The organism is Lentzea sp. NPDC051838 (assembly GCF_040681245.1).
GTDB lineage: Bacteria > Actinomycetota > Actinomycetes > Mycobacteriales > Pseudonocardiaceae > Lentzea.
Map to the genome: position 1 here is coordinate 168,049 of NZ_JBFAYI010000008.1, position 57,317 is coordinate 225,365.

Sequence of the window (57,317 nt, forward strand, 5' to 3'; positions counted from 1 at the left end):
TGACCAGTGCGGCGACTCGGGAGGCGGCGCGCGGGGTGATCACCGGGCCGATCACCGTGCCGGGGTCGGCAGGGTCGCCGTGGGGAAGCGAGGAGACCTTGGCCGCGAGCTTCGCCGTGAACTCCTCGGCCACGGAGGCGTGCACCAGGATCCGGTCGGCCGACATGCAGATCTGACCGGCGTTGAAGAAGGCGCTGAACGTCGCCGCCTGCACCGCGTGGTCGAGGTCGGCGTCGTCCAGGACCAGCAGCGCGTTCTTGCCACCGAGCTCCAGCACGGCGGGCTTGAGGTGTTGCGCGGCAAGGGTTCCGATGATCCGGCCGACCTCGGTGGACCCGGTGAAGTTGACCGCCCGCACGCGCGGGTCGGCGATCAGCGCCTCCGCCACCTCGGCGGCGTCGGCAGGCGCGTTCGTCACGACGTTGAGCACGCCTGCCGGCAACCCGGCCTCGTGCAGCACGTCGGCGATGAAGTGGCCGGCCGCGATCGGCGCGTCCTCGCTGGGCTTGAGCACCACGGTGTTGCCCGCGGCGAGCGGTGCCGCGACAGCCCGTGCGCTGAGGATGATCGGCGCGTTCCACGGCGAGATCGCCGCGACCACGCCGAGCGGTTCCCTGACCGCCAAAGAGAGTTGTCCTGGCGTGTCCGTGGTCAGCACCTCGCCGATGGGCGCGGTGGCGGCCGCGGCGGCCTCGCGCAGCATCTTGGCGGCCAGCATGACGTTGAACCCTGCCCAGCCGGCGACGCCGCCGACCTCCTGCGCCATCAGCGCGATGGCTTCCGGAGTGCGTTTCTCGAGTTCGTCCGCCGCGCGCAGCAGGATCGCGCGCCTCGCGGACGGGGCGGTCGCCGCCCACTCCGGGAACGCTTCCTGCGCCGCGTCGACCGCGCGCGTCACGTCCGCCGGACCGGCGGACGCGACCACGGCGTACACCTCGCCCGTGAACGGGTTGAGGTCCTCAGTGGTGCGGCCGTCCTGTGTGGGAACGCTTTCGCCGCCGATGAACAGCTCACGCTTCTCGCTTGCCACGGTTGAAGATTCAATCGCTCACGCGCGTTCCGCACCAGGTTCTATTTCCGGTGGATGGAAACCCGGTTCCAGCGTCCGCCCGATGCCCCGCGCCGCCACCTGCAACGCCGCCACCAGCCGCCCGCGCACGTTCCGCAGATCCGGCACCACGATCCCGAGCGCCGCCACGACGTGTCCGTCCACCTCGACCGGCACGGCGACGCTGCACGCCCCGAGCGTCATCTCCTCGAACGTCTGCGCGTACCCGTCCCGCCGAATCCGGTGCAGCTGCGCCCTCATCCGCCCCGGCTCGGTCACCGTGTACGCCGTGAGCCGCGTCAGGTGGTGCTGCAGCACGTCTTCCTGCACCTCGGCGGGCGCGTGCGCGAGCAGCACCTTGCCCACGCCGGTCGAGTGCAACGGCAGCCTGCTGCCCGTCGAGCTGACGATCGGCACCGACGCGTGGCCCGACACCCGGTCGAGGTAGAGGACCTCGTTCCCTTCGCGCACGGCCAGGTGCACCACCGCGCGCGTAGCGGCGTGGATGTCGTGCAGGAACGGCTCCGCGACCCGGCTGAGGTCGACCTCGCCCGCCGCGAGCAGCCCGAGCCGCCAGATCCGGCGCCCGATGACGTACTCACCGGACTCCAGCCTGCGCACCGCGCCCCACGCCGCGAGCTCGGCCAGCAGCCGGTGCGTGGTGCTGATCGGGAGGCCGCTGCGGCGCGCGATGGCGCTGAGGGTCTGTCGCCGGTGGCGGGCGTCGAAGGTGCCGAGCAGCGACAGCAGCTTCGTGGAGACGGTGGCGGCCATCCGCGAATTCTGCACGGCGTGCCTAGGATCGGCCGGTGGCCGGAACACCTGAGGGACGACTCCGCGCGCTGCACCGGGCACTCGCCGCGCACCCGAACGAGCCCGTGCTCTTCGCCGACCTGGTTCGCGAGGTCTGGGGTGAGAACCCGCCCTCGGGACCGTTGCCCGCCTTGCGCACGCTGGTGAAGCGGCTGCGCCGGTCCATCCCGGACGAGATCGTCACCGACGTGTCCGGCTACCGGCTGAAGGTGCGCACGCCCGGACCGTGCCAGCTCCCCGCCGACCTGCCGGACTTCGTGGGCCGCGAGCACGAGCTGGCGCGTCTCGAACGGCAGGACGGCCTGATCGCGATCACCGGGCCGCCCGGCGTCGGCAAGACGGCACTCGCGGTCAGGCTCGCCCACCGCCTGCGGGAGCGGTACTTCGACGGGCAGCTCTACGTGAACCTGCGCGCGTTCGCGTCGGGGCCTCCGGTGACGGCGGAGCAAGCGCTCGGTGGCTTTCTGAGGGCGCTCGGCGTGCCGCAGGCGGCGATCCCGGTGCATCTGGACGCGCAGGCCGAGCTGTACCGGTCGAAGCTCGCCGGCAAGAAGGTGCTGGTCGTGCTCGACAACGCCGCCGAGGACCTGATCGAGCCGCTGCTGCCGACCGAACCCGGCTGCCTCGCGATCGTCACGAGCCGCCACGACCTGGCCGGTCAGCTCCGGCTCGACGTGCTGGGCGACGACGACGCGCACGACCTGCTGACCAGCATGAGGGTGGAAGGCACGCCCGAGGAGCGCACGGAGCTGGTGCGGTTGTGCGCGCACCTGCCGCTCGCGTTGCGGATCGCGGGCGCGAACGTGGCGCACGGGCACATCGAGGACTACCTCGCCGACCTGCGCGGCGACCGGCTGGACGTGCTGGAGATCGACGGCGACGCGGCCGTGCGGGCGACCTTCGAACTGTCCTACCGGGCGCTGTCGACCGAGGCCCGGCGCGTGTTCCGGCTCCTCGGGCTGCCGCCGGGCGCGGACCTCGGCCTGGACGCCGCCACCGCGCTCGCGGGCACCGATCCCGAGGCCCAGCTCGACGAGCTCGTGCGGGCGGGGCTCGTCGACCACATCGGCGTTCGCTATCAGCTGCACGACCTCATCAGGCTGTTCGCAGCAGACGCGGCGGACGACGACGACAAGGCCGGACTGCTCGCCATGTACGCGTGGTACCTGCGGACCGCGCACAACGCCGTACGCGGGATCGTCCCGGAGACGAGCCTCATGACGGAGCCCGACCTCGACGGCCCGAGCCTCACCTTCGCCGACCGCGACGAGGCGGGCGCGTGGCTGGAGGAGGAGCACGCCAACCTGGTGGCGGCGGTGTTGGCAGCACCGTCGCCGTACGCCCAGCAGCTCGCCGACGCGTTGCGCATCTACCTGCACATCGGCCGGTTCGAGATCGAGAAGGCGCTGGTGTTCCGCGCCGGCCTGCGCACAGCACGCGCGGCCGGTGACCCCGTGGGACAGGCTGCCACGTTGTTCGGCCTGGGCATGTCCGCGTGGACGCGGGGCGAGTACCGCGACTCCCTCGACAGCTACGCCGAGGCCCTGGAGTACGCGCGGTCACCGTTCGCGACGGCGTCGATCCGCAACGCCATGGGCCTGGTGCACACCGAGATGGGCAACACCCGGCTGGCCGACGAGCAGCTGGTCGCCGCACTGGAGATCCGGCGCGAGATCGGTGACGAGCGCGGTATCGGCGCCACCCTGATGAACCTCGGCATCTCCTGCGGCACGCGCGGCGACCTGCGCAAGGCGGCCGAGTACATCCAGGAGTGCAAGGACCTCAGCGAGCGCAGCGGACTGCACAACCAGGTCGCCATCGCGCTCGACAACCTGTCCGTCGCCTACTTCGAGCTGGGCGACCTGGACCGCGCGCTGACCTCCAGCCTCGAGTCGGTCGCCCTGCACACCAGCCAGGACCAGCAACGGGCGCTGGCCAACGCCCTCGCGAGCCTCGCCCGCATCCACGCCGAACGAGGCTCGGTCACCGAGGGGCTGCGGGCGGCGGAGCAGTGCTTCGAGGTCGCGCGCGAGGCCGAGCACCCCAAGGCACGGATCGACTGCCTGGTCGCGATGGCGGTGCTGGAACCGGACCGGGCCGCACAGCACGCGGGGGAGGCCGTCGAGCTCGGCCGCAAGATCGGGTACGGGCCGGGCGTGATCACCGCGTCGATCCTGCTCGCTGGCGCCACTCGCTCGGTGGAGCTGATCGACGAGACACTCGGCGTGATCGTGGAGACCGACAGCATGATGGACCACTCGCGCGCGTTGCTGGTTCGTGCGCGCATCACGGGGTCTGCTGACACGGCACGGGAGGCGCTGGAGGAGGCGGAGTCGCGCGGTCAGGAGAAGGTGGCCGCGGACGCCCGGGAGTTGCTGGCGGCGCTGGCGACGTGACGGGTCCGGGCGAAAGTCGTTTCAGGCGACCAGGCCTCGTTGGCCAGACTGAGTCCGTGACGTATCTGGGCGAAGGCTGGGACAGCAGGGCCGAGCTGGTCGGCGGACGATGGGTGGAACGCCGCCCGCGCCGCCCGCACATCGGCCCGCAGCTGGTGCGCGAGACCGTGGTGATGCCGTGGCTGGCTCCGTTGCTGCCCCTCCCCGTGCCGGTTCCCGTCCTGGTCTCCGAAGATCCGGTGATCGTCCGGCACGAGCTCGTCGACGGCGAGGTGCAGCCGAGCCCGAACGCGGCCCAGGGCAAGCAGCTGGCCGAGTTCCTGCTGGCCCTGCACGCGGTTCCGGCCGACGAGGCCGCCCGGCGAGGTGTCCGCCCGACGCGGCTGCCGGTCGAGCGGTTCCGCGCCGAGGTTCTGCCGCACGCACCCGAAGGCGAGCCGCTGCTGGACGCGCTGGCCGGCCTGCCCACGCACACGCTCGTCCACGGCGACCTGGGGCCCGAGCACGTCCTGGGCCGCGACGGCGTGCTGACCGGCGTGATCGACTTCGGCGACCTCCACCTCGGTGACCCGGCGCTGGACCTGGCCTGGGCGCTGCACTCGACACCGCCCGAGTTCGCGGACGCGCTGGCCTCGACGTACGGGGTCACGGCCGACCTGCGGGAACGGGCGTCGATCTGGCACCAGCTCGGTCCGTGGGACGAAGTGTTGTACGGCAACGACATCGGCGATCCGTCGTTGGTGGAGAGCGGTCTGGCAGGTGTGCGTGACCGGCTGCGGATCTGGGTACCCAGGGAGCCCACCGACTAGAAGGAGTGTCGAGGATGCCCTGGGTTCGACGGCACCGCCGCAGCGCCCCGTACAGCTGGTTCCGCACCACCACGGTCCGCAGCCACTACCGCAGGCCGCAGACCGGGGTGCTGATCCCGATCCTGGTCGCGATCGCCGTGATCGTGCTGCTCATCGCCCTGTTCTGAAAGGGGTAGGGTCGAGGACATGGGACAGTTGGGTGAGTTGTTCCCGGGACGCAAGCTCCGCAGCGAGGCGACGGACTCCGGCACCGGTGAGGACTTCGAGGAGACCGGTCCGCTCGACCTCACGACGGGCGCGGTGCGGTTGAGGCCGCGGCCGAAGCCCGTTGCCCCGGAGCCCGAGAGCACGGACTGATCTTCGGTATTACCCTGGGCCGGTGCTCGCCGGCCTGCTGTTCATCGTCCCCGCGTCGATCTTCCTGTTCGGGATGGTGCGCGACCGGCGCAGGCTGAGCAACGCGATCTGGCTCGGCATCACGCTGCTGATGCTGCTGCTCCTGCTGGCGGAGGCCGGCCGGGACAACCCGGTGCTGAGCCTGCCGCTGCTGTTCGCCTTCATGCTCGCCGTGGTCGGCCTGTTGCTGCTGCCCTTGGCGTTGCTGGCGAACGGGCTGGTCATGGTCCGCCGCGAGGGAAGGTCGCTGGGCAACCTGCTGTCGTTGCTCGCCGGTCTCGCCCTGATCGGCGAGATGATCTACTTCGGCTGGGGCATCGGCCAGCCCAACGACTGGATCCGCGGCAGCGCGATCGGGTTGTTCCTGGTGTCCGCGTACATCGCGTTCCTGTTCGTGAGCCTGCTGCTGTACTCGGTGATCTACGGTCGCACCGGGCGCCGCAGCGGGTTCGACGGCATCGTGGTGCTCGGCGCGGGCCTGATCGGCTCCCGCGTGCCGCCGCTGCTGGCGTCCCGGCTCGACCGCGCGCTGCGGCTGTACCACCGCGACCGCGAGGCCGGGCGGTCGCCGGTCATCGTGGTGTCCGGCGGGCAGGGTGCGGACGAAGAGGTTTCCGAGGCGTTCGCGATGCGCCAGTACCTGCTCGAACGCGGCGTGCCCGAGGCCGAGGTGGTGCTGGAGGACCAGGCCACCACGACCGAGGAGAACCTTCGCTACAGCAAGGCTTTGCTGGCCGAACGCGGGCACACCGGCAGGGTCGTCGCGGTCACGAACAACTACCACGTGTTCCGCACCGCGGTGCTGTCGCGCAAGCAGGGGTTGCGGCTGCAGGTGATCGGCGCGCCGACGGCGTGGTACTTCGTGCCGAGCGCGTTCCTGCGGGAGTTCGTGGCGCTGCTGGTCCGCAACCCGGTCGTGCACACGCTGGCGTGCCTGCTGCTGATGGCGGGCGGGCTCGCGCTGACCCAGATCGGCTAGCGAGCCCGCCCTGCTGTCACAGCGTCTTCAGGAGATCCTTCATCTCGGTGATCTCCTGCTGCTGACCGTCGATGATGGCCTGGGCGAGCTTCTTGGCTTCGGCGTCCTTGCCGTCGGCGAGCTCGGTCTTCGCCATCTCGACCGCACCCTCGTGGTGCTTGATCATCAGGTCGAGCCACTGCTTGTCGAAGTCGGCGCCGGTGGCCTTCTCGAGCTTCGCCATGTCCTCGTCGTTCATCATCCCGGCCATGTCGTGGCCCTCGTGCGACTTCTGCTCGGCGCCCCACTCCTTGAGCCACCCGTTCATCCGGGTGATCTCCGGGTCCTGGGCCTTCTCGATGCGCTGGGCGAGGCCGCGGACCTGGTCGTTGGAGCTGCGGGACGGCACGAGCTTCGCCATCTCCAGCGCCTGCTCGTGGTGGGGGACCATGTCCTGCGCGAACGTGACGTCCGCAGCGGACTTCTCGGCGGCCGGCTTCTCCGCGGCAGTGTTCTCGGTGCTGCCGCAGGCGCTCAAGATGAGCATGCCGACGACAGCCCCGATGAGGGACTTCTTCAAGGGTTTTCTTCTCTCTGGCGTGTGTGGACAGTGCTGAGTGGACTGAGAGAACTCAGTTCCGCAGCACGCAGAGAGTCGTGAGGAGTGGTCTTCCGCCCGGTGGCGGACGTTGCGGGGTGCTCAGGGGCGCGTCGGACGGCAGCGCCGCGAGCCGGGGGAGTGCCGTCCTGACCAGGAACCACGCCGTCAGCGCGACGGCCACCGCGACGAGGACCGCGAGGCACATGTGCAGCAGGTCGTGCTCGTGCGGCTGGGGTTCCTGCTGGTGGCTGACCATGTGCTCGGCGTGCGGAACCTCCGCTGCTGCGACATGGTGCATTCCGACGACGGCGAACACGAGCGCGCACAGCAACACCCACTGGGTGAGCCGGCGCCTCGTCATGCGGCACACCCTACCGGGGTATGGGTTGATACTGATACCCCCTAGGGGTATGGTTTGCCGCGACGCTGAAGGAGGAGGACGAGATGGACCACGCTCCCGCGAGCCTGACCAGGCAGGCGATCTCCGCGACGCTGCACTGCCTCACCGGCTGCGCGATCGGCGAGGTGCTCGGCATGGTGATCGGCACGGCGCTGGGCTGGGGCAACGTCGCCACGATCGTGCTGGCCGTCGTGCTCGCGTTCGTGTTCGGCTACGCGCTGACGATGCGGCCGGTGCTGCGCTCGGGCCTCGCGTTCAAGGCGGCTCTCGGCGTCGCGTTCGCCGCCGACACCGTCTCGATCGCGGTGATGGAGATCGTCGACAACGCGGTGATCCTGCTGGTGCCCGGCGCGATGGAGGCGGGCCTCGCGAGCTGGCTGTTCTGGGCGTCGCTGGCGGTGTCGCTGGCCATCGCCTTCGTGGTGACGGTGCCGGTCAACCGCTGGATGATCGGGCGCGGCAAGGGGCACGCGGTCGTTCACCAGCACCACCACTGACGCACGAAACGGGCCGGGACGTCGTGCGACGTCCCGGCCCTTTCGGGTTACTGGTCCTTGCCGGTCAGCGTTCCCGAGTCCTTCGAGGTCACGCGCGTGCCGTCCTCGCCGGTGACTCGCGTCCCGTCCTCGCCGGTCACTCGCGTGCCGTCGGTTCCGGTCACTCGCGTCCCGTCGGTCCCGGTCACCCGAGTGCCGTCGGTCCCGGTCACCCGAGTGCCGTCCGTTCCGGTCACCCGCGTGCCCTGACCACTGTCATCCCCTGCGGCCGCCGCCGTGCCCATTCCGAGCACGAGTGCCGCTGCTGCGAGCACGAGTACGCCCGCGGTCTTCTTTCCCACCATGACACCTCCCCAGTTCGGTGGTACTTCCAGCATGCGCGCGCACCCTTGCAGGAACTTTGAACGCGCAGGTCAGGCGGCGCGCGTGAACCTCATGACCCAGTTGGTCTCCCACGTCTCGCCGTCGTCGTAGGAGAACTGCTGCTGCCACACGGGTTCGTCGCCCGCCGTCCAGTCGAACCGCACCTTGACCTCGTGTCCGCCGACCACGTCGTCGCCGAAGAACACGCCGTGCCCGTCGGTGAACCGGCCCTCGAGCGGCGGGTCGAGGTGGCCAGGAGCGCGGCTCGACGCCCACCAGATGCGCCAGACGTCGTCGGAGGGGTCGTACTGCCGCAGCGTCATGCCCTCCCAGCCGTCGACGACGAGGTTGTCGATGTTCCCCATGCCGCCGAGGATCGGCCTGGCCTCGGACGTCGCCTCGAACTCGACCCACTCGGTGCCGCGGCCGGGGATGTCGGCGATCTTGCGGTTGGCCACGTGCCACCGGCCGTGGAAGAAGTCGAAATCGTTCTCACTCATGCCGGGGACGCTAAAACGGCATCACTGACAGCCAATGTCAGTGATCGAGTATTGACGCAAAGGTCTGGACCATTTTACCGTTCCTGCCAGTGGCCGCCGCCCTAGCCAGGAGGTCCTTTCCCTTGCGACTGCTCGCCAGAGTGGTCCCGGTGCTAGCCCTGCTAGCCGGGACAGTGATAGCTGTGACCAACTCGCCCGTCGCAGCCGCAGCCCACGAGGACTGCCGGCCGGACGGGCTCTACAAGACGTCGGGCGTCGACGTGCCGTACTGCACGGTCTACGACACCGCCGGGCGCGAGAAGATGGGGGACAAGTCCCGGCGCGTGATCGGGTACTTCACCAGTTGGCGCACCGGCAAGAACGGTCAGCCCGGCTACCTCGCCAAGGACATCCCCTGGACCAAGGTCACGCACCTCAACTACGCGTTCGCGCACATCGACGCGCAGAACAAGGTGTCGGTCGGCGCCAACGACGCGAACAACTCGTCGATCGGCATGGAGTGGCCGGGCGTCGCGGGTGCGGAGATGGACCCGGCGGTGCCCTACAAGGGCCACTTCAACCAGCTGACGAAGTTCAAGAAGCAGTACCCGAACGTCAAGACGCTGATCTCCATCGGCGGCTGGGCGGAGACCGGTGGCTTCTTCAACGCCGACGGCACGCGCAACGCGTCGGGCGGCTTCTACAAGCTCGGCCAGAACCAGGCCGCGATCGACACGTTCGCGGACAGCGTCGTCACCTTCCTGCGCCAGTACGGCTTCAACGGCGCTGACATCGACTACGAGTACGCGACGTCGAACAACCACGCGGGCAACCCCGACGACTTCTGGATCTCCAACGCCAACCGCGGCACGCTGTGGACCGGCTACCAGGCGATCATGAAGACGCTGCGGGAGAAGCTCGACCGGGCCGGTGCCGCCGACGGCAAGCACTACATGCTCACGGCTGCTGTGCCCGCGTCCGGCTGGCTGCTGCGCGGCCAGGAGTCGTACCAGGTCGTGAAGTACCTCGACTACCTCAACGTCATGAGCTACGACCTGCACGGCTCGTGGAACCACTTCGTCGGCCCGAACGCGTCGCTCTACGACGACGGCAAGGACGGCGAGCTCGCGGCGGGCGGTGTGTACACGGCACCGCAGTACGAGGGCATGGGCTACCTCAACACCGACTGGGCGGCGCACTACTACCGCGGCGCCATGCAGGCCGGACGCATCAACCTGGGCGTGCCGTTCTACTCGCGCGGCTGGCAGGGCGTCACCGGTGGCACGAACGGGTTGTGGGGCAAGGCCGCCTTGCCTGACCAGTCGAAGTGCCCGCCCGGCACCGGTTCCTCGGTCGGCTCGACCACGCCGTGCGGCAACGGCGCGACCGGCATCGACAACATCTGGCACGACGTCACCGCCGGCGGCGCCGAGGTTCCGTCCGGGGTGAACCCGTTGTGGCACACCAAGAACCTCGAAGCCAAGGTCACCGGTTCGTACTCCTCGCAGTACGGCCTCGACCCGGTCAACGACCCGACCGACCGGCTCACCGGCACCTACACGCCGTACTACGACTCGACGCTGAAGTCGCCGTGGCTGTGGAACAACGACAAGAAGGTGTTCCTCTCCACCGAGACCGAGCAGTCGATCGCGGAGAAGGCGAAGTACGTGCGCGACAAGGGTTACGGCGGCGTCATGATCTGGGAGCTCGCCGGCGACTACAAGTACGACTCCGTCAAGAAGGAGTACTTCATCGGCGACACCCTGCTGTCGACGATCAACACCGGCCTGAACGGTGCCGCCGGTTACGGCAACCTGAAGGCGTCTTCCCAGCAGACCCAGTCCTTGGCCGTCGACGTGGACGTCTACGGCTTCGCGCTGGGTGACAACAACTACCCGATCACGCCGAAGATCAAGTTCACCAACCGGTCGACGGTGACGATCCCCGGCGGCACGAAGATCTCGTTCGACTACGGCACCAGCGCGCCCGGCAGCATGGCCGACCAGTCCGGGTTCGGGCTCAAGGTCGTGACCAAGGGCCACAGCGGGTCGAACGTCGGCGGCCTGAAGGGCGACTTCCAGAAGGCGGAGCTCACGCTGCCGTCGTGGCAGTCGCTCGCACCGGGCGCGTCGGTGGAGATGACGGTCAGCTACCAGCTGCCGATCTCGACGCCGTCGAACTTCGTGTTCACCTTCGGCGGCCAGTCGTACGCGATCACGGCCGACTACCCGAGGATCGGTGGCGGCACCCCGCCGACCACCACGTCCACCACGACGACCACCACGACGACGTCGAACCCGCCCGCCTGCTCGCTGCCCGCGTGGGATCGCGAACAGGTCTACAACGGCGGCAACGAGGTCTCGCACAAGGGTCGCAAGTGGAAGGCCCAGTGGTGGACGAAGGGCGAGGAGCCCGGCACCACCGGTGAGTGGGGCGTCTGGCGTGACCAGGGCGCCTGTTAGTCAGTGATCTGTCAGGCGCGGGCCTTAGGCTGTTCATCGTGACAGTCCAAGACCCGCGCCTGCAGGAACTGGTCCTGCTGCGCAAGGTGCGCGACCGGATCGACCGCGAGTACCGGGAGCCGCTCGACGTGGCGGCGCTGGCCCGCGGCGTGCACCTGTCCGCAGGCCACCTGTCGCGCGCGTTCCGGGCGGCGTTCGGCGAGTCGCCCTACAGCTACCTGATGACCCGCCGCATCGAACGGGCCATGATCCTGCTGCGGCGGGGCGACATGTCCGTCACCGAGGTCTGCTTCGAGGTCGGCTGCACCTCGCTCGGCACGTTCAGCACCCGTTTCTCCGAGCTCGTCGGCATGTCACCCAGCCAGTACAGGAAGGTCGCGGCCGAGGACGGCCAGGGCATCCCGAACTGCCTGGCCAAAGCCGTGATGCGGCCGATCAGGAATCGAGAAGCGGCGGCCGGTCCGTCCGATTAGGTTGACCGGCATGTCAGTCATCATCGCCGCGGCGTTCCTGCCCGCAGACGACCCCGAGAAGTCCCTCGGCTTCTTCCGCGACGCCCTCGGCTTCGAGGTACGCCAGGACGTCGGCCAGGGCACCATGCGCTGGATCACCGTCGGCCCGCCCGACCAGCCCGAGACCGGCATCGTCCTGCACCCGCCCGCCGCCGACCCCGGCGTGAGCGACGAGGAACGCCGCACGATCGCCGTCCTCATGGCAAAGGGCGTCTACACGGCCATCTCGCTCGGCTCCAAGGACCTGCAGGGCGTGTTCGACCGGGCTCAGGCCTGGGTCGAGGAGTCGGGCGCGGGCGAGGTGCTGCAGGCGCCCGAGGACCAGCCGTGGGGAGTGCGGGACTGCGCGTTCCGCGACCCGGCCGGCAACCTGGTCCGCATCAACCAGCTCTGATCACGATCCGCGCGGGCAGCGTGCTCAGCGCGCTGCCCGCGCACATCGCTGCGTTCACCGGATGCGGACGGAGTTCCCCTTCGGCATGGCGCCTGATGCTCGGTAGAGGACAGTGCTGCCGTCCGCGGCGTAGACGGTCATCACCAGCTGGTCGGCCTGGGCGGGACTGAGACGGTCGCCGTCGGTCCCTTCGACGGAGAAGCGGTTGGTCGTGGTGGCCCCATCGACCGTCACCGAGGCTGTGCCCTGGAACGTGGCACGGGACCCTTGGTCGATGACGAGCCAGTCGAACGACGTCGCGGTGACCGTGAGCAGGTGGCAGTTGACCGGGTTCGGCGTCGAGCAACGCGCACCCGTGGCATAGGTGAGGTGGAAGTCGCTGCGGCTGTCCAGTGCTCCGTCGCGGTAGTCCACGGTGAACCCGTAGTCGGCGCTGTCGGCCTGACCCTGCTGGACCAGGCCTGGCAGCGTGTCGCCCGCAGCGAGGCTCGGCACGAGATCCTTCTTGTTCTTGCCCGTCACGCCGGCGCCCGCGGGATCGACGATGACGAGCATGGTGGTAGTCGTGGGGCTCCAGTTGCCGGCGATGTCCCGTGCACGCACTCCGATGTCGTGCACTCCGGCAGTCAGCCCGGTGCCCAGTGTCGCGGTGAGAGTGGCCGTGAGCGGGGTCGCGTTCCCGACGCCGGGGTCGGCGCCGACGAAGTACTCGCCTCTGTCCACTCCGGACAACGTGTCGGTTGCGGGGACCACGATCGTCGTGGTGGCGCCGACAGCGACCGGGTTGGTGCTCCAGGTGGGTGTTTGGAGGGCCGGAGGTGTGCGGTCGATCGACACGCGGTGCTCACCCGTGGCGCAGTTGGCGGCCGGGTCGCAGGACTGGGCTGATGTCACGGCCTGGTCGCGGCCTTCCACCTGCACGAACGACGGCGCAGGAACTGACGGCGTTCCCGACGAAGGCGTGGGATCGTCGCTCTGCCAGGCGATGGTGACCGGCGCGGTGTACCAACCGGCGACCGGCTGACGGTCCGGTGTGCCGGTGACGATCGGCCGCACGCGGTCGAGCACCGTGGTGACTGGGGCCGTACTGGGTCCCGCGCCGGCACCGTTGCGTGCGGCGACGGTGTACGAATGCGGCCCGTCGGCAGCCGTGCCGTCGGTGAAGCCGGCCTGCGTCGTGTTCCCGATGAGGACTCCGTCGCGGTGCACGTCGTAGCTCGTCGCCGTGGCAGACGTCTGCCAGGTGAGCACCGGGGCGGTGTTCGTCGGGCTCGGCACGCTCAGGCCCGTGACGACGGCGGGCACCGGTGGTTGTTGCTGGAAGACGAACGTGAGGTCTCCCGCGCTCGTGTCGACCGCGGTGGTGTTGCACTCGTCGAACGTGCCGAGCAGCACGCAGATCTGTCCCGGCGCGAAGGTGACGCCGCGGAAGGTCCTCGTGTTGAAGGTGCCCTGCGCGTCGGTTTGCCCGTCGTCAGACGTGGCACCGGTGAACGAGGCCGGTTCGCCGGGGAACAGCGAGACCTGACCGGGGAACCCGCCGTTCACGGTGACTCGGGCGTTGGGCACGCCGTTGCCGCTCGGATCCTTCAAAGTGATGGTCGCGGTCGCGGTGGCCGGCAACTGGATGTCCCTGACCACGTTGCCCGTCAGCGGGATCGCCTGGTGCTCGAAGTGGAAGTACCCAGGTAGTCCTGCGACACCCAGTGGTCCGTTGATGGAGCCTCCGCCGACCTGAAACGGATAGGTGCCTGGATCGGTGGTGATCCGATAGACGCCGGTGGTGTCGGTCCGCGCCGATCCTCCGTGTGCGACTGACACGCGGGGTACCGCATTGCCGGCGGAGTCTCTGACCGTGCCGGACACCGTGTAGGTCGGTGTGGGCGGGCGCTGGGTAAGGGCGAGGCTGATGTCGTTGTCCGCGGTCAACGTCGCCGGGCCGCACACGGTGCTCGGACTGACCGGGAACCTGGCGCAGATGCCCGTTCCTCCTGGGAGTTCCGTACCGCGGAAGACCGTGAACCGCACGATGCCGGAGGCGTCGGTGCGCGGGTTCGTCACCTCACTCGACTGGTTCGCTCGGTAGTCCGGATATCCGGCGCCGAGCAACGAGTGCGCGGCGAGAGTACCGATGAAGTCGACCGGGACGTTCGCGGCAGGAGCGCCTGCCGCATCCGTGACGTGCACGGTGACGGTCACCGTCGACGGGAGGCGCACGTCCGTGGTGACATCGCTGGTGCTGAGGTCGATCGTGTCGGACGGACCGGAGAAGCTGAAGAACGACGGCAGTCCGGGCACCGTGAGCGGCCCTGAACCGTAGCTGCCTCCACCCACGCCGAAGTCGTACCTCCCCGGTGACTTGACGAACGAGAACCTGCCGTCGGACAGCGAGGTCGTGAACGACGAACCGAGGTTGAGGGAGATCCGCGGTACCGGATCACCCGCGGCTGTGCGTACGACGCCGGACAACGTGTGGGTGGGTGGGGCCGGCTGCCTCAGCGTGATCGAGACCGGCCCGTTGTCGGTGTTCACGGGCGTCGTGTTGCAGAAGGTGTCGACGAACCCCGGCACGGTCCGAACACAGATGCCGCCCGGTGGAAAGGTGACGTCCTCGAATGCCATCAGTTGTGCGGTGCCACCGGCGTCGGTGGCGGACGCGGATTCCGTGCTGTCGAACCGGTAGGCCGCGGCGGCTTCCGGCACGAACGCGAACCCTGTGCCAGGAGAGGAGGATCCGCTCGCGCTGACCGGCTTACCTCCGCTGACCGGGTTGCCCGCGGCGTCGAGGACGGTGAGGGAGATCGTGGTGGTGGCGGGCATGCGGAGGTTCTGCGTGACGTCCTGGGCGGTGAGGTCGAACTCGGGCGCGTCCGGTCCCGCGGAAATGGTGGCGCCGTGCGGATAGCGGGGGACTCCCTCGGCGATCAGGCTGGCGAGCCCGGAGGTCCCGGCCAGGCTGGAGGACCGGCCTGGCGCGACATCGACCGCGAACCCTCCCGGCCCGCCGACGTTGGCGTTCGACATGGTGCCGCCCAGCGACACCCGGAGATTCTGCAAAGCCCCGCCCTCGTGCGTCGTCACGGTGCCGCTGAACCGGTGGGTCGGGGGAGTGGTCGGTGCGTTCACGAGCTGTACGTTGATCGTCAGATCGCCGTTGACCTGCACGCCGCTCTGTACGACGGGACTGAGACCACTGCCGGTGGGCGGGTCGAAGCGAACGTCGAAGTCGCCTGTTTCGGCGACGAGAGTGAATCGTCCGTCGGGTCCGGTGAACGCCGGTCCGTGCCTCGGCCCTGTCGTGCCGGGATCTGCGGTGGTCACCGCGACATCCGGTACAGGGACGCCGTTCTGCGACGTGACGCTGCCGGAGATGACTGCGGGCGAGGCCGCTGTCGCCGGCACCGCGGAGGCGAGAACTATTGCCACCGCACAGAACATGACGTGGAGTTTCGGCATGGCGGGTGCCTTCTCTCATCGGTCGGCGTGCCCGCCATATCGCCAGGTCGTAAAGCCGCGTGACCGTCGCGGCGCAGATTCGCCCGTGTGCCTCAGCCGGAACGCCTATAACCGCCCGAGGGCGGCGCGCACCAGGTTGAGCCCTTCCCGCCGCCAGTGGTCGCCGTCGGGGAGCTGATCGCCTCGGCGCCACCGCCAGGCCGAGAACATCGCCCACATCAGCGCACGGCACCGGTGGATCAGCCCGTGATCCGCTCCCGGGTAGTGCGCGGCCACCTCGGCCGGCGCGTGGGCCAGGTCGAACTCGACCGGGCCACGGCAGCACGTCGCGAGATCCACGAACAACGGACCCGTCGCGGTGTTGAGCAAGTTTCCGGTATGAGGCTCGCCGTGCAGCAACTGCTCGTCGTAGCTGCTGACCGAGGTGCTCAGCACGCGGCGGAGAAGTTCGCGGTCGGGATTGGCGAGTCCTGGGCTCTTCGACGGGTCGTCGACGACGCGCAACGCACTGGCGACGCGGTCGGTGAAGTGCGGTGCGTCGAGCGAGACCTCGCGCAGCGCAGCGTGGTGCCGCATGAGCACCTGTGCGAAGGCCGCAGGCGTGATCTCGGCGTCCAACGGGGCGTAGTAGGTCCACAGCGAGATGGCGAACGAGTCGCATACGTACACGCGCGGCTCGACCCGCGGGTCGAGGTCGGCCACCGGGCCTCCGGCTGCAGAGATGACGCGAGCCACCTCGACCTCGAACTCGGAACCCCCGAGGTCAGCCAGAGGTGCGACCCGGACGACGACGTCGCAGGGGAGCAACCGCAGCACGACCCGATCTGAGTTGTTGATGACGACGGCGTCGGAGACCTGCAAGCCCTGTGCCGCAGCGGTAGTCCGTGCCGCCGAGACGGCGAGGTCGAGGTCCTTCACGTCAGGAGACGGTCGACGAGATCGGCCCAGCCCGCTTCCACCCGCTCCAGCGACGCGCCACGCCTGCGGACGAGGTGGTCGACCAGCACGATGTCCACCGAGGACAGCAGCGTGTGGGCGAGCAGGTCCGCGTCGGCGTCCGGGAGGGTCTCGCGCACCAGGGCCGCGACGTGCATGTGGCGCACCAGCTTGGCCGGCATCGTGAACCGGCGGGCGGGAACGGGCTCGGCGGCCAGGTAGACGTCGTGGTGGGCCTGTTCGTGGCGCACCAGGGCCGGGCCGAACGCCCGCAGCCGCACCTCCGCGCCCACCCCGGGGCCGAGTGGGGGCGGGCCGCTGATGAACGCCTGCTGGAACTGCTGTTCCGCGTGGTCGAGCAGGGCCTGGAGCAGGCCGTTGCGGTCGCCGAAGCGCCGGGACACCGTGCCTTTGCCGACTCCTGCCGCCGCCGCGACGGACTCCATCGTGATGGCCGCGGCGCCGTGTTCCGCTGCGATTCGGGCTGCGGCGTCCAGCAGCAGCGCACGGTTGCGCACGGCGTCGGCGCGCAGGCCCGGCTCCGCGCCGATGAGGGGCAGTGGTGTGCCGTCGATCACGTCTCCAGCCTAGTCGGGAAGGTAAACGGGACGCGGCCCGTTTACCGGGAAGTCCACTTCAGCCCTGTACCTGGGAGACACGCCATGGCAGTCCGCATCCTCACCCTCGTCGGCAGCCTCCGCGCCGGATCGCACAACCGCAGGCTCGCCGAGGCGGCCGTGCAGATCGCGCCCGAGCACGTCGAGGTCGGCCTGTACGACGGGCTGGACACGGTGCCGTTCTACAACGAGGACATCGACGCCGAGGGCAGCGTTCCCGCCGCCGCGGCCAAGCTGCGTGAAGCCGCCGGTGACGCCGACGCGGTCCTGCTGGTCTCGCCTGAGTACAACGGCACGATTCCCGCGGTGCTGAAGAACGCGATCGACTGGCTGTCCCGTCCCTACGGCGCGGGCGCGATCAAGGACAAGCCGGTCGCCGTCGTCGGCACCGCGTTCGGTCAGTACGGCGGCGTGTGGGCGCAGGACGAGGCGCGCAAGGCGGCCACCATCGCCGGTGCCGCGGTCGCCGAGGACCTCACGCTCTCCATCCCGAGCTCGGTGGTCCGCTTCGCCGAGCTGCACCCGGTCGACGACCCCGAGGTCACCGAGAAGCTGACCGTCGTCATCGAGGGCCTGGCCGCCCGCGCTACGGCGTGAGCGCGTAGCTGACGGGGCCGTCGTAACGTGACGACGCACGGGTGACCGCTTCCTGCGGTGTCAGGAAGCGGCCCACGTGCGTGACGATCAACCGGCCCGCGTCGGCCGCCCTGGCGGTCTCACCCGCGCCCTCGGGGGTGTGGTGGACAGGGGAGAGGTCAGGGCTTTCGGCTTCGCAGAGCAGCACGTCGGTGCCGCGCGCCAGGTCGACCAGGCTGTCGCACGGCGCTGTGTCACCGGAGTACGTGAGCGAGCCGCCCGCGTCGATCCGCACCGCGAACGCCGGGATGCCGTGCGAGACGGCGGCCGTGGTGAGCCGCATCGAGCCGACCTCGGCGACGTGTCCGTCGTGCAGTTCGGTGATGGCGAACGCGGACTCCACCGGACTGCGCTCCGGGCCGTTCGTGAGGAACCCGGCGAGGCGGTCGGCGATGCCCGGCGGTCCGTACAACGGGAGCGGCGGCCGCGAGATGTCCGCGAACAGCAGGGCGTAGTACGCGGTGAGCAGGTCGGCGCTGTGGTCCGCGTGCAGGTGCGAGATCCAGATCGCGTCCACGTCCTCCAACGAGGTGTGGCGCTGCAACGGGCCGAGCGTGCCGGTGCCCGCGTCCATCCACACCCGAGTGTCCTGATTGGACACCAGATAGCCGGAGCACGGGTTGTCCGTGCTCGGGTACGGCGTCGCGCACCCGAGCACGGTCAGATCAAGTCCCATGCGCCAACGTTAGATCAACGAGCGCGCGTTCCCTTGAGCTTCACCAGTTCCGACTCGAACAGGTTCTCCTCGACCTTCAACGTGCCGGGCACGCTCTTGTCCGGCCGCGACATGTAGGACTGCGTCGCGGACGGCCGTCCCACCAGGGAGAACCGCAGCTCGCCGGTGAGCCCCTTCGCCTTGATGCTGTTCGTGTCGTGGAACGCGCGCAGCACGCCGTCGCGCGTCAGATCCTTTTTGGCGCAGGCCTTTTCGAGCACGGCCACGTACGCCATCGCCACCGTGTAGCCGTGCACCGTGTTCAGCGTGCCAGGCTCGCCGGGCCACCGTTCCTGGTAGCCCGCGCGCAGCTCGCGGACGCCCTCCACGTCAGCGCTCCACGGCGCGACGGGCGAGGTGAGCAGGACCTGCTTGGCGAACACCGGCGCGACCGGCGACTCCATGATCGCCGGGTCGTAGCTCACGGCGCTGGACAGGATCGGCACCTGCCAGCCGAGCTGCGCGGCGATGCCCACGGCGGCGGCGGTCTGCGGCGGGGTCAGCGACAGGGCGAGGACCTTGGCGCCGGCGGTCTTCAGCGCGGTGATCTGCTCGGTCAGGTTCGCCGTGGTCTCGGTGACGGCCTGCTCGGAGACCTTCATGTTCCAGTTCTCCGCGACGAACCGGCTGCCCTCCAGGGCGTTGTCGCCGAAGTTGCCGCGCAGGTGGACGTGGCCGATCGTGTCGCCGGTCGTGAGCAGGCCCCTGCGCTTGTAGTAGTCCAGGCCGTTGATGATGTCGAGGTCGTAGGTCGTGCCGACGATCATCATGTGCGGGTTGCCGAGCAGGGAGGCCGCCCACGAGCCGGGGACGGTCAGCGCCCGCGTCTGCATCAGGTCGGGTTCGATGGCGGCGGTCATCGGCTGGCCCGCGACGTCGATGAAGCCCAGCACCTGCGGTTCGAGCTCGAAATAGCCGTCGAGTGCCTTCTGCACGTCGTACGCGTGGTCCTTCTGCTTCAGCTCGATGCGCCGCCCGCACACGCCTCCGCGTTTGTTGACGGTGTCCAGATAGAGCTCGTACCCGCGAATGCGGAAAACCGACGAGCCTTTGAACGGGCCTGTCATGTCGGTCAGCACGCCGAGCGAGATCGATTCAGGAGACACGCCAGGACCAGTGCGAACGGCCGTGTCAAGCTGGTCATCGGACCCGCATGCGGTGAGTGTGCCGACCAGCAGTGCGGCGGTCAAGAATAGATGACGAATAGACATTCCAGGCCTTGTCGCAGGGGAGGTTACTCGCAGGTAGCGGGAAGTATTGAGTAACAGGTCCCGGCCAGTCCAATTTTGTGGTCCGAAACACCCTCGAGGGTGAATAGCTTCGATTGCCGATGTAAAAGGCTCGCCGGGTACCGTGATCGGGTGGAAGAGCCCGTGTGGAACGAGTGGCGGCGGCCCGGCCCTACGCCTGCCCAACGGCGGCGCGACATCGGCATCGCCGTCCTCGTGCTGCTGTGCGCGGTCGAGTTCACCGTGCTGGTGAACAGCATGGGCGCGTTCGCCTTCGGTCGAGCCCCTGACCTGCGCGAACAGCTCGCGTGGGTGGTCGTCCTCTCCGTGCCGCTCGTGGTGCGCCGCCGCTACCCGCTCGCCGTCATGCTCGTGGTGTCCGCGCTGTTCATCGCCGCGCAGTGGCGCCAGCTCGGCGACAACCTGGTGCCGTCCGCGATCCTCTTCCTCGCGATCTTCACGGCCGGCGCGTGGGAGCGGAACCGCGTCGTGGCGCGCTGGTCCCGCATCGGCGTCATCGTCGCGATGTTCCTGTGGCTGGGCTTCAGCCTGGTGAAGGCTCTGCTCGGACCGCCGGGCACCTTCAAGAACGCCGCCGGGCCGATGGACCCCGTGCTCGCGAGCGTCCTCTGGGGACTGGAGTTCAACCTCTTCTTCTTCCTGTTCGCCTACGCGGTGGGCGAGATGGCGTGGACCGCCGCCCGGCGCCAGGCCCAGCTGGAGTTCCAGGCCGAGGAGCTGCGCCGGTCGCAGGAGCAGAACACGCGTGGGGCCATCGCGGCCGAACGCATGCGGATCGCGCGCGACCTGCACGACGTGGTGGCGCACCACGTGTCCGTGATGGGCATTCAGGCAGGCGCGGCTCGTCGCGTCCTGGACTCGGATCCTGAGATGACGCGTGACGCCTTGCAGACCGTCGAACAGACCGCCCGCACCGCGATCAACGAACTGCGCGGGTTGCTGGGAGTGCTGCGGGCGGACGTGGACTCGGATCATCGCGCGGCACCGGGTTTGGACGACCTGCCCGAGTTGCTCGACAACGCTCGTGCCGCAGGTTTGGAGGTCTCGCACGGTGTCTACGGCTCGCCGCGAGAGGTGTCGTCGGCCGTCGCGCTGTCGGCGTACCGGGTGGTGCAGGAGGCGTTGACCAACGTCGTGAAGCACGCGGGCGCGAGACACGTCGACGTGCGGATGCGGTTCCTGGACACCGCTCTGGAGGTGGAGATCGCCGACGATGGACGCGGCTCCGCCGTCTCCGGCTCGGGATTCGGGCTCGTCGGGATGCGCGAACGCCTTGCGGTGCACGGAGGCTCGCTCGAAGCAGGCCCGCGGCGTGACGCGGGCTATCTGGTGCGCGCGTCGCTGCCCACCGTTTCGGAGGAGAACGCGTGAGTCTGCGTGTCGTGCTGGCCGACGACCAGGACCTGGTCCGCGCCGGTTTCCGCGTCATCCTCGGCACCGAACCGGGCATCGAGGTCGTCGGCGAGGCAGGCGACGGCGAGGAAGCCGTGGCGCTCGTGTCGTCGTTGCGGCCGGACGTTGTGCTGATGGACGTCCAGATGCCGCGCATGGACGGCCTCGAAGCCACCCGGCGAATCCTCTCCGACGGGAACGGCACCCGCGTGGTGATCCTGACGACGTTCGACCGCGAGGACTACCTGTTCGAGGCGCTGCAGGCGGGAGCGAGCGGGTTCCTGCTGAAGAACGCCTCGCCGGAGGACCTGGTCGAGTCCGTGCGGGTGGTGGCCCGCGGCGACGCGCTGCTCTCGCCCGAGGTGACCCGGCGGGTGATCGCGCGGTTCAGCGCGCCGAAGCAGGAACGGACGCGGCCGCCGTCGTTGACCGACCGGGAGTTCGAGGTGCTGGTCGAGCTGGCCAAGGGTGCTTCGAACGCGGAGATCGCGGCGGCGTTGTTCCTGGGGGAGACGACGGTGAAGACGCACGTGTCGCGGGTGCTGGCCAAGCTGGGGTTGCGGGACCGCACGCACGCGGTGGTGTTCGCGTACGAGCAGGGGATCGTCACGCCAGGCCACTGAGGCGGAGGGCCGCGATCAACTGCAGGTGGTCCGCGACCGGCTCGGTGGCCGTCGTGGAGGCCTGATCAACAGCCGCCTGGAGCGATCTGGTAGCTAGGTTGGGAATGGTGATCCACCACAGGGTCGTCCTGACCGCGCTCGCACCGGCCATTTGGGGCACGACCTTCTTCGTCACCACCGAGTACCTCCCGCCCGACCGTCCGTTGTTGGCCTCGACGCTCCGCGCCTTACCCGCGGGCCTGCTCCTGATCGCTCTGGCCCGTGAGCTCCCACGCGGCGAGTGGTGGTGGCGCTCGCTCGTGCTGGGGGCGTTGAACATCGGCGCCTTCACCCCGTTGCTGTTCCTCGCGGCGTACCGGTTGCCGGGTGGCGTGGCGGCGACATTGCTCGCGATCCAACCGCTGTTCGTGGCGGCGCTGGCGAGCAGGTTCCTCGGTCAGCGGCTGACTCCCCGGATCGTTCTGGCCGGCCTCGCCGGTCTGCTCGGCGTGAGTCTGCTGGTGCTCAAGGCAGGCGCCCGGCTCGACGCACTCGGCGTGGCCGCGGCACTCGGGGGAGCGGCGGTGACGGCGGCCGCGATCGTGCTGAACAAGCGGTGGGTGTCGCCGGCGTCCGCGCTCGCGACGACCGGGTGGCAGCTCGTGGCGGGCGGGTTGTTGTTGGTGCCGTTGACGTTCGCTCTCGAAGACCTGCCGAACCTCACCGCGCGGAACCTCGCCGGCTACGCGTTCCTGTCGGTGTTCGGGGGAGCCGTCGCGTACGTCGTGTGGATTCGCGGGATCACGCTGCTGACCGCGACCCAGGTGACGTTCCTCGGCCTCCTCACCCCGGTCGTGGCAGCGGTGATCGGCTGGGCCGCGCTCGGCCAGCAGCTCAGTGGAGTGCAGTTGCTGGGTGCGTCCGTGGTTTTGGCTGCGCTGACCGTGGCTCAGACGCGTACGCAATCTGACGTACGCGAGATCAGAGTGTGAGCGGATGATGCGGGCGCTCGTGGTCGCGAGAGTAAGACGCGACACCACGAGAGAAGGAGCGCACCGCGATGACTACCACCCGCAAGCTCAGTGGCCGTGCCCGCAAAGCCGTGCTGCTCGTGCACGTCCTGTCGGCGGCGGCGTGGCTCGGCATCGACCTCGCGCTGGGGATCTGCGTCGTGGTCGCACTGAACACTTCGGACGTCCAGGTCGCCGGCGTGGCGATTCAGGCGATCGACGTCTTCGCGATCTGGCCGATGCTCGGTGCCAGCATCGTGTGCATGATCTCCGGCGTGGTCCTGGGCGTCGGGAGCAAGTACGGCCTGGTCAAGTACTGGTGGGTCGCGATCAAGCTGTTCCTCAACGTCGGCATGTCGCTGCTCATCGCGTTCTCGCTGCGTCCTGGCGTGGCCGAGGCGGCACGGATCGGTCAGCGCATGCTGGCGGGCGACCCGACCGCGGTGATCTCGGGGCACCTCATGGGTCCGGTCATCGTCGCGCCGACGCTGCTGCTGTTCGCCTACGTCCTGTCGGTGTTCAAGCCGTGGGGCCGCATCCGCAAGTCAGCGTCGCAGCCAGTCAAGCGCGAGCGCCGCGACCTCGTCGGGGCGGTCTAGCGGAAGGAAGTGTCCGGCGCCCGCCACGATCTCGACCCGCGAACCCGGGGCGAGCGTCGTGGCGGCGCCGTCGTAGTTCTCCGGCGTGATGCACCCGTCCTGAGCACCCGCGAGCACCAGCATCTCCGTCGGCTGCTGGGAGGCCTCCGCCAGCGAGGCGAGCGCCGGATCGTGCAGCGAACGGTCGAAGTTCGCCCGGTAGAGCTTCAAGGCGTTGGCTCGCAAGGCCGGGTCCGCGTACATGTCGTACACGTACTGCGGTACGTCAAGACCGGGCGACCAGGTGCGCCACAGGTAGTCGATCAACGTGTCGTTCAGCAGGTGCTCGGCCACACCGGGCACTTGGAACATGAAGAGGTAGAAGAACCGTTGCTGCTGCGCGGGATCGTCGAAGATCGTCCGCAACGCGGCGGGCGGCGGCACGGACATCGTGATCACCCGGCGCACCCGCTCCGGCCACACCGCAGCGAGCCGCCCCGCCACTCCGGCACCGATGTCGTGGCCGATCACGTCGAGCGGTTCGTCCGACAGCGCTTCGTTGACGGCGGCGGCATCCGCGGCCAGCGTCAGCCCGTCCGCGAACGGCAGGTCTTCGTACGTCGACGGGTGATGTCCGCGCAGGAACGGGACCACAACCCTTCGACCAGCCGCGACCAGACGTTCGGCGAGCGGACCGAACGACAGCGGATGGTCCGGAAACCCGTGCCAGCACACGACGATCGGCCCTTCGCCCGCGGTCAGCGCCGGGAATTCGAGCCGCTCGGTGGGAATGGTGATCTCGTCGAAGTGCATCAAGCAGTCCCCCAAATCGCGAACCGCTGCCGGTTCAGAAGTCCACCCTCATCACGAAACGCCGCTTCGTCGGGTGCGTGACCTGCACGAACCCGGCCTCCTCGAACACCTGCCGCGCCCCGACGTGCATCTCGCCCCACGTCACGGTCTGCCCGGGCGCCGCGATCATCGGATACGCCTCGACGGCCCGCGCCCCCTGCGAACGCGCATGTTCAACGGTCGCCGCCGCCAGCTCGTACGTGAGCCCCTGACGGCGAAACCCCTTGCGCACCACAAAACACGTCACGGCCCACACGCCGTCGTCGTCCTTGTCCTCGTCACGCCCCTTCCACGGAATGGGCATGCTGAGCAACTTCGCGTAGTCGGACCGTGGCTCGACCGCCACCCACCCGGCGGGCTGATCGTCCACATAGGCCACCAGCCCGCTGCCCCGAGCGGCTTGCGACTCGTGCGCGGCAACGCGTTCGTCCAGCGTCGAGTCGCGCCAGATCCAGCCCTTCACCTTGTAGCGCTGGCAGTGGCACTTGCCGGGCTCGGACCCGTCGAAGATCGCTTCGACGTCCTCCCAGGGCACCTCGTCCGACGGCACGATCCGGATCACGAACGCCAGACTAGAGCTGTTGGGTCAGATTCACGGGGTTTCCGTCGGGATCGAACACGTGCGCCACCCTCTGCCCCCACGGCATGTCGTTGGACGGCCCCTGCACGCGACCACCGGCGGGTTCGACGAGCGGCAGCAAAGCGTCGACGTCAGGCACGTCGATGCTGAGCGCTATCCGCGACGGCACGGACACGTCCGTGTCCTCGCTGACGAGCCCGAGCTCGGCGTCGCCGATCTTCAGGGTCTTGTAGAACACCGGCCCGTCCGGCGGGTACCGGAACACCTCGGCCGCGTCGAGAACCTGCTCGTAGAACGCTTGCACGGACGCAAGGTTCGGGGTGACGACGATGGGCTGGATCGCCATGGAGACCTCCTCAGTCCACAGGGGTACGGGCCGGAGCGCCGGAACTCATCGGTGAACCGAAAAGTGGCAGCAGCTCAGGCACGTTGAGGAACGTCGTCGTCCCGGTGACCAGCCCGCCCCGCACGTCGAGGAACACCAGCCCGAACGGCCGATCCATCCCCGGCCGCATCTGCCAGTAGGCGGGCGAGGCGTTGGCCCGCACCGGCACCAGCCACGCCCCCTTGCACGCGGCCTGCGGGTCGCTCAACGCCGCGGACACCGCGGGACGTCCTCGCAGCCACCAGCTGAACGGCGGCATCGAGATCGTCGCGTCCTCGTGCAGCAACGCGACCAGAGTCTTCACGTCGTGCCGCTCGAAAGCCTCGCAGTACCGGCTGAGCAGCGACTTCTGCGTCGGATCAGCCGCATTCAACGGCTCACCGGGATCGACTGCGGACAACGTGGCCCGAGCCCGCTGCAGCGCGGAGTTCGCCGAAGCCACCGAGATCGACAACAGGGAAGCGACCTCGGCAGCCTGCCACGCCAGCACGTCCCGCAGGATCAGCACCACGCGTTGCCGTGGAGGCAGGTGCTGCAGCGCCGCCACGAACGCGAGCCGCACGGTCTCCCGCCGAATCGCCTGGTCCTCGGGCAGCACCAACGCGTCCGGCACGGGTTGCACGAACACCCGCTCGTGCAACGGCGCCCCGATCTCCCCACCGGAAGGCCCCAGGTCGACGGCCAACGCCCGGCGCTGAGCCGAGCGCAGCATGTCGATGCAGATGTTCGTCGCGATCCGGTACAGCCACGTCCGCAGCGACCCTCGCGCGGAGTCGAAGCTGTCGTAGGCCTTCCACGCGCGCACGAGCGTCTCCTGCACCGCGTCCTCGGCCTCGAAACCGGACCCGAGCATGCGGTAGCAGTAGCCGGTCAGCTCGATCCGGAACGGCTCCAGCGTCTCGATCACAGAAACTGACCCTACGCGGACCGATGAGTTTTCGCGGCCTGGCACGTACCAACAACCATGACCGACGAAATCTGGGCCGCGATCCGCGCGGAACGCCTTGACCAGGCAGAACTCCTGAACAGCCTCACCGACGAGCAGTGGAACGCCCCGACGCTGTGCGAGGGCTGGCGCGTCAAGGAAGTCGTCGCGCACACGACGCTGCCGTTCCACAGCTCCAAAGCACGTGTGCTCAAGGAGATTCTCAAGTCCGCCGGCCGGTTCAACCACGCCTCCGACCGCATGGCCAAAGCGGACGCGGCGAGACTCTCCAAGGACGAGCTGGTCGGCATCCTGAAGTCCAACGCGGATCACCGCTGGACCCCACCCGGCGGCGGTCCGGCGGGAGCGCTCAGCCACGAGATCATCCACGGCCTCGACATCACCACCGCGCTCGGACTCGGCCGCAAGGTGCCACACGACCGCCTCAAACTCGTCCTCGACGGCATGACGCCGCGCAGCGTCAAGTACTTCGGCGCGGACCTCGACGGCAAGCGCCTGGAAGCCACCGACCTGGACTGGACGTTCGGCGAGGGCACGCCGATCAGGAGGCCTGCCCAGGAACTACTGCTCCTCGTCTGCGGCCGCAGGATCTGAGACCGCTTCCCGCACCCGAGCCGTCGCCGAGGTGGTCGTGGTCAGGAACCGGGCCACGACCTCGCGCTCGGCAGCACTGAGCGACGACCAGGCCGAGGAGTACTCGCGCCCCAAAGGCTGGAAGAACGCCGCGGCCAGCGCCTCGGCGTCGGAGAGCACCCGCAGCTCGACCCGGCGGCGATCTTCGGGATCGCGTTCCCGCACCACGTGACCTGCCCGAGCCAGCCGATCGAGCACTGAGGTCGTGGCGGACGCGCTCAGGTTCAAAGCTTTGGCGAGTGCGCCAGGAGTCATGGGGGAGCGCGCTGTCATGATCAGGTTCAGCGCTGTCATGTCGGTGGGATGCAGGGCGTGAGCAGCGCTGAAGATCTCCAGGAACCGGTTCGACTCCATCACGAGCGCCCGCACCAGCATGCTCAGGTCGTAGTCACTTGCCTCGCTCACGACACCAGCATACAGTTCGGCCATCGAAAGATTCGACGATCGAAGGAATGCTGATGCGCGTCCTCGCCGGGGTCCTGCTCGTGGTCTGGCTCGCGCTGGGCGGGTTCACCGGGCCGTACGCCGGGAAGCTCAGCGAGGTCTCGGAGAACGACAGCAGCGCGTTCCTGCCGAACTCCGCGGAGTCCACCCAGGTCGCTGAGCTGCAGAAGAAGTTCCAGCGCAGCAACGCGATCCCGGCGATCGTCCTGGTCGAACGCAAGGGCGGACTGACCGAACAGGACAGGAAGTACCTCGCCGACCGCGGCAAGGGCTTCCAGGCGTCGCCGGTCATCCCCGCGCCGAACGACAACGAGGCCGCGCAGATCGTCGTGCTGCTCGACCCTGCCAAGGAGGTCCGCGACTCGGTCCTGCAGCTGCGGGACGGCACGCGTGGTGCGCCGGCGGGCCTGACCGTGCTGGTCACCGGACCGGCCGCGCAGATCGCCGACCTCGTCGAGGCGTTCGGCGGCATCGACGGGTTGCTGCTGGTCGTCGCGGGCGCGGTGGTCGCGTTGATCCTGCTCGTGGTCTACCGGAGTCCGCTGCTGCCGGTGATCGTGCTGGTCTCGGCGGTGTTCGCGCTCGGACTCGCGAGCTTCGTCGTGTACCTGCTGGCCAAGAACGACATCCTCGCGCTCAACGGCCAAAGCCAGGGCATCCTCTCGATTCTCGTGTTCGGCGCCGCGACGGACTACGCGTTGCTGCTGGTCGCGAGGTTCCGCGAACAACTGCGGGACACGCAGGACAAGTACGCCTCCATCCGCCTGGCCTGGCGCGGCACGGTCGAACCCATCGCGGCGTCGGCCGGCACGGTGATCCTCGGCGTGCTGTGCCTGCTGTTCAGCGACCTCGACTCGAACAAGGGCCTCGGACCCGTTGCGGCCATTGGCATCGGCGCCGCGCTGCTCACCACGATGACGTTCCTGCCCGCGACGCTCGCGCTGCTCGGGCGGGCCGCGTTCTGGCCGTTCGCGCCGAAGTTCGGCTCGCCGCACCCGGAGACGAGCGGGTTGTGGGGCCGGGTGGCGAACACGGTGAGGAGCAAGCCGCGCGCCATCTGGATCGTCACGACGCTCGTGCTGCTCGTCGGCGCCGCGTTCCTGCCGCAGCTCAAGGCGTCCGGCACCGCGCAGTCCGAGGTGTTCCTGACCCAGGTCGAATCCGTTACGGGCCAGGAGGTGCTGTCCCGGCATTTCCCCGGCGGCACGGGCTCGCCGACGGTGATCGTCGCCGCCGAGAGCAAGACCGCTGAGGTGCTGCAGAAGTCCAAGGTGGACGGCGTGGCGGACGTCAGGCCCACCGGCACGGCGGAAGGACTCGTGCGCATCGAGGCCACGCTGAAGGACGCGCCCGACTCGGACGCGGCGGTGGCGACGGTCGAGCGCATCCGTGCGGCGGTGCACGGGATCGACGATGCGAAGGTCGGCGGGCAGACGGCGACGTTGCTGGACACCAGGAACACGTCCGAACACGACCGGCTGCTGATCATCCCCATCGTGCTGGTGGTGATCTTCCTGGTGCTCGCGCTGCTGCTGAGGTCGTTGCTGGCACCGGTCCTGCTGATCGCGACGGTCGTGCTGTCGTTCGCGGCCACGATGGGTGTGTCGGCACTGGTGTTCAACCACGTCTTCGACTTCCCGGGGTCGGATCCGGTGGTGCCGCTGTTCGGGTTCGTGTTCCTGGTGGCGCTGGGCATCGACTACAACATCTTCCTGATGACCCGCGTCCGCGAGGAGGCTCGAAGCCTGGGCACGGTCGAGGGCACGCTCAGAGGCCTCAGTCTGACCGGTGGCGTGATCACCTCGGCCGGCGTGGTGCTGGCGGCCACGTTCGCCGCGCTCGCCGTGCTGCCGATCCTGTTCCTCACGCAGATCGCGTTCATCGTCGCGTTCGGCGTCCTGCTGGACACGCTGCTGGTGCGGTCGTTGCTGGTTCCTGCGCTGTCCGTGGACATCGGTGGCCGAATCTGGTGGCCGTCGAAGCTGCGGTGAGTGAGGATCTCGGGCATGACCTACACCGCACGTCAGCTCAACCGCGCCACGCTCGACCGGCAGCTGCTGCTCGAACGCGAACCGGTGGACCTGCTGACCGCCGTGGAGAAGGTCGTGGCGATCCAGGCGCAGGAACCGTGCTCGCCCTACCTCGCGCTGTGGAACCGGATGAGCCGCTTCGACCCGGCCGACCTCGACGAGGCGTTCACGACCGGCGTGATCCGCAAAGCCTCGCTGATGCGGATCACGCTGCACGCCGTCACGGTCGCCGACCACGAGGTGTTCCACCACGCGATGCTGCCCGCGCTGAGGGCGTCCCGGCTGCACGACAAGCGGTTCAAGGCGATGGGCCTGACGATCGACCGCGCCGACGAGGTCCTGGCGCACATGCTGGAGTTCGCCGCGGAGCCCAGGACGAAACCCGAGCTGGAGGCGTTGCTGCACTCGCACGTCGGTGACGTCGGCGAGCCGGGTATCTGGTGGGCGCTGGCCTCCTACGCACCGCTCGTGCGGAGGCCGACTGGCGGACCGTGGGCGTACGGGCCGAAGCTGTCGTTCCAGACGGTGGCGATCGAACCGCGCGACCGGATGCCCGCGCTCGCCGAGATGCTCCGCCGCTACCTCACCGGGTTCGGGCCCGCGACCGTCCTGGACATGAACCAGTTCACGATGCTGCCGCGCACCTCGATCCGAGAAGCGCTGAAGCTGCTCGACCTCGTGCAGATAGGCGACTACTTCGACGTTCCGAATCGGACAATCCCGGACGAGGACACTCCGGCGCCGCCGCGGCTGATGGCCATGTGGGACAGCACGTTGCTCGCCTACGCCGACCGCAGCCGGATCATCCCGGACGAGTACCGCAAGCTCGTGATCCGCAACAACGGCGACACACTGCCGACACTTCTCGTTGACGGCCACGTGGCAGGAGTCTGGCGTCCCAACGAGTCCGGCGGCATCGAGCTGACCGCCTTCCACGCGCTCGGTGAGGACCAGTGGGACGGTCTCGCGGAAGAAGCCAAGGCGCTGCACAAGTTCCTCGGTGATCGAGAACCGCAGGTCTACCGGCGTTACGCACGGTGGTGGAGCAGCCTTCCGGCCCACGACGTTCGTATTGTGTGAAAACGTCAAGATCCACAAAGGACCTTGCGTGAGTCACTATTCCTCCACCCTGCATGGAGGAAAGCTCAATGTCCCAAACGAGAAAGCGCGTCCACGCGGCCTTCACGGCCGGCCTGCTGGCGGCGGGCGCGGTCACCCTGCTCGGCGGCGCTCCTGCCACCGCCGTCGCGGGCTCCGCGGAGTGCGTCGACGCGCACGCGGCGGAGCGCGGCAAGCCCGGCTCGACCGGTCACGAGCGCAACGAGATCTCCGACGCCCAGGCGGCGCAGATGAACGCCGACCTGCGCAAGAAGGTGATGGAGGCCAACCAGCGCGGTGCTGTGTCCGCGTTGGCGGCCGGTGGCACGATCAACGTGGTTTTCCACGTCGTGACCACCACGGCGGGCAAGGGAGCGATCTCCGACGCCACCATCACCAAGCAGATCAAGGTGCTCAACGACGGTTTCGCCGGCGCGGAGTCGAGCGCCGCGGCGAACACGGGCTTCAAGTTCGTGTTGCAGCAGACCAAGCGCTACACCAACAACACGTGGTTCAACGGCGGCGCTGACAACGCCACCACCGAGCGCGCGATGAAGACCCAGACCCGCGTGGGCACGGCCGCCACGCTGAACATCTGGTCCGTCGACATCGACGGGTTCGGCTTCGCGACGTTCCCGAGCTGGTACTCGGGCGACCCGAAGATGGACGGCGTCGTGGTCGACTACGCCACCGTCCCCGGTGGTTCCGAGGTGAACTTCAACCTCGGCAAGACCGTCACGCACGAGGTCGGTCACTGGATGGGCCTCTGGCACACCTTCCAGGGCGGCTGCTCCACGACCAACGACGAGGTCGCCGACACCCCGGCGCAGAAGACCTCGACGTCGGGCTGCCCGGAGGGCAAGAACACGTGCCCTGCCGCGGGTGTGGACCCGATCCACAACTACATGGATTACTCGTACGACTCCTGCTACAACCAGTTCACGCCTGGCCAGAACACTCGCATGCAGAGTGCCTGGACTGCTTACCGCAGCGGCAAGTGAGCTAGCTCGTCGAAGGGGCGTCGCTTTCGAGCGGCGCCCCTTTCGCTTGCTACGACAGCAGAAGGAACCTGAGCGCCGGTGCTGTTCGTCGTGGGCCGGAACGCGGTCACGTCGTGGATGACCGTCGAGGCGTTCCAGAAGGCGAACGGCCCCAAGGAGATCCACTGGATCGACGAGCAGAACCTCTAGAGGTGCCCGGCCACCCGGCGAGCGCGGTCCAGCTCTCGTTGGTAGCGGCCGGGGTTGCGGGCGACGAGATCCTCGTGCAACGCCAGAGACTCGGCGATCGCGGCCTCGGCCGGAGCGCGTTCGGCCCGCAGCACCCGGATGAACGCGTGGTCGGTCAACACGTCGGCCAGCAGGGAGGCGTACTCGTACGGGTCGCCCTCGTACAACGAGCGGTACTCGGCGACGGCCCGCAGCGACTCCTCCAACGCGACGTCGTACTGTCGCAAGTGGGCGGACGCCAACGCGAAGGTGTTGCGCGCCATGGCTTTGTCCTCAGCGTCCCGGTACAGTCGCACCCCCTTCGCCGCCGCCTCCGCAGCTTCGGCGTACGCGCGCCGCGTGATCAGGGCGCTGGCCCGGTTCGTCCACGCTCCCGCGAGTTTTTCGCGGTCGTCGTGCTTGGTGGCCAAGGCGATGGCCTCGTCGCTCGCGGCGAAGCACTCGTCGAGCCGCCCGAGGTCGTGCAGGCGGCTGGAGAGGCCGCACAAAGCGTTGGCCAGCAGGAGTTCCGTCTTCTTGACGGTGTCCTCGCGGCTGGTCGACGCGATCAGCGTGCGGTAGCGGTCGACCGACTCCCGGTGCACCGGCAGGGCCTCCTCGTCGAACCCGAGGTTGTGCAGCCGGATGCCGTGGTTGTTCAACCCTCCGGCGAGGTTGCTGAGAGACGTCCAGTCCTGCCTCTTCGCCCGTGTCCGCAGGCACTCCAGCGCGGCGGCGTGGGAGGCGCGGGCATCGGAGTTCCGGCCGAGGCGCATCTGCAGGAGGCTGAGCGCGTCGAAGGTGTCGTAGGCCGTCGACCACGTGTCCTGCCGCTGCCAGAAGGCCGCGGCCTCGGCGGCGGCGTCGATCGCCTGCTCGTACTCGCCGATCGCCTCCAACCGGCGCGCGTACTCGTTCAGCCCGTGAGCCAGCGGATACCCCTCCGGCGGGCCGTCCTTGACCTTCTTCTGCCCGCGCTTGTACTCGACCGCCTCACCGGCGACGCGGGCCGCGTCCTCGTGCCTGCCGAGCTTGCCGAGCAGGCGGATCATCCTCGACCAGGCGTCGTTGGCGTTCTGCAGGCTGTAGCTGCCGGGCCTCGCCAGTGCGAGGGCGAGTGCGAGCTCCTCCTCGGCGACCGGCGCCGCTTCCTCGTACTGTTCCAGCGCGACGAGGTTGTCGTGCAGTTCGTCCAGCACCCGCCACAGGGTCTCCTGGTCGCCGTCCTCCCGGATGAACTCCAAAGCCTCCCGGAGCAGGCGCACGGCCAGGTCGTGCCACCCGGCGTCCTTGAACGTCTCCGCCAGGATCCTCAGCGTCCACGGCAGGGTGTCGCGCTGCGGCCACGTCTCCCGCGGCGTGTCCCGCAGCTCCTCGACGACGGGGAACTGGATCCGCATGATCTTGTAGGGATCCGGGTAGCAGTCCTTGGCCGTCCGGTTCCTGGTCTCTTCCCGGCGCACTCTCTCGATCACGCGCGAGTAGATATCACGCGGTGCGCACCTCGGGGACCGTCTTGGACACTTCCGCTTCCGATGCAACGGAAGCGAGCCGCTCGGCCATGGTCCCGCCCTCGGGAGTTCCGGTGGGCGAGGCGACCTTGCTCAACAGGTACGCGGCGTGGCTGACGCCGAGCAGCACCAGGAACGCGTCCGACAACGCCGGCAGCCCGGCGATGCCCGCGGGGTCGGCCACGGCCTTGAGCGCCGAGACCGCCTGCGCCACGTACAGCGCCACCAGCAGCACGGTGACCACGAAGTTCTGGAACTTGGCCAGGTCGATCGACTTGCCCGCCGACGCGCCCTCCTCGACGGTCAGCATCTCCCAGAGCTTCCCGCCTTCTTTGCCCAGCGGATAGGCGGCCACCGCGTCGGGCCGGTTGGTGCTCTTCACGACCTTGACCGCGGCCGCCAGCACCCCGGACGCGACCGAGATGCCCAGCAACCACAGGACCTGGCTCGGAATCTGGAACCCGGCCACGTCGACCTGCCCGGCCGCGAACCGCCCGAACGCCATGCCGGCGATCAGCGACAGCAGGACGACCGTCCACACCATGACCTGCAGTCTCGAGAGGCTGTACCGCCCGCGCGCGTCTCTGAGCACGCTCTGCGCACCCAGCCTGCTCGGAATCACCACCGCGAGCAGCACGATGACGAGTGCGGACACGAACCAAGCCCAGAACGTGGTCGCCATGGTGGTCTCCTCGTTACGCCGATCGGACGCTGTGGCCAGTACGTCGTCGAGAGGTGACCAGGTGTTATCACGCTAGGTAACGATTTGGGGGTCGGTCTCACGGCCACGGACCCGCAAATCGCCCACCGGGGTCGAGACCGAACGCCTTCAAGCGATCGGCCTCCTCGGGCCTACCGAGAAGCCGCAGCACTCCTTCCGCCGCACGGATCCTGTTGCCGTTACCGGTTTCGATGAGCAAGACGTGCCACTCGAGCGCTTCGTCCAGCCGGCCGGCCTGCTGCAGCGCGAACGGGAGCGCGCGTAGGCGAGCGAACGCTTCGCCGTATTCGTACTCATCGTTGTTCTGACTCGCACGAACCAGCCGGGAGAACACAGTGTCAGGCTCCCAGTCGGGCTCTGGTGGTCGTGGTGTTGGTGTCTCACCTGGGGGACCATCGCCGCGCAGGACGAAGAGGAGGTTCTCGGGCGTCATCGACTGCCGGATCGCAATCCCGCGGAGCCAGGTGATGAGATGATCTCGCTCGCCCTCGGCGAGCATCGTGCCGGCGATCTTTCGCACAGCCGACCAGTCGCCGAGCTCCGCCGCGGCTCGGACGACCACGTCCGGATCGCCCATCCAGTCCAGTTCGGTCGGAACCTGAACCGGCTCCGGTGGTGTCCGTGAACCCAGCTTGATCCGCAGCAGTTCCGCCATGACTCTCGCGGTCCTGTCGCCGGTTTCAGCTCGATGATCCAGTGCGCGCAACGCTTCGTCCGCCCGGCCGCCCCGGAGAAGCTGCTCCGCTCGGATTCGGAGAGCGAAGGCGCTGGCAGCGGCTTGCTGGAACGTTTCGACTGCCGCCGGGTCGCCAGCCGCCAGTCTCGGTCGAACGTCGTGTCCGCCTGTCCGGCGTGCCCAAGCCGCGGCGTCCTCTCCCCGGCCGCAGGTGATCAGCATGTCGTAGACGTACCGGGGCGCGTTGGCCTTGAGGTAGAAGTGGTGCGCGATGCGGTAGAGCCCGCGAACCCGTGCCGCAGTGGCCAGCACCAGGTGGTCCTCGGGCGCGGAGCGGGAGAGCAATGCCGACCAGGTGGTGGCGGGCACCGTTGTCGCGGACCGGGTCAGCCGGGACCTCTGTTCCAGGTAGTCCTCCAGCTGGTACCCCTCGGCTGTTGTGCGACCGGGCCGGGGCCGGACGTGGGCCAGCGGACTTGATCCGCCTGGGCCGGGGTGAACGCAGGCTGCGAGGGCGTCGGCGAACCAGTTGTCGCCGAGCTTGTTCCACTGCGAGTCCGTCAGGTAACCGGGGGCGGCGTCCTTGAGCAGGTCGGCGGACATGACCAGGCCGTGACCGAGTCTGCGGATGTCCATCGCCGCGGTGATGATCGCCTCCTCCGCGGGCGGCGCGGTCCGGAACCGTTCGAGCAGGGCGGGCGCTCCCGCTAGGTACTGGGTCACCTGGCGGTCTCGTGCTCGGGCGGCGGCTTCCACGAGCCTGGGTTCGGCGGTCGCGGCCGCGGCGGCGACGTCGGCGGCGGTGAACTCGTCAGCCACCCGCGTGCCTGTTCCGACGAGCAGCGCGCGTGCCTGTGCGTGCGGGTCGGGCTCGGCTGGGCCGGGTTCCCTGGTGAGGGTCTGCCAGTACTCGGGCCACAACGTGCCGAGGACCAGCACCGGCGACGCCGACCGCAACAGCTCGCGCAGGCCGGCGGCGACCTGTTCGCCCAACACACTTCCGGGTGTGAGGAGGTAGTGGTGACTCTCGTTGAGCCACAGCACGGTGTGCGGCTGGAGGTGGCCGAGGTCGGCCAGTACCGCCTGCGGCCGGCCCGGGCTGATGGGATGCCAGAGCCGCCACGGTGCCGGAAGCGTCCGCACCGCCTCCCAGCAAGCCCTGGTCTTGCCTGTGGAGGATCCGCCTACCAGCACCGACATGGCGCTGGTGCCAGCGAAGGCGGCGCGCACGGCGCTGTCGAGCACAGCGTCGTGCGAGCGGCGGATGTAGGGCGGCAGCGGTCCGTCACCGGCGCTGTGCACTTCGAGGTCGAGCGGTGAGCAGGTGGCGACCGGACGGCCAAGAGGAGAGGTCCGCGGCGTGGCGGATCCGTGCACGTTGACCGTGGTGGCGTGACCCACCTGCACGACCGCGCCGATCTCGCTGCCGGCGACGGAGTTGTTCACTTCCTCCACACGTCGGTGGTATCTCACGTGCGGGGCGGGACAAATAGGCCGTTTCGGTGACGGTCTACCAGTGGCAGGCGGTGTCCGGCTCGCAGCACGGCGCCAGGAACCGGCAGCTCGGGCAGATCCACTTCGACCCGTTGCCGTACGGCCGCAGGTCGTCGGACTCGCACTGCGGGCACTGGGGAAGCTGTGCGGTCTTCTTCACGGGCTCGGTCACCGGGGCACCGTACTTCAGTTGTGGTCGAGCACGAGGTCGGCACGACGAGCCGGGTCGCACTTCGCGAAGTACAGCTTCTGCCCCTCGACGTAACGGCGGTTGCGGGGATCGTCCGGATCGGACGGACTGCCGTCGCGCAAAGCCATGCGCCCCACCGACACCGCGAACTCGACGTCGAGGAACACCGAGAAGTCCCAGTGGTCCACGAGCTCGTCGCGGTGCAGGAAGATCCCGTCCACCAGCAGGAGCGCGGACGGCGGCGCGGTCTCGAACGGCGCGTCCACGTACTCGTCGGTCGCCAGGTCGTGGCTCGCCCGGCGGAACGGTTGCCCGGCCACGAACGGCACCAACAGGTACTCGGCGAACCGCTCGTGGTCGAAGGAGTCGAGGAAGAAGCCTTCCGGCGACGTCTTGCCCTTCTGCCACCGAACAGCGCGCGGGTGGTGGAAGTCGTCGACGGACGCCCGCACCACCTCACGGCCGCGTGCTCGCAGCACCGCGGCCAGGTGGTCGCAGAACGTCGTCTTGCCCGCGCCGTCCACCCCGTCGACCGCGACCAGCCCGGACGCGGGCAGCAGGTCCGCGACTTCCCGAAGTACGTTCACGCGTCCGATGATGCCTGAGCCGCGATCGCATCGTCGTACGCCCGGCGTTTCTCGTGGTCGACGTGGGTCAGCGCGCGACGACCGCCGATCAGCCTGCGGCCGAGGCGAAGCACGCGTTCCGGCACCGCCGCGTCGATCAGGTCCCACGCGGCCAGGTAGCCGGGCACCGGCACACTCGCGCGCCGCGTCCGGACACTGTGGACGATCGCCTTCGCCACGTCCTCCGGATCGACGGTCGGCATGCCGCGGCCGAGCGGGACACCGGACGACAGCCGGGTCCGCACCGCGCTGGGCAGCACCGCCGTGACGCTGACGCCGGTGTGGGCGTACTCCTCGCGCACCGCGGCGGTGAGCCCGACCGCGGCGAACTTGGACGCGTTGTAGACGGCCATGCCCGGGATGGGGATCTTGCCCGCCATCGAGGCGACGTTGACGACGTGCCCTGACCCGCGCCCGATCATGTGCGGCAGCACCAGGCGCATCCCGTTGATCAGGCCCTCGACGTTGACGGCGAGCGTGGTCCGCGAGATCGAGTCCGGTTCGTCGAGGAACGCGCCCAACGGCATCACGCCCGCGTTGTTGACCAGCACGTCGATCCGGCCGTGCGCGTCGAGCACGGCGGAGACGAACGCGGCGAACGACGCCCGCGAGGTCACGTCGAGGACGTGCGGGCCGTCGAGATCGCCGACGCACACTTGAGCGCCTCGCGAGGCGAAGGCCTGAGCCGTCGCCTGGCCGATGCCCCGCGCGCCACCGGTGATGGCGACGACAGCGCCGTCGAGGTCGATCTTCGGATAGCTCACGCGAGGCTCCTCAGGCGGGCGGGGACGTGGGTGAGTGCCGCCTCCAGGGCGGGCAGGCGTCGGGCGGGGTCCATGAAGTTCCAGCCCATCGCGGCGAGTTCGGCGGCACCGGGATGCACGCGCACGACCCGGATGCCACGCGCGCGCAACGACGCCACCTCGCGGGCGGCCACGCGGTTCATCCGCTGGCGCAGCACCAGTTCCAGCCGTCCGCCGACGCCCGGCACGCGCGCTTCGGACACCATCGGCGCGACGATCACCACCTCGTCCACGTCGGGTACGAGATCCGCGGACGTCGGCGAGGCGACACCGCCGTCGAAGTAGCGCCGCCGGCCGATGAGAACCGATTGGTACCAGCCAGGAATCGCCCAGGACGCGCGCAACGCCTCCGCGACGGACGTGCGAGGCGCGCCCGGCGACCCGAACGCCACGCGCGCACCCCGGGAGGAGACCGCGACCAGCCAGGTCGCCGGATGCGGCACCCAGCCCGGCACCAGGTCGTGGGTCAGGCCGTCGAGGAACGCCGGATCGCGGTCCGTCAACCGGGGCCAACGGCCAGGTGGGCGCGTGAAGAACCGCCGGGCGAAGGCAGGAGCGTCAGAAGAGTCCCGTTGGGCAGCTATCAGGTCGGTGATGGTGAGACCGCGGCCGAGCAGCACCGCGAGATGCGCGCCCGACGACGTCCCGATGATCACGTCGGCCGATGCCGGTTCCCACCCGAGCGCGTCCCGCACCGCCGCGAGCGCGCCCACCTGCCACGCCCCGCCGACGGTTCCACCACAACCCAGCACCAGTGCTCGTCGCACGAACGCCTCCAAATACCGCTGGTATCTGAATGCCGAAGGTATATGTGAGCGCGAGCGCAGGCAAGAGCTCACGGAAAGTCACTGCCAGGGGACCTATCGGATGAGACCCAGGTCTCCCCGGCCTCAAGAACGCGTAAAAGCCGCCGCCAACGCCGTAAGGACGCTGTCAGGCAACGCCTGATCAGGCATTTCGTGTTGCACGCTTCCGAGCGTCATCAAGAAAACCTGTCGTTGAAGGGAGCGGCGTCATGGCCGACCTGGCCTACGCGTTGCTGCTGATCGGGAGTTTCGTCGTGCTGGGCTTGACGGTGCGCGGACTGGAGAAGCTGTGAGCACGGGACTTGTCGCGAACGCCGTCGCCGGCGTGATCGCACTCGGGCTGATCGTCTACCTGTTCATCGCACTCATCAGGCCGGAGAAGTTCTGATGTCACCTCTCGTGGCCGGCCTGCTGCAGGTCGGCGTCCTCGTCGCGGCCCTGGCGGTCGCGTACCGGCCCCTCGGCGACTACATGGCTCGTGTGTTCCAGAACAAGGGGCACTCGAAGGTCGAACTGGCCATCTACCGGTTCGCGCGCATCGACCCGAACGCCGAGCAGAAGTGGAGCACCTACGCGTACGGCGTGCTGGGCTTCTCGTTCGTCGGCATCGTGTTCCTGTACGTGATCCAGCGCCTGCAAACCCTCTTACCGTTCAACTTCGGCCGGGGGAACGTCGAGCCCGGCATGGCGTTCAACACGGCGATCAGCTTCGTGGCCAACACGAACTGGCAGTCGTACGTGCCGGAAGCCGTCATGGGTCACGCGGTGCAGATGATCGGCCTGACCGTGCAGAACTTCGTGTCGGCGGCCGTCGGTCTCGCGGTCGCGGTCGCGCTGATCCGCGGGTTCGTGCGGCACCAGACCGACCGGCTCGGCAACTTCTGGGTCGACCTCACCCGCGGCACCATCCGCATCCTGCTGCCCATCGCGTTCGTGTTCGCCATCGTGCTGATCGCGCTCGGCGTCACGATGTCGCTGAAGTCCGGTGTGGACGTTGACGGCCAGACGATCGCCAACGCGCCGGTGGCGTCACAGGAAGCCATCAAGGAGCTCGGCACCAACGGCGGCGGTGTTCTCAACGCCAACTCGGCGCACCCGTTCGAGAACCCGAACGAGTGGACCAACCTCATCGAGATCTTCCTGATCCTGGTCATCCCGGTCGCGCTCACCCGCACGTTCGGCAGGCTCGTCGGCCAGAACAAGCAGGGGTACGTGCTGCTCGGCGTCATGGGCGTCATCTGGACCGCGATGCTCGGCGTGATCTGGGGCGCGGAGGCAGCGGGCATCCGGCCGTTGGAGGGCAAGGAGCTCAGGTTCGGCATCCCCGGCAGCGCGATCTTCGCCGACGCCACGACGGGCACGTCGACCGGCGCGGTCAACTCGCTGCACGACAGCTACACCGGCCTCGGTGGCGGCGGCACGCTGCTCAACATGCTGTTCGGCGAGATGACGCCGGGCGGTGTCGGCACGGGCCTCTACAGCATCCTGGTGATGGCGATCATCGCGATGTTCCTGGCGGGCCTGATGGTCGGCCGCACGCCGGAGTACCTCGGCAAGAAGCTGGGGCGCAAGGAGGTCACGGCCGCCGCGGTCTCGATCCTCGCCATGCCGACGGTGTTGCTGATCGGCGCCGGCATCGCCGCGATCCTGCCGAGCACGCAGGGTGCGCTGAACAACCCCGGCGCGCACGGCCTGTCCGAGATCCTTTACGCCTACGCGTCGGCCTCGAACAACAACGGCAGCGCGTTCGCCGGCATCACGGTCACCAACGACTGGTTCCAGTCGTCGCTCGGCCTGTGCATGCTGTTCGGCCGGTTCATCCCGATCGTCGCGGTCCTGGCGCTGGCCGGATCTCTTGCGGCGCAGAAGAAGGTGCCGGTCACCGCGGGCACGTTGCCCACCACCGGGCCGCTGTTCGCCACGCTGCTGACCGGCTCGATCGTCCTGGTCGCCGCGCTGACGTTCGTTCCCGCTCTCGCTCTCGGTCCCATCGCGGAGGCACTCCAGTGACCACCACAACCCTCGAAAAGCCGGTCTCCGCGCACAAGAAGACGGTCACCCGCGCCCACCTCCTGGACGCCGTGCCGGAGGCGTTGCGCAAGCTCCACCCGCGCCACCAGCTGCGCAACCCGGTCATGTTCGTCGTCTGGGTCGGGTCGCTGCTGGTCACGGTCTTCGCGGTGACCGATCCCAGCGTGTTCACCATCGCGGTGACGGTGTGGCTGTGGTTCACCGTGCTCTTCGCGAACCTCGCCGAGGCGGTCGCGGAAGGCCGCGGCAAGGCGCAGGCCGACTCGTTGCGCAAGACCAAGAAGGACGCTGTCGCCAGGCTCGTCAACGGCGATGTCGTCGCCGGCACCGAGCTGAAGATCGGCGACCTGGTCGTCGTCGAGGCGGGCGAGGTCATCCCCGGCGACGGTGACGTCGTCGAAGGCATCGCCACCGTGGACGAGTCGGCCATCACGGGCGAGTCGGCGCCGGTGATCCGCGAGTCCGGCGGCGACAGGTCCGCGGTCACCGGTGGCACGACCGTGCTGTCAGACCGGATCATCGTGCGGATCACGACCAAGCCCGGTGAGTCCTTCGTGGACCGGATGATCGCGCTCGTCGAGGGCGCCGAACGGCAGAAGACGCCGAACGAGATCGCGCTGACGATCCTGCTGTCCACGCTGACGATCATCTTCCTGCTCGCGGTGATGGCGCTGCAGCCGTTCGCGATCTTCTCCGGTGGCGAGCAGTCCGTGGTGGTGCTGACGGCTCTGCTGGTCTGCCTGATCCCGACCACGATCGGCGCGCTGTTGTCCGCCATCGGCATCGCGGGCATGGACCGGCTGGTGCAGCGCAACGTGCTGGCGACGTCCGGCAAGGCGGTCGAGGCCGCCGGCGACATCGACACGTTGCTGCTGGACAAGACCGGCACGATCACGTGGGGCAACCGCCGCGCGACCGAGTTCATCCCGGTCAACGGCACTTCCCACGAGGCGCTGGTCGCCGCGGCACGGCTCGCGAGCCTGGCGGACGAGACGCCGGAAGGCCGCAGCATCCTGGAGCTCGCCGGGGGACAGCCCGCGACCGCGCACGAGAAGACGGGCGAGTTCGTCCCGTTCACCGCTCAGACGCGCATGTCCGGCATCGACCTGGGCGACCGGATCATCCGCAAGGGCGCGGCGTCGGCGTTCGAGCTGACCGCGACGGCTCGCGAGGTCGTGGACGAGATCAGCGCGCAGGGCGGCACGCCGCTCGTCGTCGCGGAGAACGGCACAGTCCTCGGGATCATCCGGCTGAGCGACGTCGTGAAGCCCGGTATGAAGGAACGGTTCGCCGAGCTGCGCGCGATGGGCATCCGCACGGTCATGGTCACCGGCGACAACCCGTTGACCGCCAAGGCGATCGCGGGTGAGGCCGGGGTGGACGACTTCCTCGCCGAAGCGAAGCCCGAGGACAAGATGGCCCTGATCCGCAAGGAGCAGGAGGGCGGCCGGCTGGTCGCGATGACCGGTGACGGCACGAACGACGCGCCCGCGCTGGCGCAGTCCGACGTCGGCGTCGCGATGAACACCGGCACGTCGGCCGCCAAGGAGGCCGGCAACATGGTCGACCTCGACTCGGACCCGACGAAGCTGATCGAGATCGTGGAGATCGGCAAGCAGCTGCTGATCACGCGTGGCGCGTTGACGACCTTCAGCGTTGCCAACGACCTGGCGAAGTACTTCGCGATCCTGCCGGCCATGTTCGCGGCGATCTACCCGGCGCTCGACAAGCTCAACATCATGCGGCTGGCCACGCCGCAGTCCGCGATCCTGTCGGCGGTGATCTTCAACGCGCTGATCATCGTGGCGCTGATCCCGCTGGCGCTCAAGGGTGTGCGGTACCGGCCGTCCAGCGCGTCCGCGTTGCTGCGGCGCAACCTGCTGATCTACGGCCTCGGCGGTGTCGTGACGCCGTTCGCCGGGATCTGGCTGATCGATCTGCTCGTGCGACTCGTCCCCGGGATTGGCTGACATGGAGAACTTTCTGAAGCAGTCGTGGGCGGGACTTCGGATCCTGCTCGCACTCACCGTGCTCGTCGGGGTGCTCTACCCGATGGCGGTGTGGGGCGTCTCCCGGATCCCCGGCCTGCAAGCCAATGCCGAGGCAACGGACACCACACTCGTCGCGGTCACGCGGCAAGGCGACCAGTACTTCGTGCCGCGCCCGTCGGCGGCCACGTTGCCCGCGTCCGGTGGTTCGAACAAGGGCGAGCTCAACTCCGACTACACCAAGGTGATCGACGAGCGCCGCGCGGAGATCGCGAAGCGCGAGGGTGTCAGCGAGGACCAGGTGCCGCAGGACGCCGTCACGGCGTCGGCGTCCGGTCTCGACCCGCACATCAGCCCGGAGTACGCGGCGTTGCAGGTGCCCCGCGTGGCGCGCGCGTCCGGGCTGTCCGTGGAGAAGGTCCGTGAGTTGGTCGCCTCCAACACTCACGGCACCTTCACCACCACCGTCAACGTGACTGCGCTGAACCGTGCCATCGACAGCGCCACCCGTTGACGGTCGCCGGGGAGAGCTGAGGATCTACCTCGGCGCCGCTCCCGGCGTCGGCAAGACCTTCGCCATGCTCGGCGAGGCCCACCGGCGCCGGGAGCGCGGCACCGAAGTGGTCGTGGGGCTCGTCGAGACCCACGGCCGGGAGAAGACCGCGGACCTTCTCAAAGACCTGGAAGTGGTGCCGCGCAAAGTGATGCGGCACCGCGGCGTCGAGGTCGAGGAGATGGACGTCGACGCGATCCTGGTGCGGGGGCCCGAGGTCGCGGTGATCGACGAGCTCGCGCACACCAACGCGCCGGGCTCGCGCAACGAGAAGCGGTGGCAGGACGTCGAGGAGCTGCTCGAGGCGGGCATCGACGTGCTGTCCACGGTCAACGTCCAGCACCTGGAGTCGTTGAACGACGTCGTGCAGCGGATCACCGGTGTCCAGCAACGGGAAACCGTGCCGGACGACGTGGTCCGCCGCGCCGAACAGGTCGAGCTGATCGACATCACGCCCGAGGCGTTGCGGCGACGGCTGGCGCACGGCAACATCTACGCCGCCCACAAGATCGATGCCGCGCTGGGCAACTACTTCCGGCTCGGCAACCTGACCGCGTTGCGCGAGTTGGCGCTGCTGTGGGTGGCGGACCAGGTCGACGTCGCGTTGCAGCGCTACCGCAGCGAGAAGTCGATCACCGACACCTGGGAGACGCGTGAACGGGTCGTCGCCGCGATCACCGGTGGACCGGAGAGCGAGACGTTGATCCGTCGGGCTCGCCGGATCGCCGTGCGCGCGGGTGCGGAACTCCTCGTCGTGCACGTGATGCGCGGCGACGGGCTCACCGGCGTGACGCCCGAGCACATCGCCCGATCACGTGTTGTCGCCGAGGACGTCGGTGCGACGTTCCACTCGGTGGTGGGCGACGACGTGCCGACGGCGTTGCTGGAGTTCGCGCGCGGGGTGAACGCCACTCAGCTCGTGCTCGGCACTTCGCGCAGGTCACGGGTCGCGCGGGCGTTCGACGAGGGCATCGGTGCCTCGGTGGTGCAGGAGTCCGGCGCGATCGACGTGCACATGGTCACGCACGACGAGGCCCGGCGCGGGTTGCGGTGGAAGATCGGCACGGACCCGTTGTCGTTGCGGCGCAGGCTGATCGGCTGGGGGTTGTCGCTGGTTCTGCCCGCCCTGGTCACGGTGGTCGGCATGCTGTGGCGCGACGACCTCGACTTCTCGACGGACCTGGTGGCGTTCCTGCTGGTCACGTGCGTGGTGGCGATCGCGGGAGGGCTGGGGCCCGCGTTGTTCTGCGCGGTCGTCGGCGCCGGGCTGCTGAACTACTTCTTCACCGAGCCGTACTACAGCCTGGCGGTGCAGTCGCCGGAGAACGTGATCACGTTGGTGGCCATGGTGATCGTCGCGACGGTCGTGGCACTGACGGTCGACCGGGCGGCGCGGCTGGCGGAGCAGGGAGCGCGGGCGCGCACCGAGGCCGCGTTGCTCGCCTCCTACGCCAGGACCGTGCTGACCTCGCCGTATCCGCTGGCCCGGTTGCTGGAGAAGATCCGGGAGAACTTCGGCCTGGAGTCCGTGGCGCTGCTGGAACGTCGTGGCGGCACCTGGGAACGTGTCGCGTGCGTCGGGCCGCGGCCGTGCGACGAGCCGGACGAGGCCGACGCGGACGTGCTGGTCACGTCGGACATCCACCTGGCGTTGCGCGGCCGGGTGCTGCCGGCCAGCGACCAACGAGTGCTCGAGGCGGCCGCTGGGCAGGCGCTGATGGCGTTGCGGCAACAGCGAATGGCCGATGAAGCTCGTTCGGCACAGCGCAAGGTCGAGACCTCGGAACTGCGCACGGCCTTGTTGTCGGCCGTGGGGCACGATCTGCGCACACCGCTGACGTCGATCAAGGCCGCGATCGGCAGTCTGCGGGACGAGTCGCTGCCTCTGTCCACTGAGGACGTTTTCGAGCTGATGGCGACCGTGGAGGAGTCGGCGGACAGGTTGACCGGCCTGGTGGACAACCTCCTGGACTCGTCGCGGCTCGCCACCGGTTCCGTGGAGCCGGTGTTGCGACCCGTCAGCTACTACGAGGCCGTTGCTCGTGCGCTGGCCGGTGTCGAGGAACGGCAGGCGGTGTCGGTGGTGGTGGACGAACATCTGCCGCCGGTGCTGGCCGATCTGGGGTTGCTGGAACGCGTGGTGGCGAACGTGGTGGACAACGCGTTGCGGCACGGCAAGTCCGAGGTCGCGATCAGGGCCAGTGCGCACGGCTCGCAGGTCGAGCTGCGGATCGTCGACCACGGCCGCGGCCTCCCCAAACGTTCGGCGGGCAAGGTTTTCGCGCCCTTCCAACGACTCGGTGACCGCGACGCCACACCAGGCGTCGGACTCGGCCTCAGCGTCGCGAAGGGCTTCACTGCCGCCATGGGCGGTGAGATCAGCGCGGAGGACACACCGGGCGGCGGGCTCACCATGGTGATCTCGTTGCCCGCCTACGAAGAGAGACTGCACGATGACGTCAGTGCTGGTGGTCGATGACGAACCGCAGATCGTCCGTGCGTTGAGGATCAACCTCAGTGCGCGGGGATACGACGTGATGACGGCCTATGACGGCAAATCCGCCCTGGGCGTTGCGGTGGAGGGAAAACCGGACGTCGTCGTCCTCGACCTGGGCCTCCCGGACATCGACGGCGTGGACGTGATCGCGGGCCTGAGAGGCTGGTCCACGATCCCGATCATCGTGTTGTCGGCGCGCACCGACTCCGCCGCCAAGGTCGAGGCTCTGGACGCGGGTGCTGACGACTACGTGACCAAGCCGTTCGGGATGGACGAGCTTCTCGCCCGCCTGCGTGCGGCCGTGCGGCGCGGTCTGGCCCGTGACGGGGGAGACCCGGTCGTCGAGACCTCGTCGTTCGTCGTGGACCTCGCCGTGAAGAAGGTGCGGCGGGACGGGCGCGAGATCCACCTGACGCCGACCGAGTGGGGCCTGGTGGAGATCCTCGCGCGCAACCCGGGCCGTCTGGTGTCGCAGAAGCAGTTGCTGCAGGAGGTGTGGGGGCCGATGCACGTCAACGAGTCCCAGTACCTTCGCGTCTACTTCGCCCAGCTGCGCCGCAAGCTGGAGACCGACCCGGCCCACCCGCGGCACCTGATCACCGAACCGGGCATGGGGTACAGGCTGGAGCTCTGAGCCTGGTGCCAGCCCCACTGCCCTCGCTCTCCCGCGTCGGTAGCGTCGACTGCGGCTACCAAGGGGGAACAGTGGGGGATCTGGCGCGCCGGGACGTGTTGTCCTGGCTGGGCAAGGGTGCACTCGGCGCCGCGGCGCTCAGTGTGGTCGGGCAGGAGGCGGCGGCCTCTCCGAGCGGGGTCACGGCGCTGGTCGGCGCGACTCTCATCGACGGAACGGGCCGCCCGCCCGTGCGCGACGCGACGATCGTGCTCGCGGGCGACCGCATCCTCGCCGCGGGCCGGCACCGGGACCTGCCGCGTGGTGTGCGAGTGGTCGACGTCGCCGGGAAGTACGTGATTCCGGGACTGTGGGACCTGCACACGCACGCGTCGTTCTTCGCGGACACCGTGGCGCCGCTGCACGTCGTGCAAGGCGTCACCGGTGTCCGTGAGATGTGGGGTCAACCCGAGACGCACGACACCCGACGGCGCATCGAGGCCGGCGAGGTGCTCGGCCCGCGGATGGTGATCGCGAGCAACATCGTCGACGGCCCCGGCGCGATCTGGCCGGGCGCGGACGTCGTGCGGACTCCGGACGAGGCCCGTGCCGCGGTGCGCGGGGCCAAGGACGGGGGAGCGGACTTCGTCAAGGTCTACTCGTTCCTGTCGCCCGAGTGCTACGCCGCCATCGCCGCCGAAGCACGCAGGCTGCGGATCCCGTTCGCCGGCCACGTGCCCGCGCGAGTGCCGGTGCGGGACGCGCTGGCCCAGCACACCCACGAACACCTCTACAACCTGTTCACGTCCACTTCGGACAACGCCGACGAGCTCTACGCGAAGCTGCGCGCGCTGCCGGACGACCCGGCCGACCCGAACTGGTGGGGCAGGCAGTCGGGACGGATGGAGCGGGCCGCCGTCGCCACGCACTCACCGGCCCGCGCCGCCGAGCTGTTCAGGGCCATGGCCAGGCGCGGCACGTGGCAGTCGCCGACGTTGTTCGTCGAGCGGAACATGTCGCGCTCGCCGTCGAGCATCGTGAACGACCCCGTCGCGCTCGACCGGCTCCGCTACATCCCGGTCGACCTGCGGGCGCAGTGGCAGCTGATCATGTCGGGCCGTCCCGAGCGCACGCCGGAGGAAGTGGCCGCGCTGCTGGCGTTCGGCGACGCGCGGATGCGCCTGCTGCGTCAGATGCACGAGGCCGGCGTCGGTGTGGTGGCGGGCACGGACGCGGGGTTCGCGTACGTGTTCCCGGGATTCTCGCTGCACGACGAGCTCGCGCTGCTCGTGCGGGCCGGGCTGACCCCGATGGCGGCGCTGCGGGCGGCGACGAGCGAGGCGGCGCGGTGCCTCGGGCTCGCCCACGAGACGGGCACGGTCAGCGCGGGCAAGCAGGCGGATCTGGTGGTGCTGGACGCGGATCCGTTGGCGGACATCACGAACGTCAGCCGCATCCACGCCGTCGTGAGTCGCGGCCGGTACCTCGGACCGGCGGATCGGGCGCGGGTGCTGGCCGAGATCGAGGCCGCCGCACAGGAACCGGCGGAGGCACCGGCCACGCCGATGGGGTGCTGCGTGCACTGATCACGGCCGCGGCCCCGGAAACGTCCGGGTCCCCTTGCTCGGGATGTGGCGGCCACCACCCTGATCGTCAGGATCGCGTCAAAGCCGGCACCAGCGGTGTCAGGGTCTCGTCCGTGCTCTGGGCAGGCGCGCGTCCCGGGCGTGCACTTGATCCATGACACTCGCGGAGTTGCTGCCCAGCATCGGATGCTCCACCGAACCGGTGCTGGAAGAGGGTCTGTGGCCGGACGGAACCCACCTGTCCGGCGCGGACCTCGTCATCGGTGGAGTCCCCGCCACGCGCCTCGCCGCCCAGTTCGGCACGCCCTGCCAGGTGCTCGACGAGGCCACCGTGCGTTCTCGCGCCAGGGCATACGCGGACGCACTGCCGGAAGCCGAGGTCGTGTTCGCGGGCAAGTCGTTGCCCTGCCCCGAGGTCTACCGCTGGATGGCGTCGGAAGGCCTGTCGCTCGACGTGTCGTCCGCCGGTGAGCTGGCCCTCGCGAAGGCGGCCGGGTTCCCCGCGAAGCGCATCGTCATGCACGGCAACGTGAAGACCGCGGAAGACCTCAAATCCGCCCTGGCGTACGGGGTCAGCAGGATCGTCGTCGACTCGTTCGACGAGATCGCCCAGCTCGGCGCCCTCGCCACGCACGGCCAGGAAGTCATGATCCGCGTGACGCCCGGCGTGGACGCCCACACCCACGCCGCCATCGCCACGGGCGTCGAGGACCAGAAGTTCGGCTTCTCGCTGGCATCCGGCGCTGCCCTCGAAGCGATCCTGCGCGTGGTCGAGCAGCCGTCGCTCAAGCTCGTCGGCCTGCACTGCCACATCGGCTCGCAGGTCCGGCACGTCGCGTCCTACGAGGAGACCGTGCGGCGCATGGTCGGCCTGATCGCCTCGTGCGGTGTCCGCATCGAGCAGCTCGACCTGGGCGGCGGCTTCTGCGCCCCGTACCTGCCCGGCGAGTCGGCGTTCGACCTCTTCGGCTTCGCGCAACGGGTCCGCGGCACCCTCAACTACGAGTGCGCGCTGCACCGCGTGCCGGTGCCGAGAATCCTGATCGAACCGGGCCGGTCGATCGTCGCCAACGCCGGCGTCACGCTCTACCGCGTCTGCGCGGTCAAGCGCGACAACCGGACCTTCGTGGCCGTCGACGGCGGCATGAGCGACAACCCGAGGCCGGCCTTGTACGGCGCCAAGTACGCGGTTCGTCTGGTCGGACGTGGAGGAAAGCCGCAGCCGTGCACCGTCGTCGGACGGCACTGCGAAGCCGGCGACGTGCTGGCGGAAGCGTTGCTGCCCAAGGACGTGCACGCGGGTGACGTGCTCGCGGTGCCGGTGACCGGCGCGTACCACCACGCGCTGGCCTCGAACTACAACCAGGTCTGCCGGCCGCCGATCGTCGCGGTGAAGGACGGGGTGGCCAGGCCGATCGTGCGCAGGGAAACCGAGGAGGACCTGCTGCGCCGCTACCTGTGAGGTTTGGCCGGCGCCGACAGCCAGCCCCGGTGGAACGCCTGCATCCCGGCCTGGAACCGGGTGTCCGCCTCCAGCGCCGTCATCAGCTCGTGGACGTGCCTGCTCAACGTGCGTTCGGTGATGCCGAGGGTGCGGGCGATGGCCCGGTCCTTCATGCCGCTGGCCATCAGGGCGAGCAGCCGCTGGTCGCGGTGGGACAGCTCGCCCGCGCCGGGCACAGGGTCGGCGCCCAGCGGAACGGCCCGGGACCACAGGGACTCGAAGCACACCAGCAACGCGTCGAGCAACGGCGAGGCGCGCACGACGAACGCGGAGCTGGTCTCGCGATCACCGAACGCCATCGGCACGAAGGCGACCTTCCGGTCGACGATCAGCATCTTCATGCTCACCGACGTCAGCGTGCGGGCCTGCTCTCCGGCCCGCACGCACTCCATCATCGCCTCGTAGTGGCCGGGCAGTTCCAACGAGGAACGGTCGTAGACGCACCGGTACGACACCCCGCGCTCCAGCGACTTGAGCTCCTGCCGGTTCTGCATCGGGGTCCGGTCGAGGTACGGAGGCGCGTCGACGAGCAGCACCTCCTCCTGCGCCCCGAGCTGGGACTGCGCGACCCGCTGGCTCGTCGCGTCGTACCCGTCGACCACCTCGACCATGCCCGTCCGGGCCGCGGGAAAGGTCTTGTCCAGCCGATGGGTCAGCTCCCGGGACGCGGCCAGCAGGTCGTCGAGGTCGTGGGTGCGGCGGGCGACGATCGCGTCGACGGCGACCTCCGGCGGGGCGGGCACGAAGAGCACCGGCCGGGTGCGCAGCTTCGTGACGAGACCGGCCTCCACCAGCCGGTCGAGCGCGCCCGCCGCGGCCTCGACGGACAACCCGGCCAGCTCGGCGATCTCGGGAACGGCGGCGCGCTGCGCGTCGAGCACGGCGAAGTAGGTCGCGCTGTCGGACTCGCCGAGCCCCACGGGTTCGAGCAGGTTCACCAACGGCTCCCGTCGTCGACCACCATTGTGGACCGGACAGCGGAGTGCGGCCCGTCCTCCGAGGACGAGCCGCACTCCGGCGGATCAGAAGCCGTAGACCTGCCAGGCGAAGGTCGTGCTTCCGGTGCCGCCACCGGAGTCCTTCGCCGTGACGGTCACGGTGTGCTGACCCGCCGCCGTCGGCGTGCCGGTGATCCTGCCCGCCGGGCTGATGGAGAGTCCGGCGGGCAGGCCGGACGCGGTGAACGTGATCGTGCCGCCCGCCGTGCTGGACGCCTGGAGCTGCAACGGCTGGATGGTCCAGCCGGTGGAGCCCCACTGGTCCTGCGGCTTGGTCACGGTCACCGTGCCGCCGGTCGGGCTGGTGACCGTCCAGGTGAAGGTCGCCGTGCCGGACCGGTTGTCGGTGTTCTTCGCGGTGACGGTGACCTCCGACGACCCGGCCGCGGTCGGCGTGCCGGAGATCAGACCGGTCGACGAGCTGATGGTCAGCCCGGCGGGAAGACCGGAAGCGCTGTAGGAGAGCGTTTTCCCGTCCGGATCGGTCGCCTTGATCTGCAGGCTCGCGGACGTGTTGACCACAGTGGACTGGTTGCCCGGGTTGGTCACCGACGGCGTGCCAGGCTGCGGGTTGCCAGACCCGACCGCCTCCTTCGCGTCCACCCTGCCCTCGCCGAAGAACGAGTTCTTCGCCGCGTTCCCGGTGCAGCCCCCGAAGCTCGGACATGGGAGATCGTCCGCCTGAGCCGCGAGCCTGGCGCGCAGGTCAGCGGGCTTGAGGCCGGAGTCGACGCTGAGCATCAGCGCCGCGACGCCCGCCACGTGCGGGGAGGCCATCGACGTGCCGGACTTGGTTCCGTAGCGGCCACCGGGCAGCGTGGAGTTCACGTTGTCACCCGGCGCCGCCACGTGGACCTTGTCGGTGCCGTAGTTCGAGAACGACGACTTGTCGTTGGTCGAGGTGATCGACGCGACGTTCACGACGCCGGAGATCTCACCGGGGACTTCGAGGCAGTCGTTGGTGACGGTGCGGTTGACGGCGGTCGAGTCGTCGGGACTCTTGCTGTCACTGGTCTTCGCGGCCAGGTTGTAGTTCTCGTTGCCCGCCGCGGCGACGTTCAGCGTGCCCTTGCCCTCCGCGTACGCGATGGCCCGCTTGGTGCCTTCGAGGATCGCCGCCTGGTCGGCGTTGTCCGGGCAGTTGAACAGCCACGGGTCGGTGTAATAGCTGTTGTTGGTGATGTTGATGCCCTGGTCGCCGGCGAACATGAAGGCGCACACGGTGTTCTCCGGGAAGAACAGCTCCGAGCCCGCCTCGGCGACGCGCACCGAGGAGATCTTCACGCCGGGCGCGACACCGATCATGCCCTTGCCGTTCCTGGCCGCGGCGATGGTGCCCGCGACGTGCGTGCCGTGGTCGCCGACCGGTCGCCACGCGCCTGCTCTGGTGTCGAGCTTGCCGTAGGCGCAGGACGCGGACTTCGCCGCGTCGAAGTTGTCCTTCAGGTCGTAGTGCTGGTCGTCCACGCCGGTGTCGAGGACGCCGACGGTCACCGACGACGATCCGGTGGTCACCGCCCACGCCTTGTCCGCGCCGATCTGGGTGATGTCCGACCCGGCCGACTCGGCCTGCGTCGGCGTGGTCTGGCTCGGCACGGCCGGGATCGCCGGGTTCGCGGCGGCCGCGGGGACGTCGCTGGTGCGCGTGGCCCCGACCTGCTGGACGCCGGACACCGAGCGCATCCTCGACGCGAAGTCCGTCGCCGACGAGTGCGCGACGATGACGCCGATCGCGTCGTAGGACGCGTACACCGTGCCGTTGTTGTTGGCCACAGCGGACTTCGCGCCGTCCGTGGCGTTGGCCGCGGTGATCACGAAGTAGGCGCGGAGCCCGGCATTGCTCCTCGCGTGGGCGGTCGCCGGGAGTCCGGCGGTCGCGGTGGCGCAGATGAGTGCGATGGTCGTTGCCCGCCACCGCTTCTTGAGTGAGAACACGAGTTCCTCCAGGAAGTGGCGTCAGAAGCCGTAGATCTGCCAGGCGAACGTGGTCGTGCCGGTGCTGCCGCCCGAGTCCTTCGCGGTGATCGTCACGGTGTGCGCGCCACCGGCCGTCGGCGTTCCGGTGATCTGCCCGGACGAGCTGATCGACAGGCCGGTGGGCAGACCGCTCGCGGTGAAGGTGAGCGACCCGCCCGCGGTGCTGGAGGCCTGGATCTGCAGCGGCTGGATCGTCCAGCCGGTGAAGCCCCACTGGTCCTGCGGCTTGGTCACGGTCACCGTGCCGCCGGTGCCGCTGGTGACCGTCCACGAGAAGGACGCCGAGTTCGTCGCGTTGGTGCTGTCGGTGACGGTGACCTTGACCGAGGAGGTGCCGGTGGCGGTCGGCGTGCCGGAGATCAGGCCGCTCGACGAGCTGATCGTGAGGCCGGACGGCAGCCCGGTGGCCGAGTAGCTCAGCGACGCGTTCGCGTTGGTGGTGCTGGCCTTGATCTGCAGGCTCGCGGACTTGTTGACCACAGTGGACTGATCACCGGGGTTGGTCACCGACACCGCGCCGGTCGAGGTGTCACCCAGAGCGGCCATCGTCTTGGTCGCGTCGGCGAGTCCGGCACCGCAGCCGCCGGAGCAGGTGCCGGGCAACGGCCGCGAGTTGTCCTTGATCAGCTTCTCGATCTGGGCAGGGGTCAGATCGGGTTTCTTGGACTTCATCAGCGCGGCGAGCCCGGCGACGTGCGGCGTGGCCATGCTGGTGCCCTGGTAGAAGGCGTACGACTCGGCGCCCGGCGTGGTGGTGCTGCTGTTCAGCGTGGACAGGATGCCGTTGGAGCGGTCGGACGCCGTCCACGTCTCGCCACCGGGGGCGGCGATGTCGACGGTCGTGCCGTAGTTGGATCCTGCCGTGCCGTCGGAGCGGAACTGCGCGCGGTTGCCGTCGCGGTCGGTGCCGGCCACGGTGATCACGCCGCTGCAGTTGGCAGGGTTGAAGCGGGACGCGTCCTGGTTCGAGTTGCCCGCCGCCACGACGATCGTCGATCCGCGCTGCACCGCGCCGTTGATCGCGTTCTGGTAGGAGTTGGGGCAGGAGTCCTCGCCGCCCAGGCTCATGTTGATGATCTTGGCCGGGGTCTGGTTGGCCGGGACGCCGTTCACCGTGCCGCCGGACGCCCAGACGATCGCGTCGGCGATGTCGGCGACAGTGCCGCCGCACTTGCCGAGCACGCGCACCGGCTGGATCTTCGCGTTCGGGGCGACGCCCGCCACGCCCTTGCCGTTGTCGGTGCGCGCGGCGATGGTGCCCGCGACGTGGGTGCCGTGCCACGTGGAGTTGTGCGCGGGCTCGTTCCACCCGCACTCGTTCGCCGCGCCCCAGTCGCCCTCGTCGGCGGGGTTGGAGTCGCGCCCGTTGTTGTCGCGGGCGTAGGACGAGTTCGAGATGAAGTCGTACCCGGCGACGATGTTGTCCGCGAGGTCGGAGTGCGCGACGTAGCCGGTGTCGATCACCGCGACGGTCACACCGGACCCGGTGCTCGAGTCCCACGCTCCGGGCACCCGCATCCCGGCCTTGTCCTCGGAGTAGTGCCACTGCTTGGGGTACTCGGGGTCGTTCGGGCTCAGCATCGCGTGCATGATCGAGTTCGGCTCGACGTAGGCGACGTCCGGGTCGGCCCGGAACACCCGCATCGCCGCGTCCACGGCCGCCTGGTCGAGACCGGGGAGGTCCACCAGCACGCCGCCGGTCGCGAGTCGCCTGCTGAACTCGAAGCCGCGACCCTGTGCCTTCGCGGCGACGTCACGCCGGGCGGCGTCGTCCGATCCGGCCTCGGCGGCCTGGGACTTGTAGCCGATGATCACGCCGGCGCTCGCGGGCCGCAGGGAGGGCCCCTCGTTCGCCGATGCCTGGATCCAGGCCGATGCGGCGGCGACACCGGTGACTGCCGTGGCGGCCACCATGATGGTTGCCCACGCCTTCGTTCGCTTCACGTTCGTGGTCCTTCCGCAGGGAAGGGCTACGCCCAGTGAGCCAAGTCACTGAAACGCACCCAGATGGGCGAAACGTAAACCGCCCATTTGCGACCACAAAAGCCCGAGAACCGGACAATGTCCGGTATACGACACGTCAGTCGGAGGCGCGCAGGAGGCCCAGGTGAGCGGCCTGGATCCCCGCCTGGAACCGGGTGTCGGCCTCGAGAGTCACCATCAGTTCACGAACCCGGCGGCTCAACGTGCGTTCGGTGATGCCGAGCGTCTGCGCGATGACGCGGTCCTTCATACCGGTGGCGAGCAACGTCAGCAGCGCCTGGTCGCGGTCGGACGGCTCGGGCGCGGCGGGCAGCCCGATCGGGACCGCCTGCCGCCACAGCGATTCGAAGCACGTGAGCAGCGCGTCGAGCATCGGCGACGTGCGCACCATCAGCCTGCTGGACGTCTCGGTCGGCGTGAACGACACCGGGAGGAACGCGACCTCGCGATCGACGATCTGCATCTTCATCGACACCGCGGTGAGCGTGCGGGCCTGCTCTCCCGCCCGGATGCACTCGCTGACCTGGTCGAAGTGCCCCGGTGTCGCCAGCGCCTGGCGGTCGTAGATGCACCGGTAGCCGACGCCGCGCGCCAGCGTCTCCAACTCCTCCGCGTTCTGCACCGGCGCCCCCTGCAGGTACGGCGGTGTGTCGATGATCAGCACCTCGCGGCGGGCGTCGCGCTGGGACTGCGCCAGGTGATGCTGGATCGCCTCGTCGCCCTCGATCAGCTCGACGACCCCGGCCGGCCCGGTGGACGGCGCCTCCAGCCGCCTGGCGAACTCGCTCGCAGCGTCCCGCAGGTCCTGGAGCTCGCGCTTGCGTTGGGCGACAAGGGTTTCGACCGCGACGTCCGGTGGCGTGGGCAGGTAGCGGGTCGGCCGGTCGACGACCTTCGTCGCGAGCCCCGCGTCGACGAGTGCGGCCACCGCTCGCCGGACCGGGCCGATCGGCGCGCCGGTGCGCCCGGCGAGCTCGGCCGCGGACGACCTCGGCGCGTCGACGAGCGCCAGGTACACCGCGTTGTCGAGGTCGGTGAACCCGAGTGGTTCGAGCAGGTAGGCCACCGGACCAAGGTAGGTCACGGGATTGGCGGCTGGAGGACATTGTCCAGTAGCCGTCACTCTGCGTGGCGGGATCTGCCTTACGGTTCGAGTGCGCCTGCCGGTCAACCCTCGCCCGGCAAGCGCACGCGGAGTGTCCGGCGCGGTCCGGTGAACCATGTTGGGCAGGGGCGGGTCGGACCCCGGGCACTCCGCGCCTTCTGTTGCCGTGTCACCGGGAATGTCGCAGTCCACCTTCTCCGCGAGGCGCTCGGCGAGTCCTTCCACCCTAGAGTGGCGCGATGCACTCGTACGCCTACGTCGCCGACTCACGGCTGGACGAGACGCGTCGCGCCCTGGGCCTGCAGACCTCCGGCGGCCGTGCCCCGAACCCGCGCTTCTTCACCGGGTTCCTGGCGGACGCGCACCAGTGCGCCACCGCGTTGCTGGCCGTCGCGAAGGTCGCGGGCACCCGCTACTTCCAGCCCACTCCCGAACGCCTGCGCGACCCGGTCGTCACGTGCGACGGCGACCGCCTGCGCTTCGAGTCCTTCTCCGGCTGCTGCGGTGTCTACGCGCGGCTCGACGTGCTCGGTGAGGCGCTCGACGGCGAGGTGCACGACCGCGGCACCACCAACGTCGACGTCAACGAACCGCTGCGGCGCGCCCTCGCCCGCGTCACGAAAGGCGACCCGCTGCACCTCACGGTCGGGCCGGACCAGGTCGAGGTCGGCACGCTCGACGGCGCGGTCGTGGAGAAGAAGGTGCCGCTGCCGGCGCGCTGGCTCCGGGGATTCGCCGAGACCCAGGTGCTGACCTCGCGGTTCGACCTGAAGGCCGAGCTGACGGCACCCGACGCCCAGCGGTTCCTCAAGTCGTTGCCCAAAAGCGCTCAGGTCTGGGCGGTGCCGTCGGGCAGGACGGTGAGGCTCAGCGGAGCGGCGAGCGCCGGCGCGGTGTGCCTCGCGGGCCCGAACCGGCTCGACACCTTGGTCCCGTTGCTGCGCTTCGCCAAAGCCGTCCGCCTGTACGGCCCACCCGCCACGGGCCGGCCGGTGGCGAGCGGCTGGGAAGTCGATCTGGGCGCGCAACGGCTCACGCTCGTGCTGTCGCCGGAAGTCAACCGAGGACTGTCCGGTGAGGGCGCAGTCCTCGACGGCTTGGCGGCGGGCGACGCGGACACCGACGCCGAGTTGATCGGTGCGCTCCTGGACTTCGAGCCGCGTGTCGACATCGCGGATCTCGCCGAACGGTCCGGGCTCACGACCGCGCGGGTCAAGGACGCGCTGGCCCAGCTCGGCACGGCCGGACGCGTCGGCTACGACCTGGCCGAGGCCGCCTACTTCCACCGCGAGCTTCCGTACTCCGGCGTGGACGTGCAGGCCATGAACCCCAGGCTGCGCAACGCGAAAGCACTGGTGGAGCAGAATGCGGTCCGCTGGGACGGCGACACGGCCCTGATCGGCGAGTACCGGGTCAGCGGCGACATGTGCACGTGCCGGTGGTGGGCCGAGTACCGGGGTGGGCGCGGCAAGTGCAAGCACGTGCTGGCGGCGGACATGAGCAGAGGGAAGGCATGACGTTCGACCGGATCAAGGAGCTGATCGAGTCCGAGCAGGTCGTGCCGCTCGGAGAGGTGCTGAAGGGCCTCACTGCCGACGAACGCAAGGCGCTCGCGAAGGAACTGAAGGCGTACGAGAAGCAGCACCGAGCGGGCGGGCAGCGCTGGGTCCACCGCGAGACGCTCGCCATCGCGGGCGCCGGGTTGCTGCCGAACGCCTCGACGCTCACGCCGTGGCTCGTGCGCTACGAGATCTTCGGCCGGCACGTGGACGAACTGGCGGTCCTGCTCGACGTCCTGCGGCAGCGGGAGTTCGCGAAGGACCTGGTCCCCAGGCTCGCGGCCAAGCTGCCGCGCGACGGAAACCGCCGCGACCTGCTGCAGATCGTCCTGGAGTTCTGCGGCGACACCCCTCCGGACACCGACGGTTTCGTGCTGAGTTTCATGGACTTCGGCGGCCACACGCGGTGGCGGCCGGGTTTCGACGCGCTCATCCCGCGCATCCTGGAGACCGTCGGTTCTGGCGTGTTCTTCGCGAACGCCCGTCAGTGGCGAACCTTCCTGTGCGACAAGGCGGACCGGGCCACCCTCTACGACGGCGTCCTCGCCCGGCTCCAGCAGGGCGGTGGTGCCAAGGAGATGGACGGTTTCCTGGCGCTGC

55 protein-coding genes (2 of these 55 only partly in view) are annotated in these 57,317 nt (G+C 69.2%); 28 read left to right on the top strand and 27 right to left on the bottom strand.

What is annotated here, in order from left to right; translation table 11 throughout:
* Positions 1 to 1,030 carry the 5' portion of an aldehyde dehydrogenase family protein gene (locus AB0M24_RS20650; protein WP_363769805.1) on the bottom strand. Its footprint begins 416 nt before the window's first position, so 1,030 of the gene's 1,446 nt are visible here — the first part of the coding sequence; its start codon is at positions 1,028 to 1,030; its stop codon lies beyond the left edge, outside the window.
* An 18-nt stretch (positions 1,031 to 1,048) separates the two neighbouring features.
* On the bottom strand, positions 1,049 to 1,822 hold the full coding sequence (locus AB0M24_RS20655) for an IclR family transcriptional regulator (RefSeq protein WP_363769808.1): 774 nt from the start codon (positions 1,820 to 1,822) through the stop codon (positions 1,049 to 1,051).
* A gap of 35 nt (positions 1,823 to 1,857) precedes the next feature.
* Between AB0M24_RS20655 and AB0M24_RS20660 the strand changes: the two genes are divergently transcribed.
* The 5 genes from AB0M24_RS20660 to AB0M24_RS20680 are packed head-to-tail and all read left to right on the top strand — an operon-like array spanning position 1,858 to position 6,441.
* Entirely contained in the window at positions 1,858 to 4,257 is a 2,400-nt protein-coding gene (locus tag AB0M24_RS20660) for a tetratricopeptide repeat protein (RefSeq protein ID WP_363769811.1), read from the top strand.
* 56 nt (positions 4,258 to 4,313) lie between these two features.
* Positions 4,314 to 5,066 (top strand): phosphotransferase, encoded by a 753-nt coding sequence (locus AB0M24_RS20665; protein WP_363769814.1) that lies wholly within the window; start codon positions 4,314 to 4,316, stop codon positions 5,064 to 5,066.
* Between the two features lie 14 nt (positions 5,067 to 5,080).
* On the top strand, positions 5,081 to 5,233 hold the full coding sequence (locus tag AB0M24_RS20670; RefSeq protein ID WP_363769817.1) for a hypothetical protein: 153 nt from the start codon (positions 5,081 to 5,083) through the stop codon (positions 5,231 to 5,233).
* Between the two features lie 19 nt (positions 5,234 to 5,252).
* Complete coding sequence (locus tag AB0M24_RS20675; RefSeq protein ID WP_363769820.1) at positions 5,253 to 5,423, top strand: hypothetical protein; 171 nt, start codon at positions 5,253 to 5,255, stop codon at positions 5,421 to 5,423.
* A gap of 22 nt (positions 5,424 to 5,445) precedes the next feature.
* Positions 5,446 to 6,441 carry a YdcF family protein gene (locus AB0M24_RS20680; RefSeq protein ID WP_363769823.1) on the top strand — a complete coding sequence of 332 codons (996 nt, stop codon included), beginning with the start codon at positions 5,446 to 5,448 and terminating at the stop codon, positions 6,439 to 6,441.
* Positions 6,442 to 6,457: 16 nt separating this feature from the next.
* Here AB0M24_RS20680 and AB0M24_RS20685 read toward each other — a convergent pair whose 3' ends face one another.
* Entirely contained in the window at positions 6,458 to 7,000 is a 543-nt protein-coding gene (locus tag AB0M24_RS20685) for a DUF305 domain-containing protein (RefSeq protein WP_363769826.1), read from the bottom strand.
* Between the two features lie 52 nt (positions 7,001 to 7,052).
* Entirely contained in the window at positions 7,053 to 7,382 is a 330-nt protein-coding gene (locus AB0M24_RS20690; RefSeq protein WP_363769829.1) for a hypothetical protein, read from the bottom strand.
* Positions 7,383 to 7,465: 83 nt separating this feature from the next.
* Between AB0M24_RS20690 and AB0M24_RS20695 the strand changes: the two genes are divergently transcribed.
* Positions 7,466 to 7,918: a DUF4396 domain-containing protein gene (locus AB0M24_RS20695; protein ID WP_363769832.1), complete on the top strand. Its 453-nt coding sequence runs from the start codon at positions 7,466 to 7,468 to the stop codon at positions 7,916 to 7,918.
* Between the two features lie 47 nt (positions 7,919 to 7,965).
* Here the strand turns inward: AB0M24_RS20695 and AB0M24_RS20700 are convergent, their stop codons facing one another.
* Positions 7,966 to 8,262, bottom strand: a complete 297-nt coding sequence (locus AB0M24_RS20700) for a hypothetical protein (protein ID WP_363769835.1) — start codon at positions 8,260 to 8,262, stop codon at positions 7,966 to 7,968.
* A 69-nt stretch (positions 8,263 to 8,331) separates the two neighbouring features.
* Positions 8,332 to 8,781, bottom strand: coding sequence for a hypothetical protein (locus AB0M24_RS20705; RefSeq protein WP_363769838.1), 450 nt, complete (start codon positions 8,779 to 8,781; stop codon positions 8,332 to 8,334).
* A gap of 128 nt (positions 8,782 to 8,909) precedes the next feature.
* Between AB0M24_RS20705 and AB0M24_RS20710 the strand changes: the two genes are divergently transcribed.
* Genes AB0M24_RS20710 through AB0M24_RS20720 form a run of 3 tightly spaced genes read left to right on the top strand, consistent with a single transcriptional unit; the run spans position 8,910 to position 12,128 of the window.
* Complete coding sequence (locus AB0M24_RS20710) at positions 8,910 to 11,222, top strand: glycosyl hydrolase family 18 protein (protein WP_363770254.1); 2,313 nt, start codon at positions 8,910 to 8,912, stop codon at positions 11,220 to 11,222.
* Positions 11,223 to 11,260: 38 nt separating this feature from the next.
* Complete coding sequence (locus AB0M24_RS20715) at positions 11,261 to 11,695, top strand: helix-turn-helix transcriptional regulator (protein ID WP_363769841.1); 435 nt, start codon at positions 11,261 to 11,263, stop codon at positions 11,693 to 11,695.
* Between the two features lie 10 nt (positions 11,696 to 11,705).
* Entirely contained in the window at positions 11,706 to 12,128 is a 423-nt protein-coding gene (locus AB0M24_RS20720; RefSeq protein ID WP_363769844.1) for a VOC family protein, read from the top strand.
* A 54-nt stretch (positions 12,129 to 12,182) separates the two neighbouring features.
* On the opposite strand, the gene AB0M24_RS20725 is transcribed toward AB0M24_RS20720, so the two are convergent.
* The 3 genes from AB0M24_RS20725 to AB0M24_RS20735 form a co-directional block, all read right to left on the bottom strand.
* Entirely contained in the window at positions 12,183 to 15,554 is a 3,372-nt protein-coding gene (locus AB0M24_RS20725; protein WP_363769847.1) for a carboxypeptidase-like regulatory domain-containing protein, read from the bottom strand.
* Between the two features lie 135 nt (positions 15,555 to 15,689).
* Entirely contained in the window at positions 15,690 to 16,502 is an 813-nt protein-coding gene (locus AB0M24_RS20730; protein WP_363769850.1) for a phosphotransferase, read from the bottom strand.
* Positions 16,499 to 17,098: a TetR/AcrR family transcriptional regulator gene (locus tag AB0M24_RS20735; RefSeq protein WP_363769852.1), complete on the bottom strand. Its 600-nt coding sequence runs from the start codon at positions 17,096 to 17,098 to the stop codon at positions 16,499 to 16,501. The genes AB0M24_RS20730 and AB0M24_RS20735 overlap by 4 nt, the downstream gene beginning before the upstream one ends.
* An 84-nt stretch (positions 17,099 to 17,182) precedes the next feature.
* Between AB0M24_RS20735 and AB0M24_RS20740 the strand changes: the two genes are divergently transcribed.
* Entirely contained in the window at positions 17,183 to 17,734 is a 552-nt protein-coding gene (locus tag AB0M24_RS20740; RefSeq protein ID WP_363769855.1) for an NAD(P)H-dependent oxidoreductase, read from the top strand.
* On the opposite strand, the gene AB0M24_RS20745 is transcribed toward AB0M24_RS20740, so the two are convergent.
* Together AB0M24_RS20745 and AB0M24_RS20750 are read right to left on the bottom strand one after the other, a co-directional pair.
* Positions 17,724 to 18,449: an MBL fold metallo-hydrolase gene (locus tag AB0M24_RS20745; RefSeq protein ID WP_363769858.1), complete on the bottom strand. Its 726-nt coding sequence runs from the start codon at positions 18,447 to 18,449 to the stop codon at positions 17,724 to 17,726. The two genes, AB0M24_RS20740 and AB0M24_RS20745, sit on opposite strands and share 11 nt — an antisense overlap.
* A 14-nt stretch (positions 18,450 to 18,463) precedes the next feature.
* Positions 18,464 to 19,594, bottom strand: a complete 1,131-nt coding sequence (locus AB0M24_RS20750; RefSeq protein WP_363769861.1) for an ABC transporter substrate-binding protein — start codon at positions 19,592 to 19,594, stop codon at positions 18,464 to 18,466.
* 255 nt (positions 19,595 to 19,849) lie between these two features.
* On the opposite strand from AB0M24_RS20750, the gene AB0M24_RS20755 reads away from it, so the two are divergent.
* The 4 genes from AB0M24_RS20755 to AB0M24_RS20770 all read left to right on the top strand — a co-directional run bounded on the left by AB0M24_RS20755 (position 19,850) and on the right by AB0M24_RS20770 (position 23,341).
* On the top strand, positions 19,850 to 21,109 hold the full coding sequence (locus AB0M24_RS20755; protein WP_363769864.1) for a sensor histidine kinase: 1,260 nt from the start codon (positions 19,850 to 19,852) through the stop codon (positions 21,107 to 21,109).
* Positions 21,106 to 21,753 (top strand): response regulator transcription factor, encoded by a 648-nt coding sequence (locus AB0M24_RS20760; RefSeq protein ID WP_363769867.1) that lies wholly within the window; start codon positions 21,106 to 21,108, stop codon positions 21,751 to 21,753. Before AB0M24_RS20755 ends, AB0M24_RS20760 begins: the two co-directional genes overlap by 4 nt.
* A gap of 107 nt (positions 21,754 to 21,860) precedes the next feature.
* Complete coding sequence (locus AB0M24_RS20765) at positions 21,861 to 22,724, top strand: EamA family transporter (RefSeq protein WP_363769870.1); 864 nt, start codon at positions 21,861 to 21,863, stop codon at positions 22,722 to 22,724.
* A 68-nt stretch (positions 22,725 to 22,792) separates the two neighbouring features.
* Positions 22,793 to 23,341, top strand: coding sequence for a hypothetical protein (locus tag AB0M24_RS20770; RefSeq protein WP_363769873.1), 549 nt, complete (start codon positions 22,793 to 22,795; stop codon positions 23,339 to 23,341).
* On the opposite strand, the gene AB0M24_RS20775 is transcribed toward AB0M24_RS20770, so the two are convergent.
* From AB0M24_RS20775 to AB0M24_RS20790, 4 genes are read right to left on the bottom strand one after another with little or no spacing between them, the layout of a single operon-like run.
* Entirely contained in the window at positions 23,288 to 24,133 is an 846-nt protein-coding gene (locus AB0M24_RS20775; protein ID WP_363769876.1) for an alpha/beta hydrolase, read from the bottom strand. The genes AB0M24_RS20770 and AB0M24_RS20775 overlap by 54 nt on opposite strands.
* 34 nt (positions 24,134 to 24,167) lie before the next feature.
* Positions 24,168 to 24,734, bottom strand: coding sequence for a GNAT family N-acetyltransferase (locus AB0M24_RS20780; RefSeq protein ID WP_363769879.1), 567 nt, complete (start codon positions 24,732 to 24,734; stop codon positions 24,168 to 24,170).
* A 10-nt stretch (positions 24,735 to 24,744) separates the two neighbouring features.
* Positions 24,745 to 25,098, bottom strand: a complete 354-nt coding sequence (locus tag AB0M24_RS20785; protein ID WP_363769882.1) for a VOC family protein — start codon at positions 25,096 to 25,098, stop codon at positions 24,745 to 24,747.
* A 10-nt stretch (positions 25,099 to 25,108) separates the two neighbouring features.
* Positions 25,109 to 26,044 carry a sigma-70 family RNA polymerase sigma factor gene (locus AB0M24_RS20790; RefSeq protein ID WP_363769885.1) on the bottom strand — a complete coding sequence of 312 codons (936 nt, stop codon included), beginning with the start codon at positions 26,042 to 26,044 and terminating at the stop codon, positions 25,109 to 25,111.
* A gap of 57 nt (positions 26,045 to 26,101) precedes the next feature.
* On the opposite strand from AB0M24_RS20790, the gene AB0M24_RS20795 reads away from it, so the two are divergent.
* Entirely contained in the window at positions 26,102 to 26,677 is a 576-nt protein-coding gene (locus AB0M24_RS20795) for a maleylpyruvate isomerase family mycothiol-dependent enzyme (protein ID WP_363769888.1), read from the top strand.
* Here AB0M24_RS20795 and AB0M24_RS20800 read toward each other — a convergent pair.
* Positions 26,645 to 27,121, bottom strand: a complete 477-nt coding sequence (locus AB0M24_RS20800; RefSeq protein WP_363769891.1) for a MarR family transcriptional regulator — start codon at positions 27,119 to 27,121, stop codon at positions 26,645 to 26,647. The genes AB0M24_RS20795 and AB0M24_RS20800 overlap by 33 nt on opposite strands.
* Positions 27,122 to 27,174: 53 nt before the next feature.
* Here AB0M24_RS20800 and AB0M24_RS20805 point away from each other — a divergent pair, with 53 nt between their 5' ends.
* The 3 genes from AB0M24_RS20805 to AB0M24_RS20815 all read left to right on the top strand — a co-directional run bounded on the left by AB0M24_RS20805 (position 27,175) and on the right by AB0M24_RS20815 (position 31,289).
* Complete coding sequence (locus AB0M24_RS20805; protein ID WP_363770257.1) at positions 27,175 to 29,151, top strand: MMPL family transporter; 1,977 nt, start codon at positions 27,175 to 27,177, stop codon at positions 29,149 to 29,151.
* Positions 29,152 to 29,166: 15 nt separating this feature from the next.
* Positions 29,167 to 30,270, top strand: coding sequence for a winged helix DNA-binding domain-containing protein (locus AB0M24_RS20810; protein WP_363769893.1), 1,104 nt, complete (start codon positions 29,167 to 29,169; stop codon positions 30,268 to 30,270).
* Positions 30,271 to 30,338: 68 nt separating this feature from the next.
* Positions 30,339 to 31,289, top strand: coding sequence for a zinc metalloprotease (locus AB0M24_RS20815; protein ID WP_363769896.1), 951 nt, complete (start codon positions 30,339 to 30,341; stop codon positions 31,287 to 31,289).
* Positions 31,290 to 31,474: 185 nt separating this feature from the next.
* Here AB0M24_RS20815 and AB0M24_RS20820 read toward each other — a convergent pair whose 3' ends face one another.
* The 7 genes from AB0M24_RS20820 to AB0M24_RS20850 all read right to left on the bottom strand — a co-directional run bounded on the left by AB0M24_RS20820 (position 31,475) and on the right by AB0M24_RS20850 (position 38,284).
* A complete protein-coding gene (locus tag AB0M24_RS20820) occupies positions 31,475 to 32,971 on the bottom strand; it encodes a hypothetical protein (protein ID WP_363769899.1) in 1,497 nt (498 codons plus the stop codon).
* 13 nt (positions 32,972 to 32,984) lie between these two features.
* Entirely contained in the window at positions 32,985 to 33,689 is a 705-nt protein-coding gene (locus AB0M24_RS20825) for a hypothetical protein (RefSeq protein ID WP_363769902.1), read from the bottom strand.
* Between the two features lie 97 nt (positions 33,690 to 33,786).
* Positions 33,787 to 35,859 (bottom strand): hypothetical protein, encoded by a 2,073-nt coding sequence (locus tag AB0M24_RS20830; RefSeq protein WP_363769905.1) that lies wholly within the window; start codon positions 35,857 to 35,859, stop codon positions 33,787 to 33,789.
* 55 nt (positions 35,860 to 35,914) lie between these two features.
* A complete protein-coding gene (locus tag AB0M24_RS20835) occupies positions 35,915 to 36,070 on the bottom strand; it encodes a hypothetical protein (RefSeq protein ID WP_363769907.1) in 156 nt (51 codons plus the stop codon).
* 14 nt (positions 36,071 to 36,084) lie between these two features.
* A complete protein-coding gene (locus tag AB0M24_RS20840) occupies positions 36,085 to 36,675 on the bottom strand; it encodes a uridine kinase (protein WP_363769910.1) in 591 nt (196 codons plus the stop codon).
* A complete protein-coding gene (locus AB0M24_RS20845; protein ID WP_363769913.1) occupies positions 36,672 to 37,478 on the bottom strand; it encodes an SDR family oxidoreductase in 807 nt (268 codons plus the stop codon). The genes AB0M24_RS20840 and AB0M24_RS20845 overlap by 4 nt, the downstream gene beginning before the upstream one ends.
* Positions 37,475 to 38,284 (bottom strand): patatin-like phospholipase family protein, encoded by an 810-nt coding sequence (locus tag AB0M24_RS20850; RefSeq protein WP_363769916.1) that lies wholly within the window; start codon positions 38,282 to 38,284, stop codon positions 37,475 to 37,477. The genes AB0M24_RS20845 and AB0M24_RS20850 overlap by 4 nt, the downstream gene beginning before the upstream one ends.
* A 328-nt stretch (positions 38,285 to 38,612) precedes the next feature.
* Between AB0M24_RS20850 and kdpF the strand changes: the two genes are divergently transcribed.
* The 8 genes from kdpF (at position 38,613) to lysA (ending at position 49,053) form a co-directional block, all read left to right on the top strand.
* On the top strand, positions 38,613 to 38,711 hold the full coding sequence (gene kdpF / locus AB0M24_RS20855) for a K(+)-transporting ATPase subunit F (protein ID WP_045316071.1): 99 nt from the start codon (positions 38,613 to 38,615) through the stop codon (positions 38,709 to 38,711).
* The gene (gene kdpA, locus AB0M24_RS20860) at positions 38,711 to 40,333 is read left to right on the top strand and encodes a potassium-transporting ATPase subunit KdpA (RefSeq protein ID WP_363769920.1); all 1,623 of its coding nucleotides are present in this window, start codon (positions 38,711 to 38,713) and stop codon (positions 40,331 to 40,333) included. Before kdpF ends, kdpA begins: the two co-directional genes overlap by 1 nt.
* The gene (gene kdpB, locus AB0M24_RS20865; protein ID WP_363769923.1) at positions 40,330 to 42,324 is read left to right on the top strand and encodes a potassium-transporting ATPase subunit KdpB; all 1,995 of its coding nucleotides are present in this window, start codon (positions 40,330 to 40,332) and stop codon (positions 42,322 to 42,324) included. Before kdpA ends, kdpB begins: the two co-directional genes overlap by 4 nt.
* Position 42,325: 1 nt before the next feature.
* Complete coding sequence (locus AB0M24_RS20870; protein WP_363769926.1) at positions 42,326 to 42,856, top strand: potassium-transporting ATPase subunit C; 531 nt, start codon at positions 42,326 to 42,328, stop codon at positions 42,854 to 42,856.
* The gene (locus AB0M24_RS20875) at positions 42,831 to 45,374 is read left to right on the top strand and encodes a sensor histidine kinase KdpD (RefSeq protein WP_363769929.1); all 2,544 of its coding nucleotides are present in this window, start codon (positions 42,831 to 42,833) and stop codon (positions 45,372 to 45,374) included. Before AB0M24_RS20870 ends, AB0M24_RS20875 begins: the two co-directional genes overlap by 26 nt.
* On the top strand, positions 45,349 to 46,026 hold the full coding sequence (locus AB0M24_RS20880) for a response regulator (RefSeq protein ID WP_363769932.1): 678 nt from the start codon (positions 45,349 to 45,351) through the stop codon (positions 46,024 to 46,026). Before AB0M24_RS20875 ends, AB0M24_RS20880 begins: the two co-directional genes overlap by 26 nt.
* A gap of 71 nt (positions 46,027 to 46,097) precedes the next feature.
* Positions 46,098 to 47,591, top strand: coding sequence for an amidohydrolase family protein (locus tag AB0M24_RS20885; protein ID WP_363769935.1), 1,494 nt, complete (start codon positions 46,098 to 46,100; stop codon positions 47,589 to 47,591).
* Between the two features lie 154 nt (positions 47,592 to 47,745).
* Entirely contained in the window at positions 47,746 to 49,053 is a 1,308-nt protein-coding gene (lysA, locus tag AB0M24_RS20890) for a diaminopimelate decarboxylase (protein ID WP_363769938.1), read from the top strand.
* Here lysA and AB0M24_RS20895 read toward each other — a convergent pair.
* From AB0M24_RS20895 to AB0M24_RS20910, 4 genes are all read right to left on the bottom strand, one after another.
* Positions 49,044 to 50,033, bottom strand: coding sequence for a helix-turn-helix domain-containing protein (locus AB0M24_RS20895; protein ID WP_363769941.1), 990 nt, complete (start codon positions 50,031 to 50,033; stop codon positions 49,044 to 49,046). The genes lysA and AB0M24_RS20895 overlap by 10 nt on opposite strands.
* Before the next feature lie 84 nt (positions 50,034 to 50,117).
* Positions 50,118 to 52,028, bottom strand: coding sequence for a S8 family serine peptidase (locus tag AB0M24_RS20900; protein ID WP_363769944.1), 1,911 nt, complete (start codon positions 52,026 to 52,028; stop codon positions 50,118 to 50,120).
* 21 nt (positions 52,029 to 52,049) lie between these two features.
* Entirely contained in the window at positions 52,050 to 54,014 is a 1,965-nt protein-coding gene (locus AB0M24_RS20905) for a S8 family serine peptidase (RefSeq protein WP_363769947.1), read from the bottom strand.
* 136 nt (positions 54,015 to 54,150) lie between these two features.
* Positions 54,151 to 55,119, bottom strand: coding sequence for a helix-turn-helix domain-containing protein (locus AB0M24_RS20910; protein WP_363769950.1), 969 nt, complete (start codon positions 55,117 to 55,119; stop codon positions 54,151 to 54,153).
* Positions 55,120 to 55,397: 278 nt separating this feature from the next.
* Here AB0M24_RS20910 and AB0M24_RS20915 point away from each other — a divergent pair, with 278 nt between their 5' ends.
* Together AB0M24_RS20915 and AB0M24_RS20920 are read left to right on the top strand one after the other, a co-directional pair.
* A complete protein-coding gene (locus tag AB0M24_RS20915; RefSeq protein WP_363769953.1) occupies positions 55,398 to 56,675 on the top strand; it encodes an SWIM zinc finger family protein in 1,278 nt (425 codons plus the stop codon).
* Positions 56,672 to 57,317 carry the 5' portion of a DUF6493 family protein gene (locus AB0M24_RS20920; protein WP_363769956.1) on the top strand. Its footprint extends 1,805 nt past the window's final position, so only the first 646 of its 2,451 coding nucleotides appear in the window; the start codon lies at positions 56,672 to 56,674; the stop codon falls past the right edge of the window. The genes AB0M24_RS20915 and AB0M24_RS20920 overlap by 4 nt, the downstream gene beginning before the upstream one ends.

Excerpts from the sequence above, each read along its gene's own strand:
- AB0M24_RS20655 (WP_363769808.1), bottom strand. The coding sequence starts at position 1,822 with ATGGCCGCCACCGTCTCCACGAAGCTGCTGTCGCTGCTCGGCACCTTC.
- AB0M24_RS20670 (WP_363769817.1), top strand. The coding sequence starts at position 5,081 with ATGCCCTGGGTTCGACGGCACCGCCGCAGCGCCCCGTACAGCTGGTTC.
- AB0M24_RS20675 (WP_363769820.1), top strand. The coding sequence starts at position 5,253 with ATGGGACAGTTGGGTGAGTTGTTCCCGGGACGCAAGCTCCGCAGCGAG.
- AB0M24_RS20690 (WP_363769829.1), bottom strand. The coding sequence starts at position 7,382 with ATGACGAGGCGCCGGCTCACCCAGTGGGTGTTGCTGTGCGCGCTCGTG.
- AB0M24_RS20695 (WP_363769832.1), top strand. The coding sequence starts at position 7,466 with ATGGACCACGCTCCCGCGAGCCTGACCAGGCAGGCGATCTCCGCGACG.
- AB0M24_RS20700 (WP_363769835.1), bottom strand. The coding sequence starts at position 8,262 with ATGGTGGGAAAGAAGACCGCGGGCGTACTCGTGCTCGCAGCAGCGGCA.
- AB0M24_RS20705 (WP_363769838.1), bottom strand. The coding sequence starts at position 8,781 with ATGAGTGAGAACGATTTCGACTTCTTCCACGGCCGGTGGCACGTGGCC.
- AB0M24_RS20720 (WP_363769844.1), top strand. The coding sequence starts at position 11,706 with ATGTCAGTCATCATCGCCGCGGCGTTCCTGCCCGCAGACGACCCCGAG.
- AB0M24_RS20740 (WP_363769855.1), top strand. The coding sequence starts at position 17,183 with ATGGCAGTCCGCATCCTCACCCTCGTCGGCAGCCTCCGCGCCGGATCG.
- AB0M24_RS20745 (WP_363769858.1), bottom strand. The coding sequence starts at position 18,449 with ATGGGACTTGATCTGACCGTGCTCGGGTGCGCGACGCCGTACCCGAGC.
- AB0M24_RS20770 (WP_363769873.1), top strand. The coding sequence starts at position 22,793 with ATGACTACCACCCGCAAGCTCAGTGGCCGTGCCCGCAAAGCCGTGCTG.
- AB0M24_RS20775 (WP_363769876.1), bottom strand. The coding sequence starts at position 24,133 with ATGCACTTCGACGAGATCACCATTCCCACCGAGCGGCTCGAATTCCCG.
- AB0M24_RS20785 (WP_363769882.1), bottom strand. The coding sequence starts at position 25,098 with ATGGCGATCCAGCCCATCGTCGTCACCCCGAACCTTGCGTCCGTGCAA.
- AB0M24_RS20795 (WP_363769888.1), top strand. The coding sequence starts at position 26,102 with ATGACCGACGAAATCTGGGCCGCGATCCGCGCGGAACGCCTTGACCAG.
- AB0M24_RS20805 (WP_363770257.1), top strand. The coding sequence starts at position 27,175 with ATGCGCGTCCTCGCCGGGGTCCTGCTCGTGGTCTGGCTCGCGCTGGGC.
- AB0M24_RS20810 (WP_363769893.1), top strand. The coding sequence starts at position 29,167 with ATGACCTACACCGCACGTCAGCTCAACCGCGCCACGCTCGACCGGCAG.
- AB0M24_RS20815 (WP_363769896.1), top strand. The coding sequence starts at position 30,339 with ATGTCCCAAACGAGAAAGCGCGTCCACGCGGCCTTCACGGCCGGCCTG.
- AB0M24_RS20825 (WP_363769902.1), bottom strand. The coding sequence starts at position 33,689 with ATGGCGACCACGTTCTGGGCTTGGTTCGTGTCCGCACTCGTCATCGTG.
- kdpA (WP_363769920.1), top strand. The coding sequence starts at position 38,711 with ATGTCACCTCTCGTGGCCGGCCTGCTGCAGGTCGGCGTCCTCGTCGCG.
- AB0M24_RS20870 (WP_363769926.1), top strand. The coding sequence starts at position 42,326 with ATGGAGAACTTTCTGAAGCAGTCGTGGGCGGGACTTCGGATCCTGCTC.
- AB0M24_RS20880 (WP_363769932.1), top strand. The coding sequence starts at position 45,349 with ATGACGTCAGTGCTGGTGGTCGATGACGAACCGCAGATCGTCCGTGCG.
- lysA (WP_363769938.1), top strand. The coding sequence starts at position 47,746 with ATGACACTCGCGGAGTTGCTGCCCAGCATCGGATGCTCCACCGAACCG.
- AB0M24_RS20915 (WP_363769953.1), top strand. The coding sequence starts at position 55,398 with ATGCACTCGTACGCCTACGTCGCCGACTCACGGCTGGACGAGACGCGT.